The following is a 53,614-nucleotide window of genomic DNA, read 5'->3' on the forward strand; positions in this document are numbered from 1 at the left end:
ACATTCCGAACCCGGAAGCTAAGCCTTTCAGCGCCGATGGTACTGCAGGGGGGACCCTGTGGGAGAGTAGGACGCCGCCGAACAATCATTGTGGGGAAGCCCCGCACCAGGTAACTGGTGCGGGGCTTTTCTGCGTTTACGGGCCTTTTCCTATCGGGGCCGGCGGGCTCCGAATCGGGCCAGGTAGTGCCAGACGCGCTTGAGGGCCTGATCGTCGTGCCGGCCGGTGCGGGCGGCTTCGCCGAGGATGTGCGGGGTCAGGACGCCGTCCACGGCGAGGGAACAGCCCAGGTCGACGAACTCCTGGCCGCGGTAGGCGGGGTGGCGGCGGAGTTCGGTGACCGGGAGGTGGAAGCCCGGATGCCATTCGGTGGGGCAGGGGAGGGCGGCCGCGGCTGCCTCGACCTCGGTGTCCCGGTAGCTGGGGTCCAGTACGAGCGCGGCGACATCGCGGTCCAGCCGGATCGGGCCGTGGACCTGGGCTTCGATGTAGTCGTCCAGGGCGTCCTGGTTGTCGGCCTCGGCCAGGGCGATCAGGGACATGCGGGAGGCGACACCGAAGGACTCCGGCTCCAGGTAGCTGTCCGGGTAGCAGAACGTGGTCCTCGGGAGGGCCTCCGGGCGGAGTCGGAAGTGGGCCGAGCCGAAACGGGTGGCCGCGCCGGCCGGGTTGCGGCGGAAGTTGAGGGCGCCGTACACCGGGCGGGCCTCGGCGGGGGCCTCGTCGTAGGCACCGCCGAAGATGCGGCTCTCCCAGTGCCAGCGGGCGCCGCCCGGGTGCGCGGTGAGACCCCCGTTGCTCGTTCCCGTGACGAACTGCGAGCGGTACGTCCCGTCCACGGCCAGGGCTTCGAGGATCGGACGGTCTCCGGCCGTACGGTCCGGGTGGAAGTTGAGGGTGAGGGGCAGCTCCGGGTCCAGCGGGGGGCCGCTGGACAGGGCGGTGACGTGCGCGAGGGCCGAGGTGTGGGGGGCGGTGTTCGGAAGCAGCATGGGTGCAGTGTGCACCGATGGCTCTGGCTAGGATCCGGATTTATGGATCAGCATGTGGTGCGGCCCGTACGGGCCGAGGAATGGGAGCAGGTCAAGCGCCTGCGGCTCGACGCGCTGCGGGACCCGGCGGCGCCGGTGGCCTTCCTGGAGACCCTCGACGCCGCCCAGGCGCGGCCGGACGGCTTCTGGCAGGACCGGGCCGCGGGCGCGGCCGAGGGGCGGGGAGCCCGGCAGTTCGTCGCGGAGGGTCCCGACGGGGTGTGGGACGGCTCGGTGACCGTGATCGTCGAGGAGCCGGGGACCACGGACTTCTTCGGGGAGCCCGTCGAGCGGACCCAGGGGCACCTGGTCGGGGTGTTCGTACGGGAGGAACGGCGCGGGGGCGGTCTGGCCGAGGCGCTGTTCGCGGCCGCGCTGGAGTGGGCCTGGTCGCTGGAGGGGCCGGCGCCGGAACGCGTACGCCTCTTCGTGCACGGGGAGAACGCGCGGGCGGCGGCCTTCTACCGGCGGTTCGGGTTCGTGGCGAGCGGGCGCGTGGTGCCGCTGGAGGACGGCGGCGAGGAGCGGGAGTACGTGTTCGTCCGGCCGGTGGCCTAGTCGAGGGGGGCCTGGGGCCAGTGGGCGCGGGCTTGTTCGCGGCTGCGGCAGAGGGCGAGGAGGGGGAGCGTCCGGTCTTCGAGGAGCTCCGGGAGCTGGGGGAGCGGGGCGACGGCGGCCACGTCCTCCAGGACCAGGGTCAGTGGTGGGTCGAGCCGACCGGCGGATGACCGTACGGCCATGCGGCGGCCGTGCTCGACCACGCTGGAGGCGAGTGCGGTCAGGAGGGGCATCGCACCCGGGTGGGTCCGGGGGTCTTCGAGGGGTTCGCCCACCACGTAGAGGCTGCCCCCTTCCGTCAGGAACGATGCGAGGGTGAGGGCGTCGGTTCGGTTCGGGGTGCAGGCCTCGCGGATGTGGATCGAGGTCAGGCAGGAGAGTGCGCGGGCCGTCAGGTGCTGGGCCTGTTCGCGGCGTTCGGGGTGGGAGATGAGGGCGCTCTCCAGCTCTCCGGCGGCGCCCGGGGCGGCCTGGAGGTGGGTGCGCAGGATGCGTACGGGGTCCTGGGCGGAGTTGCCCTGGGCCCAGCGGTGCAGCTGTTTGAAGGGGCGGTCGTCGAGGGCGGCGGCCTGGAGCCAGCTGCGCAGGAGCGTCTCGGCGGTGTCGGCGACGGCCGCGTCGAGACGGGCCTGGGGGCGTACGGGGGCCAGCAGGGCGATCGCGCGGGCGGCGGCGGTGTCGCGGTCGGCGCAGCCCTCGGCGGGGTTCCAGTGCATGCGGGCCGGGGTGTCGCACAGGTGGGAGGGGTCGTAGAGGAGGACCGGGCCGAGTTTCGCCCGGGCGTCCTTGGTGTCCGACCAGAGTGCGGGGGACGAGGTGACGACGAGGACGGCGCCCTCGGCGGAGGCGATGCTCTGGGCGGCGAGGTGGTGGCGTTCCGCGGGGGTGCCGTAGGCCAGGCGCGGGGTGGCGGCGGTGGTGGCCGTGGTGGCGGTGGTGTGGAGGGCGGCCGCCGGCTGGGGTGGGGTCGGGGCGGCCGTGGGGGCGGGGGCCGGGGCTTGCGGGGCGTAGCCGAAGCCGTAGCGGTAGGCCTCGTCGACGGGGGCGGGGCCGGTGTGGACCGCGGGGGCGGGGACCGGTGCCAGGCCCCGTGCGGCCGGGGGGCGGGGCTGGGGGGCCGCGGCCGTGGGGGCGTGGGCGGGGTGGGGGTGCGGTGGGGCCGGGGGTGCTTCGGAGCGGGCCGGCTCCGGCTGACGGGTGTGGGGGAAGGCGCGGCGGGCCTTCGTACGGGCGACCACGCCGAGGGTGAAGATCGTGACGACCAGCAGGACCAGGAGCTGGCTGATGAACAGGCCCCAGAACAGCCCCCAGCCGGAGAGGGCGGTGGGGTCGGTGTCCGGCCAGGCGGCGGCGATGTCGTGCGGTTGCGTTATCAGGGCGCGTACCGCTCGCGGGGTGTTGGTGAAGGTGACCGAGGCGGGCCAGGCGCCCTTGGTGAAGAGGGCGGCGAGGCCGGTGGCCGACCAGACCAGGACGGCGAGGCCGAGGAGGAAGGCCAGCAGGCCGACGAGGACTCCGTCCGGGATGCCGCCGGCCCGCGCCGGGGGGTCCGTACGTCTGGCGTCGGGCATGGTCAGGCCACCGTGGTCGCTGAACCGGGGCCGCCGCCCCGCTGGCGCTCGATGTACAGGGCGCGTTCCTCCGCTTCGAGTTCGGCGGCGAGCAGTTCGTCGGGGAGCTGGGGGGCGGAGGATTCCGTCATCGCGCGGTCGGTGTAGACGAGGGGGCGTTCGGATTCGGTGATCAGGTGTTTGACGACCTGGACGTTTCCGTTGACGTCCCAGACGGCGATGCCGGGGGTGAGGGTGGGGATGATCTCGACGGCCCAGCGGGGCAGGCCGAGGACGCGGCCGGTGGCGCGGGCCTCGTCGGCCTTCTGGGCGTAGATCGTGCGGGTGGAGGCCATCTTGAGGATGGCCGCGGCTTCGCGGGCGGCCGCGCCGTCGACGACGTCGGAGAGGTGGTGGACGACGGCGACGAAGGACAGGCCGAGGCGGCGGCCGAACTTGAGGAGGCGCTGGAACAGCTGGGCCACGAAGGGGCTGTTGATGATGTGCCAGGCCTCTTCGACGAGGAAGATCCGCTTCTTGCGGTCGGGGCGGATCCAGGTGTGTTCCAGCCACACGCCGACGATCGCCATGAGGATGGGCATGGCGATGGAGTTGCGGTCGATGTGGGAGAGGTCGAAGACGATCAGCGGGGCGTCGAGGTCGATGCCGACGGTGGTGGGGCCGTCGAACATGCCGCGGAGGTCGCCGTCGACGAGGCGGTCGAGGACGAGGGCGACGTCGAGGCCCCAGGCCCGGACGTCGTCTATGTCGACGTTCATCGCGAGGGCGGATTCGGGTTCGGGGTGGCGCAGCTGTTCCACGATGTCGGTGAGGACCGGCTGGCGGGTGGTGATGGCGTCGACGACGTAGGCGTGCGCGACCTTGAGGGCGAAGCCGGAGCGTTCGTCGAGGCCGTGGCCCATGGCGACTTCGATGATGGTGCGGAGCAGCGCGAGCTGTCCGGTCGTCGTGATCGCCGGGTCGAGGGGGTTGAGGCGGATCCCGTCGTCGTTGGCGGCGATGGGATCCAGGCGGATGGGGGTTATTCCCAGCTGCTGGGCGATGAGGTTCCACTCGCCGACGCCGTCCTCGCCCTGGGCGTCGAGGACGACGACCTGGCGGTCGCGGAAGCGGAGCTGGCGCAGGACGTAGGTCTTCTCCAGGGCGGACTTGCCGTTGCCGGATTCGCCGAGGACCAGCCAGTGGGGGGCGGGGAGTTGCTGGCCGTAGAGCTGGAAGGGGTCGTAGATGTAGCCCTTGCCGCTGTAGACCTCGCGGCCGATGATGACGCCCGAGTCGCCGAGGCCGGGGGCGGCGGTGGGCAGGTAGACGGCCTGGGCCTGCCCGGTGGAGGTGCGTACGGGCAGGCGGGTGGTTTCGACCTTGCCGAAGAGGAAGCTGGTGAAGGCGTCCGTCAGCGCGGACATGGGATCTCGCATGGCGGCCATTCCCTCCAGCTAGCGTCGGATGCCGGTGGCGAACGGCAAGGTGTTGACGAAGGCGCGGTGGTGCTCGCGGTCGCACCATTCGAGCTTCAGGTAGGACTTGCCGGCGGAGGCGCGGATGGTGCGCTTGTCGCGGGCGAGGGCTTCGGGTGAACGCGAGGACACCGTGATGTACCCGACGAGGTTGACTCCGGCAGCGCCGCTGGCCAGATCTTCACCCCTCTGGTCGAGCCGGCCGTGGGCGGCGATGTCGCGGGGGTCGACGGTGCGGTTCATCTTGGCGGCGCGGGAGGCGTCGGCCTCGTCGTTCGTCTTCTCCGTGAGCATGCGCTCGATGGCGACCTCGGTGGGTTCCAGGTCCATGGTGACGGCGACGGTGCGGATGACGTCGGGGGTGTGGACGAGGAGGGGCGCGAGGAAGTTCACGCCGACCGGGGTCATGGGCCATTCCTTGACCCAGGCGGTGGCGTGGCACCAGGGGGCGCGGGTGGAGGATTCGCGGGTTTTGGCCTGGAGGTAGGTGGGTTCGACGGCGTCCAGTTCGGCGGGCCAGGCGTTGCGCTTGGTCATGGCCTGGATGTGGTCGATGGGGTGGTCGGGGTCGTACATGGAGTGCACGAGGGAGGAGAGGCGGCTTTGGCCGAGCGGCTGGCGGACGCGGATGTCGGCTTCGGCGAGGCGGGCGCAGATGTCGGTGAGTTCGCGGGCCATGACGATGGCGAGGCCGGCGTCGCGGTCGAGTTTGCGGCCCTTGTGGGGGGTGGCGGCGCGGGCGATGGTGACGGCTTCGGCGGCCAGGTCGCGGGTGAAGTGCATGCAGGCGACGAGGTAGGCGCGGTGTTGCTCGGAGGAGGTGGAGACCATCGACTGGAGCTGGTCGTAGGAGTCGCGCAGCCAGGCGGGGGCGTGGGTGTCTCCGCGCTGGGCGACGTCCTTGGCGTGGGCGTCGGGGTCGGCGGGGAGGGTGCGGGCGAGCATTTGCAGGCGGGTGACGAAGCCGTCGCCGTTGGCCACGTGCTTGAGGAGGGTGCCGAAGCGGTCGACGAGGGCTTCTTGGTCCTCGCTGTCGCGCAGCCCGACGCCGGGGCCTTCGATTTCGATGGCGGCGGTGACGGTGCGGCGGTCGGCGTGCAGGAGGACGGCGATCTCGTCGGGGCCGAAGGGGGCGGCGAGCCAGTTGATGCGGCCGATGCCGGGGGGCGGGCCGACTTCGACCTCGCGGCCGTCAAAGGCGCGGGTGCCGGCTTCGGCGGCGGTGGAGCGGTAGGTGGTGCCGCGGCGGAGGGTGCGCTTGTAGCTGCGGCTGATTTCGAACCAGCGGTAGAAGGTGCGGCCCTTGTAGGGGACGTACACGGCGGCCAGGGCGAGCATGGGGAAGCCGGCGAGGCTCACGATGCGCAGGGTGAGGTCGGGGACGAGCAGTCCGCTCATCATGCCGAAGAACGCGCCGACGATGATCAGGGCGATCTCGCCGGTTTCGCGGTTCTTGCCGACGATCGCGTTCGGCCGGGCCCGGCCGATGAGATACGTGCGGCGGGGCGCGATCGGGTGGAGCTGGTGGGACTGGGTCGTCAACGCCCGTCACCTCCTGTGTTTCCGCTGGTGCCTGTGTTCCTCGTACTCGAGCCGGTGCGGGGCGGGGGTGCGGCGGTGGGGATGGTGCCGCTGCCGGATCCGCCGCCGGGGCCTCGGCTGCTGTGGGCGGCCATGCCTCCGGAGATCTGGTTGGCGTCGCCGCCGGCGCGGTGGGCGCCGCCGCCTGCGCCGCCTGCGCCGCCTGCGCCGCCTCGGCTGCTGTGGGTCTTGATGCCCTGGGAGACGAGGGAGGCCGGGGAGCTGATGACGGCGGCTGCCTGGGCGCCGTCGGTGGCCTTGGAGCGGTTGCTGCGGGCGGAGGCGATCTCGTCGCCGAAGCCGGGGACGAAGCGGTAGATCATCGCGGAGGCGAAGATCGCCAGGAGGATGATGGCGAGGCCGGAGACGACGGCGGAGAAGGCGTTGGGGCCCTTTTCTCCGGCGAGGGCTCCGGCGAGGCCGAGGACGATGACGATGACCGGCTTCACGAGGATGACGGCGATCATGATGCCGGCCCAGCGGCGGACGTGGCCCCACATGTTGCGGTCGACGAGTCCGGAGTAGACGACGGTGCCGAGGAGGGCGCCGACGTAGAGGAGGGCGGCGCGGATGACGAGCTCCAGCCAGAGCACTCCGGCGGCGAGGACGGTGACGAGGGCGACGACGATCAGCATGATCGGGCCGCCGCCGATGTCCTCGCCCTTCTTCAGGGCTTCGGAGAAGGAGCCGAAGAAGACGTCGGTCTGGCCGCCGGTGGCGGAGGCGATGACCTCGGTGACGCCGTCGGTGGCGGAGACGACGGTGTAGAGGATCAGGGGGGTGAAGGCGGAGGCCAGGACGGTGAGCCAGAGGAAGCCGATGGCTTCGGAGATGGCGGTGGTGAGGGGGACGCCGCGGATGGCTCGCTTGGCGACGGCGAGGAGCCAGAGGACGAGGGTGAGGATGGTGGAGGCGGCGAAGACGACGGCGTACTGCTGGAGGAAGGCGGGGTTGGTGAAGTCGACGTTGGCCGTGCCTTTGATCGCTTCGCTGAGTTTGCCGACGATCCAGGCGGCGGCGTCGGCGCAGCCCTTGGCCAGGGAGGAGAGGGGGTTGAGCGCGTCGGTGGGGCTGTTCGGCGACAGGCCGGTGCCGGCTCCCGTGCCGGGGGTTCCTCCGACCTGGCGCTCGCAGTCCTCCTTGAGCGGGCCGATCACCCCTTCACAACGGCCGTCCTTGGACGGGGAGCCCGACGGCGTGGGGGTCGGGGAGGGTGCGGCGAACGCCCGTGCCGAGAGCAGCACCAGGGTCGTCTGTACGGCGGCCAGTACTCCGGCGGTGCGGAGGTGGCGGCTACCGGGCATAGGTGAACCCTCCGAACTCCTGGACGGCCTTGCTGATGTCGTCGGACGAAGAGGCGGCGACGTCACCCGGCACCGGGGCGGGACCGTCCTGCTGGGTGTCGGAGGTGACCTTCCAGTCGTCTCCGGCCCAGGACAGCTCGAAGGTCCACGTCTTCCAGGTGGTGCGGACGGGGGTGGTGGACTTGGCGCCGGACATTCCGACCAGGCCGGTGTACCAGACCGCGACCTTCGCCGTGGTGGGGCTGTAGCTCACGATGCGGGTGCCCACGGGGACGGCGCGGGTGATGAACGTACTGCCCGGTGGGGCGTTTCCGCTCGGGTCGAGCCCCAGGGCGGCGAGGAACGCCGGTGAGTACGCCGCGTCCTGGGTGCCCTTGCGCTGGGCCGCCGCATCCGGTGTGTAGACGCCGTCCACCAGGGCGTGCCGGATGTCCTTCTTGAGCATGCCGTCCGAGCCCAGGGCTACCGCGTAGTTGGCGGCTGCCGATTGGGCGCCCTGGTCGTCGTGGGCGAAGCCCTTGGGGATGCCGGCTGACTTCGTCGTGACCGGGGGGGTGCCCGTGGCGGCCGTGGAGGTGGTGTCGGGGGCCTTGTCGGCGGTGGTGGTGTCCGGGGTGTCGGTGGAGCGGTTCGCGAACGCGATGGCGGCGACGAGGAGGACCACGACGCCGACCACCGTGATCAGGCTCCGGGTGGGCCGGGGGCCGCGGCGGGGGCCGTGGGGGTCGGAGGGGGAGTCGGGGAGGCGGGTGCGGGTCTGGCCCGTGCCGCCCACTTCTCCGCCGCCGCCGTAATGGTCGTCGTTGCTCATTGCGTCTCCGCCCCCTCCGCGTCGTTCGACGGTAGCGCTCGTTTCCGCTCAGGCGCGGTGTGGTGATTCGTCATCAGGGTGCGGCCGGGCCGGGTGGTTCGGCTAGACGGCCATTCCGTAGACGATCGTGAAGAGGGTGCCGAGGGAGCCGATGATGAAGACTCCGGTGAGGCCGGCCACGATCAGGCCCTTGCCCTGTTCCGCGCTGAAGGTGTCGCGCAGGGCGGTCGCGCCGATGCGCTGCTTGGCCGCGCCCCAGATGGCGATGCCGAGGCAGAGGAGGATCGCCACGGCCATGACCACCTCGATCATGACCTTCGCTTCGTTGCCGAGACTGCCGAACGGCCCCCAGTTGGGGGCGATTCCGCCGATGATGGTGGTGATGTCGCCCTTTTCGGCTGCCAGGATCATGTAACTCACCGCCCCTGTATGGGTAGTTCCGGTAGCCCGTGCCCGACGGCAGGGGTCACGCACTATCTTCGCTGATGAAACTGCCGCCGTCGTCGACTTGGCGGCTCTCTTTACCCGATATCGCGGCGTGCGCCCCTCTCGCGCGCCCTGACCTGGTCACTCTGTGTATCACGGTGGGTGACCCCGGGCAATGATTGTCCGCCCGGTGGGCGCGGGGCCGGGTGCGGGGCGGCCGTTCGGCGCAGCGGGAGGCGTGTCGTTGGGCCGTCCCGCTGATATTTGTCCGACATTCCGTCAGTCTTTCTATGTTTGCGGTGGGTTGGGTGGAGTGTGGGCGTCGTTCGCTGGCTGTGACGACGTGTGATGTGTGAGGAGGAGCCGGATGGGTTCCGTGACGAAGGCGGGTCGGCGCGGGTGGCTGGCCCTGGGGCTGGCCGTGCCGCTGGTGCTGGGTTCCCTGGTCGGGCCGGGGGCGGCGGTGGCCGCCGAGCCCGGGGCGGGGTACGCGTACGGGTGCGGGAAGGAGCAGGTCGCCCGGGCCGGGGGCGGGTGTACGGGGCCGCGTGGTGCCCGGGGGCCGAAGGGGGAGCGGGGGCCGGCGGGTCCGGCCGGCCCGTGCGCGGACATCGACACCGTTTCCGGGGCGGGGACCTCGGAGTTCAGTGCCGTGCTGAGCCGCGGGAAGGCGTACGTGGGGGCGCGGGCCACGCCGACGGCCGCCTACTACTGGCAGGACCTGACGAAGGCCCGGACGCCGGGGTTCCCGCGGAGCGCGTGCGGGGTGTCCGTGCGGGTGGGCGGCGGGCGGGTGTACGTGAAGGTGCTGACCACCGGTGGGGACGTGTACGAGAACTCGTGCACGACGGCGCTGGTGTGCACCTCGGGGTGGACGGCCGTGGTCAAGCCCTACTGAGGGGGCTGACGGGTTCCGGGCGGACCCCCCGCTCCCCGGTCGTGTCGCTCACCGTGGCCGGGGCGGGGGCGTGGGGGGCGCACGAGGGCACGGCGGGGGTGGGGCGCCGCCCCCGCCGTGCCCGCGCGGCCGGTCAGTGCCAGTGGGCGGGGTGGGCCAGGGCCGGGGGGATGCGGGTGGTGGCGTCGCCCTGGGCGGCGCCCAGCTGGGGCTGGGTGAGGAAGAGGGCCTCGCGGAGGTCGGCGCCGCGCAGGTTGGTGTCGCGCAGGTCGGCGCCGATCAGGTCGGCGGTGCGCAGGTCGGCGCCGCTGAGGTCGGCGGCGATCAGGTAGGCGCCGCGCAGGTTGGCTCCGCGCAGGTCGGCTCCCTTGAGGCGGGCGCCCATCAGGTCGGCGCCGCGGTGGTTCTTGCGGCGGCCCGGGGCCTTGGCGCGTACGAGTTCGCTGGCCTGGAGGAGCAGGGGGTTGACGTCCTGGCGCAGGGCGTCGGTGTCGAGGGTGGTGAGGGTGTCGGCGTCGGCCCGGGTCAGGGCCTCGGTGCGGGTCAGTGCCGTGCGCAGGGCCGGGTGGAGCGGGGCGGCGGCGGGGAGGGTGAGGGCCTCGGCGAGGTAGGCGAGCAGTTCGTGCAGCCGGCGCATCACGGGGAAGGCCTCGAACATCGCGGTCCGGGTTTCGGGGTGCGCGCGCCAGTCGCGGCCGCCGAAGGTGACCTGGGAGACCTGTTGTCCCGCCCCGAAGCAGTCGAAGACGGTGCAGCCCTGGAAGCCCGTGTCGCGCAGCCGGGTGTGGATGCCGCAGCGGAAGTCCTGGCGGAGGTTCGTGCAGGGGGTGCCGGCGGCTTTGTTCACGGCGAAGTCGGTGGACTTGGCGAAGGGCAGGGCGACGCAGCAGAGCGCGAAGCAGTTGGCGCAGTCTGCCTGGAGGACGGGGAGGGCGGGGAGGCCGGGAAGGGGGGTGGACACCCCTCCATTGTTACCGGAGCCGTTACCGGAGGCGCTTGATCCGTTGGGGGCCGGCGGTGAGCATGCCCCTATGACAGAACTGATCGCCGTCGCCCTCATCACCGTGCTCGCGGTGATCAGCCCGGGTGCGGACTTCGCCATGGTCGTCAGGAACAGCTACCTCTACGGGCGGCCCACCGGGCTGTTCGCGGCCGCGGGGGTCGCGGCGGGCGTGCTGGTGCACGTCAGCTACACGATGCTCGGGGTGGGGCTGCTGATCGCCTCGTCCACCGCTCTGTTCACGGCGATCAAGCTCGCCGGGGCCGCGTACCTGGTGTGGATCGGCATCCGTACCTTCCGGGCGCGGGACGGGCTGACGGTGGACCTGGAGTCGAAGTCCGCGCTGAGTCCGCTGGGGGCGCTGCGGTCGGGGTTCTTGACGAACGTGCTGAATCCGAAGACGACGCTGTTCGTGGTGTCGACGTTCACGCAGGTCGTCGAGCCGGGGACGCCGGCGTGGCGGCAGGTGGGGTACGGGCTGTTCATGTCGGCCGCGCACCTGGTGTGGTTCGGGGCGGTGGCGCTGTTCTTCTCGGACGTGCGGCTGCGCGAGCGGATGCTGAAGGCGCAGAAGACGCTGAACCGGGCGATCGGGTCGGTGCTGGTGGGGCTGGGGGTCGGGCTGGGCCTGGCGCGCTGAGCGCCCGGCCGGGGCTGGTGCCGGGGGTTACCTGTGGGTAGCGTGCGGCGGCATGGATGCTGAGGACGGGTTCTACGCACGGCTCGACGCGGGGCGGTTCGTGGCGGGCGAGGCTACGCGCGGTCCGTGGGACGCGGCCGCGCAGCACGCCGGGCCGCCGGCCGCGCTGCTGGCGCGGGCGGTGGACGAGCGGGCCGGGGCGCGGGAGGACATGCGGATCGCGCGCGTGACGTACGAGATCCTGCGGCCGGTGCCGATCGGCGCGCTGGAGATCACCACGAGCGTGCTGCGGGCGGGCCGGAGCACGGAGCTGGTGGAGGCGGCCCTGACGCCCGAGGGCGGGTCCGGGCCGGTGATGCTGGCGCGGGCGCTGCGGATCCGGGTGGCGGGGGAGCCGGTGCCTGCGGTGGCGCCGGGGGCGGTGGTGCCGACTCCGGGGGAGGCGGTGGAGTCGCCGTTCTTCCCGGTGCCGTGGGAGCAGGGGTACCACTCCTCGGTGGAGGCCCGGTTCGCGGACGGGTCCTTCACGGAGCCGGGGCCGGGGACCTGCTGGATGCGGATGCGGGTGCCGCTGGTGGCCGGGGAGGCGGTCCGGCCGCTGGACCGGGTGCTGGTGGCCGCCGATTCGGGGAACGGGATCAGCGCGGTCATGGACTTCGGCCGGTTCGTCTTCGTCAACGGGGACCTCACGGTGCACCTGCACCGGCATCCGGTGGGGGAGTGGGTGTGCGTGGAGTCCCGTACGAGCGTGGACGCGGGCGGCATCGGGCTGGCGGACGCCCGGCTGCACGATGAGAAGGGTCCGATCGGGCGCGGGGCGCAGAGCCTGTTCGTGGCGCCGCGCTGAGCCCAACCCCGTTGGGGCGGGGTGGAGTCGGTGTGGTGCTCGCAGCCCGCGGGGATGCGGGAGCTGCCCTTCCGTCCGGGCGCGGACGGGAGGGGCCGGGGTTGCGGGAGTGGCCCTTGAGGGTGTCGGCGGGCCCGGTGTGGTCCGTACCGGAAGGCAATCAGTCGGAAGAGCTGACCGGATGGGCCGACAGTAGGGATGATTCGACACGGGTGGCGTTTGCTCCGATAAAAGGACGTGCATGGGGGAGGGTTGACGGATGCGCAGATTCTGGGTGATCGGCGGGGTCGGCTTCGGGGCGTGCCTGTGCTTCCTGCTCCTGCTCGTGGTCGGCACCTATTCGGCGGCCGCCGGGCTGCAGAGCGGGGCCGGAGGGCGCTTGGCGGGGCTCGTCAAGGGGGCCGTGCCGGGGAAGTACCAGTCCCTGGTGCAGAAGTGGGGCGTGCTGTGCCCGACCCTGACGCCGGCCGTGCTCGCCGCGCAGCTCTACTCCGAGAGCGGCTGGGACCCGAACGTCACCAGTCCGGCCGACGCGCGGGGCATCGCCCAGTTCATCCCGGGCACCTGGGCCACCCACGGCATCGACGGTGACGGTGACGGCGACCGCGACATCTGGGACCCGAACGACGCGATCCCGTCGGCGGCTTCGTACGACTGCGACCTCGCGCGGTACGTGGCCAAGGTGCCCGGCGACCCGGTCGCGAACATGCTGGCGGCCTACAACGCGGGCCCCGGCGCGGTGCTCCAGAACCAGGGCGTGCCCCCGTACCGCGAGACCCAGGGCTACGTGAAGGCCATCACGACCCTCGCCAAGAGCTTCGAGGCGCCCGTCGGGCGGGTGGCGCCCTCGCAACAGGCGGCCGGCGCCATCTACTTCGCGCAGAAGCAGCTGGGGACGCCGTACCTGTGGGGCGGCAACGGGACGGCCGATCAGAACGGGCGGTTCGACTGTTCGGGGCTGACGAAGGCGGCGTACGAGACGGTGGGGATCGAGCTGCCGCGCGTGGCGAACGATCAGTACAACGCCGGATCCCACCCTTCGCGGGCCGAGTTGCTGCCCGGTGATCTCGTCTTCTTCTCCGACGATCTGACGAACTCCCGTGAGATCAGGCACGTCGGGATGTACGTGGGCGGCGGCTACATGATCAACGCTCCGTACACCGGTGCGGTCATCCGCTTCGACAAGATCGACACGCCCGACTACTTCGGCGCGACCCGGGTGACCAGGGACGGCGCGGAGGCCCTTCCGGAGCGTGCGGCGGCCACCCCCGGTGCGTAGCGACACTGCGTGAAGCGCAGGCCTTGAGCTGCGACGACGAATCACTCTTGGATAACGTTGGAGTGATCATTCGGTGGAGAGTGGAACGTAGCCGCCAGAACGGGCGTTCCATGAGCACGGGGGCTGATCGGCGGGGGGAGTTGAAGGGGCGCACACCGCCGTGCGCCCGCAGGGGACTAGGCAGGCAAGGGGCCGCGTCGCATGGCTGGACTCACAACGGGTGGGCCGAATGTGGATGTCGGCCTGCTGTACGAGATCAACGGCCTTGCCCGGCACGCCCCGGGCTGGTTCGACCGGGGCGTCGCGCTCCTCGGCGGCTACGGGCTGCCGCTCGCCATGTTCCTGCTGATGCTGTGGTGTTGGCGCGGGGCCCGGCGCCAGGACGAGATCCCGGCCGCCGAATCCTTCGCCGCGCTGGTGTGGGCGCCGCTCGGCGCCGCCATCGCCCTGCTCGTGAACGTGCCGCTGCGCGGGTTCGTGGCGCGGCCGCGGCCGTTCCTCCAGCACGAGGGGCTGGAGGTGCTCGGCGGTCTGGGCGGCGGGCCGGGCGCCGGCTACTCCTTCGTCAGCGACCACGCCACCTTGATGATGGCGCTCGGCGTCGGGGTGTTCCTGGCGCACCGGCGGCTCGGGCTGATCGGGATCGCGCTGGCGCTGGCGGAGGGGCTGTGCCGGGTGTACCTGGGCGTGCACTACCCGACGGACGTCATCGGCGGCTTCGCCCTCGGCACCGCCGTCGTGCTGCTCCTGGCGCCGCTCGCCATGGCCGCGCTGGCCCCGCTGGTACGGGCGCTCGCGCGGACGCCGCGCGCGGGGCGGCTGGTACGGGCCGGGGAGCGGGTCGTGGCCCGCCCGGTCGGGCTGGCGCAGCGGCCGCCGGAGAGCGACCTCGCGGCCTAGGAGGCCGGGTCAGGCCGGGGTCAGGCCGGGGTCGGCCCGGGGTGCGGCCGGGGTCAGCCCGGGGGCCAGAGGGCCAGGAGCGTGGCGGCCAGGAGGCACAGCGCGGCCGCGCCGAAGCAGAGCCGGACCGCCGTCGGGCGCGGGCGTGGGCGGGGTCGGGGCCTCATCGGGGGTCGTCCCCGCCGTCCGGGCCGGAGCGGCCCCCGTCGTCGTCGCGGCGGTAGCGGGAGCGCAGCCACAGTCCGGTGGCCACGGCCGCCGCGGTGGTGACGCCGATGGCCAGCGCCACGTCGCCGGGGCCGTCCGCCGAGCCCACGGGCCTGGCCCAGGCTGCCGCGGCCGGGGTGAACGCGATCAGCAGGGCCCAGAGGAGGGCCGCGAGGCGGGGTGCGGTTCCTGGCATGACTCAAGGGCAGCCGCTCCCGTGCCGCCCGGCCACCCGGGCCGTCCGAACGGGCGACACGCCCGGCCGCGGGGCAGGGGGTCCGGGGGCTACCCCGCGGCGGGGCCGGTGGCGTGGCCGGCGGCGTCCTTGCGGGCCAGGTCGCGGGAGCGGCGGGCCGGGCCGGTCCAGCCGCAGCTGCAGACGGCCAGACAGAAGGAGCCGCGTTCCGCGGTGCTCGTGTGGTGTCCGGGCGGTGGCTGCGGCGGCTCCAGGAGGTGACGCGGCAGCGGAACGGCGGTAACCGGAGGGGCCAGGGTCGCTTCGGTGTGCGGATCCACGACTCCACCGTACCCGGTCCGGTCCGGTGGGGGACGGGTCCCGGAGAGCGGCCGGCCGTGACGGGAAACCCCGGACCTCGTTAAGCGGAGCGGGTGGGGGCCTCGGGCAAACAGCGGTCACGCGTTGGGGGTTGGCGGCGATGGTGGTGCACCAGCACAGGTGGCGGCGCGGGCGCGCGGGCGAGGCGGTGCTCGCGGTCTGCGTCGCGATGAGCGTCGCCGCCCTCGGCGGATGCGGGGCTGCGAGCGGTACCGGAACCGGGGCGGCGGCCGACGACCGGCCGCCCGGGGATCCCGTCGCGGCCGTCCGCGGGGCGGCCGACGCGCTCACCGCCACCGGGAGCGCCCGGGCCCGTACCGCGATGGAGATGGCCACCGGCGGGACCGTGGTCACCATCCGCGGGGAGGGCGGCGTCGACTTCAGGAAGCGGATGGGGCAGCTGCTGGTGATGCTGCCCGCCGATGTGACCGGCAAGCCGGAGCACCGGCCCATCACCGAACTGCTCGTCCCCGGCGCGCTCTACATGAAGAACCGGGGCGCCGGAGTGCCCGACGACAAGTGGGTCCGCCTCGACACGGCCGCCCTCTCCGACGGGAACCTCGTCACCGGCGGCGCCACCGATCCGCTGGCCGCCGCCGAGCTGCTGCGCGGGGCGCGGGAGGTGACGTACGTGGGGCGGACCGAGGTGGCGGGCACCTCGGTGCGGCACTACCGGGGCACGACGGACATCGGGCGGGCCGCGCAGAGCGCCTCGCCGGGGGTCAAGGGGGCGCTGGAGGCGGCGGCGAAAGGGTTCAGCAAGGACAGCGTGCCGTTCGACGCGTACCTGGACGACGAGGGGCGCCTGCGCAAGGTCAGGCACCGCTTCAGCTACGTCAAGAATGGCGTGATCGATGTCTCGTCCACCACGCTGCTGTACGGGTTCGGGACTCCGGTGACCGTCGTATTGCCCGCAAGCGGGGACATTTACGCCGGGAAGATCGCCGACTAGGCGGTGTGGTGGGCCCGGACGGTGCGTCCGGGCCATGGACCCGCTATCCGGAAATGGTCCATCCGTGTCATGCGCGGCACGGCGTGCGATCCCTAGGCTGGGGAGCCGAGCGCCGACGGGCGAAGGCGGCAGAGAGAGGTGACACGCGTGACTCCCGCAGGCGGTACGACGGTGCAGGACCACGTGGCGCTCGCCGAGATCGAGCTCTGTGGTGAGCTGATCATCGCGGCCTCGGCGGCGGTGGAGGAGCGGCTGAGCCAGGACCGGATCGACGAAGTGCTGATGGCCATCTGTCTCTAGGACGCGGCCCGCCCCCGGGGTGCGGCGCCGTTGCCGGGGGCCGTCGCCCCCGGACCCCCGCGTCCGTCAGGTGCGCAGCAGGCGGGCGATGGCCTTCGTGGCTTCCTCCACCTTCGCGTCGATCTCCGTACCGCCCTTGACGGCCGCGTCGGCGACGCAGTGGCGCAGGTGCTCCTCCAGGAGCTGGAGGGCGAAGGACTGGAGGGCCTTCGTGCTCGCCGAGACCTGGGTGAGTATGTCGATGCAGTAGACGTCCTCGTCGACGAGCCGCTGGAGGCCGCGGATCTGGCCCTCGATCCGGCGCAGCCGCTTGAGGTGCTCGTCCTTCTGGTGGTGGTAGCCGTGGACGGCTCCGGAGCCCTCCGTCTCGATGGTCGTCATGCGTCCTCCCGTGGTCCGGAATGAGGGGTGCATACCCCTCATGGGTATAGGGTACTGGGCCCCGGCTCGCTGGACGGGGGTCCGTGACGCCCACTGTGCCCGATGGAGGACACTGGGGAACCGCCGGTTAGCCGTGGCCGGGGGATGCGCCTAGCATCAGCCTGACCGAATCCAATGCACCCCGAGGACCTCACGTGCGATTTCGTCTGACCCCCAGGGAGACGAGCTTCTACGACATGTTCGCCGCATCCGCGGACAACATCGTCACGGGCTCCAAGCTCCTGATGGAACTGCTCGGAGCGGATCCCTCCGCCCGGGCCGAGATCGCGGAGCGGATGCGGGCGGCGGAACACGCGGGGGACGACGCCACCCATGCGATCTTCCACCAGCTGAACTCCTCCTTCATCACGCCGTTCGACCGCGAGGACATCTACAACCTCGCGTCGAGCCTCGACGACATCATGGACTTCATGGAGGAGGCCGTCGACCTGGTCGTCCTCTACAACGTCGAAGAACTCCCCAAGGGCGTCGAGCAGCAGATCGAGGTACTGGCGCGGGCGGCGGAACTGACCGCCGAGGCCATGCCCCACCTGCGCACCATGGACAACCTGACCGAGTACTGGATCGAGGTCAACCGGCTGGAGAACCAGGCGGACCAGATCCACCGCAAGCTGCTCGCCCAGCTCTTCAACGGCAAGTACGACGCCATGGAGGTGCTGAAGCTCAAGCAGATCGTCGATGTGCTCGAAGAAGCCGCCGACGCGTTCGAGCACGTCGCGAACACGGTGGAGACCATCGCGGTCAAGGAGTCCTGAACCTCGTGGACACCTTTGCTCTGATCGTGACCATCGGTGTCGCGCTCGGCTTTACCTATACGAACGGCTTCCACGACTCGGCGAACGCCATCGCCACCTCCGTCTCGACCCGGGCCCTGACCCCGCGGGCGGCGCTGGCGATGGCCGCGGTGATGAACCTCGCCGGTGCCTTCCTCGGCAGCGGGGTGGCCAAGACGGTCAGCGAGGGCCTGATCGCGACGCCCCACGGCAACCGGGGGATGTGGATCCTCTTCTCCGCGCTGGTCGGCGCGATCGTCTGGAACCTGATCACCTGGTACTTCGGTCTGCCCTCGTCCTCCTCGCACGCCCTCTTCGGCGGCATGGTGGGCGCGGCCCTGGCCGGCGGGACCGAGGTCATCTGGTCCGGGGTGATCGACAAGGTCGTCATCCCGATGTTCGTCTCCCCGGTGGTCGGCCTCGTCGTCGGTTACCTGGTCATGGTCGCCATCCTGTGGATGTTCCGCCGGTCCAATCCGCACAAGGCCAAGCGCGGCTTCCGGATCGCGCAGACCGTGTCGGCGGCGGGCATGGCGCTGGGCCACGGCCTCCAGGACGCCCAGAAGACGATGGGCATCGTGGTGATGGCGCTGGTCATCGCCGACGTGCAGGGCGCGGGGGACGCGATCCCGATCTGGGTCAAGATCGTCTGCGCCGTGATGCTGTCGCTGGGCACCTACGCGGGCGGCTGGCGCATCATGCGCACGCTCGGCCGCAAGATCATCGAGCTGGACCCGCCGCAGGGCTTCGCGGCGGAGACCACCGGTGCTTCGATCATGTTCGGCTCGGCCTTCCTCTTCCACGCGCCGATCTCCACCACCCACGTGATCACCTCGGCGATCATGGGCGTGGGCGCGACCAAGCGCGTGAACGCGGTCCGCTGGGGCGTCGCGAAGAACATCATCCTCGGCTGGTTCATCACCATGCCGGCCGCGGCCCTGGTGGCGGCGGTCAGCTTCTGGATCGTGGACCTCGCCTTCGTGTCGTAGCGGCGGCCGTACGAAAGCGGGCCGGCTCCCCCCACCCAGGGGGAGCCGGCCCTTTTCTTTCGCCTTGCGGTGGCACCGCCATGCAGCACCGCAGGACGTTCCTCACATCCCGGTCTAGCCGAAGCGGCCGGAGATGTAGTCCTCGGTGGCCTGGACGGACGGGTTGGAGAAGATCCGGTCCGTGTCGTCGATCTCGACCAGCTTGCCCGGCTGACCGACGGCGGCCAGGTTGAAGAAGGCGGTGCGGTCGGAGACGCGGGCGGCCTGCTGCATGTTGTGCGTCACGATGACGATCGTGAAGCGCTCCTTCAGCTCGCCGATCAGGTCCTCGATGGCGAGGGTGGAGATCGGGTCCAGGGCCGAGCAGGGCTCGTCCATCAGCAGGACCTGCGGCTCGACCGCGATGGCGCGGGCGATGCACAGGCGCTGCTGCTGGCCGCCGGAGAGGCCGGAGCCCGGCTTGTTCAGGCGGTCCTTGACCTCGTTCCAGAGGTTGGCGCCCCGGAGCGACTTCTCCACGATCTCGGTGAGCTCGGACTTCTTGTAGCTGCCGTTCAGGCGCAGGCCCGCCGCCACGTTGTCGAAGATCGACATGGTGGGGAAGGGGTTCGGGCGCTGGAAGACCATGCCGACGGTGCGGCGGACCGCGACCGGGTCCACGCCGGCCCCGTACAGGTTCTCGTCGTCCAGCAGCACCTTGCCCTCGACGCGGCCGCCGGGGGTGACCTCGTGCATGCGGTTCAGGGTGCGCAGGAAGGTGGACTTGCCGCAGCCGGAGGGGCCGATGAAGGCGGTCACGGAGCGGGGTTCCACGGTCATCGAGATGTCATCGATGGCCTTGTGGGTGCCGTAGAAGGCAGAGAGGCCGCTGACGTCGATTCGCTTGGCCATGAGGGGTCACTTCGCTTTCATGTGGTCACCGCGGCGGAGCCGCAAAGGGGCTCGCTCTTAGCGACCGGTCTTCGGGGCCTTCCAGCGGGCGATGCCGCGGGCCACCAGATTGAGGATCATGACGAAGGCGATCAGTACGAGCGCTGCGGCCCACGCACGGTCGTAGGAGGCGTCACTGCCGACCTTGTACTGCTCCCAGATGTACAGCGGGAGGGAGGACTGAGCACCTTCGAAGGGGTTGCCGTTGATCAGCTGGGAACCGAAGACCAGCAGCATGATCGGCGCGGTCTCACCGGCGATGCGTGCCACAGCCAGCATGACACCGGTCGAGATGCCGCCGATGGCCGTGGGCAGGACGACCTTGAGGATCACCCGCCACTTCGGCACGCCGAGGGCCAGAGCGGCCTCGCGCAGCTCGTTCGGGACGAGCTTGAGCATCTCCTCGGTGGAGCGGACCACGACCGGCATCATCAGGATCGACAGGGCCATCGAGCCGGCGAACCCGGAGGGGCCGAAGCCGAGCATCAGGTTCCACGTCGTGAGGATGAACAGGCCCGCGACGATGGAGGGGATGCCGGTCATCACGTCGACGAAGAAGGTGACGGACCGGGCGAGCGAGCCCTTGCCGTACTCGACCAGGTAGACGGCGGTCAGCAGGCCGATGGGGGCCGCGATCAGGGTGGCCAGGGCGACCTGCTCGATCGTGCCGAGCAGCGCGTGGTAGACGCCGCCGCCCTCGTCGAAGCTGGTCACGCCGTTCATCGAGTGGGTGAGGAAGGCCCCGTCGAGGGCCTTCAGGCCGCGGCTGACCGTGGTCCACAGCAGCGAGAGCAGCGGGATGACGGCGAGGACGAAGCAGACCCACACGACGGAGGTGGCGACGCGGTCCTTGGCCTGGCGGCGGTTCTCGACGACCGCGCTGGCGGTGTACGTGATGACGACGAAGAGCAGCGCGGCGAGCAGGCCCCACTGGATCTTGCTGTCGAGGCCGGCGACCGCGCCGATGCCGGCGCCGAGGGCGATCGACAGGACGCCGATGCCCGCGGGGGCCCAGCGGGGCAGGCCGCCCCGGGTGAGGCCGGCGGGCGCGGTGGACTTGCGGGCCCCGACGGGGCGCTGGTCCTGGAGTGCGTGGCTCATCAGGCGTTCGCCCCCGAGAAGTCCTTGCGACGGGCGATGATCAGGCGCGCGGCGCCGTTGACCAGCAGGGTGAGCAGGAAGAGGACCAGGCCGGAGGCGATCAGCGCGTCGCGGCCGAACTCGTTGGCCTCGTCGAACTTCGCGGCGATGTTCTGCGCGAAGGTGCCGCCGCCCGGGTTCAGGACGTGCAGCGAGATGAGGAAGCTCGGGGAGAGGACGGTGGCCACGGCCATGGTCTCGCCGAGGGCGCGGCCGAGGCCGAGCATGGAGGCGGAGATGACGCCGGAGCGGCCGAAGGGCAGCACCGACATGCGGATGACCTCCCAGCGGGTCGCGCCGAGGGCCAGGGCGGCTTCCTCGTTCATGCGCGGGACCTGGAGGAAGACCTCGCGGCTGACGCTGGTCACGATCGGCAGGATCATGATCGCGAGCAGGATGCCGACGGTGAAGAGCGAGCGGGCGACACCGACCTGGGTCTTCTCGAAGAGGTAGGTCCAGCCGAAGAACTGGTCGAGCCAGAGGTTCAGCCCGTTCAGCTGCGGCACGAGGAAGAGGGCGCCCCAGATGCCGTAGACGATCGACGGCACGGCGGCCAGCAGGTCGACCACGTAGGCGAGGGGCGCGGCCAGCTTGCGCGGCGCGTAGTGCGAGATGAACAGGGCGATGCCGACGGCGATCGGAACCGCGATGACCATCGCGATGATCGAGCTGACGACGGTGCCGAAGAGCAGGACGGCGATGCCGAAGACGGGGGGCTTCGAGGAGGCGTTCCAGTCGAAGGTGGTGAGGAAGTTCCCCTCGTTCTGCGACAGGGCGATGGTGGCGCGGTAGGTGAGGAAGGCGGCGATCGACGCCATGATCACCAGGAGCAGGATGCCGGAGCCCTTGGAGAGCCCGGCGAAGATCTTGTCACCGGCGCGGCCGGTGGACCTCGTGCTCTTGGAGACAGGCGGAGCCTGGTCTATCTGGGTGGGTGTGGTGGAAGCCATGGTCTTTCCGGTCTGTGTGGGGGGCAGGCCCCCTGGCGGCGGTGCACCGGATCCCCCCGGGTGGAGGGGGAGGTTCCCGGGCCCGGTCCGCCCCGGACGGGGGGCGGACCGGACCTCGGGCGACTGCTAGCGACTGCTGGTGACTACTAGGACAGCGACTTGACGACTTCGCGGACCTTGGTGTTGATCTCGGCCGGGATCGGGGCGTAGCCGTTGTCGGAGAGGACCTTCTGGCCCGAGTCCGAGGCGGTGTAGTCCAGGAAGGACTTCACGGTGCCCAGGGTCTCGGCCTTGTTGCCCTTGTCGCAGACGACCTCGTACGTGACCAGGACGATCGGGTACGCGCCCTCGGCCTTGGTGGTGTAGTCGAGCTTCAGCGCCAGGTCCGAGCCGGTGCCGGCGATCTTCGCGGCGGCGATGGCCTTGGAGGCGTTCTCGGCGCTGGCCTTGACCGGGGTGCCGGCGCCGGTGTTGACGTCGACCGTCTTGATGCTCTGCGAGCTGGCGTAGGAGAGCTCGAAGTAGCCGATCGCGCCGTCGACGGCCTTGACCTGGGAGGCGACACCGGCGGAGCCGGAGGCGGCCTGGCCACCGGGGGCCGGCCACTTCTTCGCGGCGTCGTAGGTCCAGGCTTCGGGGGCGGCGGCCTTGAGGTACTTGCCCAGGTTCTCGGTGGTGCCCGAGTCCTCGGAGCGGTGGAAGGCCTGGATGGCGGTGGAGGGAAGCGTGACGCCGGGGTTCAGCTTCTTGATCGCCTCGTCGTCCCACTTCTTGATCTTGTCGTTGAAGATGTTGGCGATCGTGGCGGCGTCGAGGTTCAGCTTGTCGACGCCGGCGACGTTGAAGCCGAGGGCGATCGGGCCGCCGACCATCGGCAGGTTGATGCCCTGGCCGCCGGTGCAGACCTTCTTCGAGTCCTCGACCTGGTCGGGCTTGAGCGCGGAGTCCGAACCGGCGAAGCCGACGGTGCCCTGGTTGAAGGCGACGATGCCCTCACCGGAGGAGGAGGACTTGTAGTTCACCTCGACGCCGGAACAGGCGGCCATGTAGTTCTTCACCCACAGGTCGACCGCGTTCTTCTGCGCGGAGGAGCCGGAAGCGAGGAGCTTGCCCTTGGCGCCGTCGCACTTGATGTCGCCCGGGGCGGGGGCGGAGGCCTTGGGGCTGCTGCCACCGGCGTCGGTCTTGGTGTTGTTGTCCGAGCCGCACGCCGTGAGGACCAGGGCGCCGGACACGACGAGGGCCCCGAGGGCGGAGGCACGAAGCCGGTTCTTGCGCTGAAGCTTCACTTTCGGGTGTTCCTTCCGAGGAGCCGCCGGCCGCTTTCTGATTCGGGGCGGCGTGCGAAGAGGACTACGGGGTCGCGGGGGCGGACACCTTCGTTTCCGAAGCGGCTCGCACCTTGCAGTACTGAAATTAGGCAGAAGAGGTGAAGCCGTCGGCCGCGCTTGGTGAACGGGGGGTGAACCGTGGCGGACGGCCCGGTGCGGATGGGGTGGTTTGTACCTGGGCGTAATCGGGCGTTATCCGCCCGTTATCCGCCCGTGACCTTCTCCTGGCCGTCGGTGGGGGTGGCCGGTTTTCGCCGCTCCGGGCCCGGCCCCTGGTGTCCGCCCGGGCCTCTTCGCCTCAATCGCCGGCGGGGCTGGATTGGGTCGGCGTGAGTCGTCTCCTTGGGCCTCGGGGGGCAACTTCAGCCTCGCCGGCGTTTGAGGCGCGGGCGCGGAGCGCCGTGGGGTGACGGGTCCGGGCGGAGCCCGGGGAACGGTGGAAGGGCGGGTAGGGGACCTCTCCGCGAAGCGGCGCACCCACCCGCAGGCTCGGGACGGCCCCGGACGGAGTCCGGCGCAGCTGTCCGAATCCCGGGAGGCGCGCCCGCGCCCCCGGCTGGGGGCAACGGCCCCGTCCGAGGGCCCACGGGCGGAATTCCGCGCAGGGTGCCGAGGCCGGCGAGGGCCGGCGAGGGCGGGGTCAGAGGGGGGTTGGGACCGGGTGCCAGAGGTGGTGGAAGGAGAGGCGGGCGGCCAGGGCGGCGTGGCGTTGGTCGGCGTGCAGGACGCCGAGGGCGTAGGCGGTGGCCGGGGCGATGCGGGGGGTGCGGGCCGCCGTCGCCGAGGCGGTGGCGGCCTCGGAGGCGTCCCGGTGCCGGTCGAGCGCCTCGCCGGCCGCCGCGAGCCGGGCCACGTCCTCGCCCAGCGCCTCCCGCGCGTACCGGTGCACCCGCAGGAGCCGGCGCACCTCGTGCCAGGCGCTGTCCTCGTGCGCCGAGTACGGGGTGCTCTCGCGGGCGTCGGGCAGCGTGTGCAGGGCCTCGTCCAGGCGGGCCCCGGCGGCCGCCGCCAGCGGGACCAGGACCTCCTCGGTCTTCCCCCGCGCCGCGACGGGGTCCAGCGGGACCTCCGAGGCCAGCACCGCGACGGCGTCCGCCACCGCGTGGAAGCGGGACGAGCCGAGGGCCTGGAGGGTCGCGGAGTGCGCCCTGGTCCGCGCCAGCGTGAGCTGCCGCTCCAGCAGCGCCCCCGCCCGCGCGGAGCCCACCGTGAGCGCCCCGGCCGTCCCCCGCGGCGCCGGGACCTCGGGGGCGGCCGACAGCCGCTGGAGGGCCTCCATGAGGCGGGACAGCCGGGCGGCGTACGCGTGCTCGTCGGCCAGCGTCGAGGACAGCCAGACGAGCTCGGTGCGCAGGGAGTCCGCCCACGCGGACTCCGTCACCACCCGGAAGGTGCCGAGGGAGCCGGCGATGCGCCGCGCGGCCCCCCGCAGGCGGCGCGCCGCTTCGCTGCTCACCGCCGCGTCGGACCCGCTCTCCTCGTGCACGCGCAGCCCCCGCAGGAACGCGGTGGCCTGGGAACGCAGGTAGACGCCGAGCACGTCACCTGCGGTCGGGTCATGGTTTGGCTGAGCCACGCCGGCGCCTCCGGGCGTCTATGAGCATCTCCTGTACGTGCCGCAGCGGCTGGCCCTCGGCGTCGGTGCTGTGCCGGGTCCATTCGCCGTCCGGTCCCAGGTGCCAGGACGAGGTGTCGTCGGACATGCCGGTCTCCAGCAGCCGGTCCAGGGCCGCGCGGTGGGCGGGGTCGGCGACCCTGACCAGTGCCTCGATGCGGCGGTCGAGGTTGCGGTGCATCATGTCGGCGCTGCCGATCCACACCTCGGGTTCGCCGCCGTTGCCGAAGGCGAAGACCCGGGAGTGCTCCAGGAAGCGGCCGAGGATCGAGCGGACCCTGATGTTCTCCGACAGCCCCGGCACCCCGGGCCGTACGGCGCAGATGCCGCGGACCCAGATGTCGACCGGTACGCCCGCCCGGGCGGCCCGGTAGAGGGAGTCGATGAGGGCCTCGTCGACGATCGAGTTCATCTTGAGCCGGACGTAGGCCGGGCGGCCCAGCCGGTGGTGGTCGGCTTCCTTGTCGATGCGCGAGATCAGCCCGTCGCGCAGGGATTTCGGTGCGGTCAGCAGGCGGCGGTAGGTCTCGCGCCGGGAGTAGCCGGACAGCCGGTTGAAGAGGTCGGAGAGGTCCGCGCCGACCTGTGGGTCGGCGGTGAGCAGGCCGAGGTCCTCGTACAGGCGGGCGGTCTTGGGGTGGTAGTTGCCGGTGCCCACGTGCGAGTAGCGGCGCAGCGTGTCGCCCTCCTGGCGGACGACGAGCGAGAGCTTGCAGTGGGTCTTGAGGCCGACCAGGCCGTAGACGACGTGGCAGCCGGACTCCTCCAGCTTGCGCGCCCACTTGATGTTGGCCTGTTCGTCGAAACGGGCCTTGATCTCGACGAGGACGAGGACCTGCTTGCCGGATTCCGCGGCGTCTATCAGGGCGTCGACGATCGGGGAGTCGCCCGAGGTGCGGTAGAGCGTCTGCTTGATCGCGAGGACGTCCGGGTCGGCGGCGGCCTGCTCCAGGAAGGCCTGTACGGAGGTGGAGAAGGAGTCGTACGGGTGGTGGAGCAGGACGTCGCGTTCGCGCAGCGCGGCGAAGATGTCGGGCGCGGAGGCGGACTCGACCTCGGCGAGGTCGCGGTGGGTGCCGGCGACGAACTTGGGGTACTTCAGCTCGGGCCGGTCCAGGGAGGCGATCCCGAAGAGGGCCGTCAGGTCGAGCGGGCCGGGCAGCGGGTAGACCTCGGCGGCGGAGACCTTCAGCTCCTGCACCAGGAGGTCCAGGACGCCGGGGTCGATGGACTCCTCGACCTCCAGGCGCACGGGCGGGCCGAAGCGGCGCCGCATGAGCTCCTTCTCCAGGGCCTGGAGGAGGTTCTCGGCGTCGTCCTCCTCGACCTCCAGGTCCTCGTTGCGGGTCACGCGGAACATGTGGTGCGCGAGCACCTCCATGCCGGGGAAGAGCTCCTCCAGGTGCGCGGCGATGACGTCCTCCAGCGGGACGTAACGCTGCGGGGAGGCCTCCAGGAAGCGGGAGAGCAGCGGCGGCACCTTGACGCGGGCGAAGTGCCGGTGGCCGCTGACGGGGTTGCGCACGACGACGGCCAGGTTCAGCGACAGCCCCGAGATGTACGGGAAGGGGTGCGCGGGGTCCACGGCCAGCGGGGTGAGCACCGGGAAGATCTGGTTGCGGAACAGGGTGAAGAGGCGGGCCTGCTCCTTCTCGGTGAGGTCGGGCCACCGGATGAGGTGGATGCCCTCCTCGGCGAGCTGCGGGGCGATGTCGTGCTGGTAGCAGGCGGCGTGCCGGGCCATGAGCTCGCGCGAGCGGGTCCAGATCAGGTCCAGCACCTCGCGGGGCTGGAGGCCTGAGGCCGAACGGGTGGCGACGCCGGTCGCGATGCGGCGCTTGAGGCCGGCGACGCGGACCATGAAGAACTCGTCGAGGTTGCTCGCGAAGATCGCGAGGAAGTTGGCGCGCTCCAGCAGCGGGGTGTTCGGGTCCTCGGCGAGCTCCAGCACGCGCTCGTTGAAGGCCAGCCAGCTGCGTTCCCGGTCGAGGAAGCGGTCCGCGGGCAGCTCGCCGGACTCGTCCTTGTCCTCGTAGGCGTCCAGATCGGCGTCCAGGTCGGGATCGAGGTCGACGTGGGGCCGGTGGGCGGCTATGGAACCGATGCGGGCCCTGGTCCGGGCCGTCTGGGCCTGGGCCTCCGCTTTGACCTGGTCCGGAGTCTGGCCCGTGGGGCGGGTCAGGGCGGAGGCGGGGGCTGCGGGGGACGGGTGCTGGGCGGGTACCTCGGTGGGGCCCGCGGGGCTCGCGCTCGGCTGGTGGCTCATGACTCCATTCTTCCGCGCACGGGGCAAGACAGGCGCGTCGGAAGTGTCGGCCGTCAGTCGGAGTCGGGGCTGCATGTCCGGAGACTGGCAAGCGCGTCTGAATGCCCGGTTAATGGCGTATGGCTTCCAGGGTCAGGCTGGCGCACGGTTCCCCCGGCCGGGCGACGGCGGCTCCCGGGGCGCGCTCCGGCGTGCCCCGGCCCCGTCCGGGGGTGCAGAAGAGGGGTGGGGAGGGGCGGGGAGGGGCGGGGAGGGGGCGGTCAGGCGCCGGGGCGGACCGGGCCGACGAGGGTGCCGGGGGCGACCTCCATCAGGCCCTCGGCGAAGGACGTGCCGGGGATCGCTCCGCCCGGGGCACGGAGCGTGAAGGAAGCCGCGTCCGCGGCGGCCTGGCGGGCGTCGTTCGGGACCTGGACGTCGAAGTGCACCGGGTGGCCGGGCCCGAAGGTGACCGCGGTGTCCTGGTCGCCGTAGTGGCCGGCGGTGACGGGGGCCGGCGCGCCGTGGCGGGAGAACCGCACGTCGGTCGGTGAGCCGGCCAGCCGGCAGGAGTCGTACCCGCGCGGCGCGGTCAGGGTGACGCGGTAGTGGTGGTGCCCCGCACTGGCGGGCGCCGCCGTGATCTCGGCCCTGTGGTTGGCCGGACGGCAGGCGGAGGGGGCGGCGGGGCCGCTCCCCGTCACCGGGGCGGCCGCTGCGACCGCGGGGGCCGCGGCGGCCAGCAGGACGGCGGCGAGGGCGACGGCGGTGGTGCGGGGGGCGCGCATGGGGGCTCCTTGCCTTGCTCGACGGCCCCGGGGGCGAGCCCTGCCGGAACCACGGTCGCTACGACCTGTTCCCCCTCAGGGCCGCCGGGAATGTCCCGGGACCGTCACGGTGGTACCGGATCGTCCCGGTACCACCGGCGTCCGCCCCCGCGCGCTCAGCTCTCCGTGCGGTACATGAGGTCCACCTCGTGGGTGGTGAAGCCGAGGCCCTCGTAGACCGCGAGGGCCGCCGGGTTGTCGGCGTCCACGTAGAGCATCGCCGTCGGCAGGCCCGAGGCGGCCAGGTGGTGCAGGCCGATGGCGGTGAGCGCCTTGCCGAGGCCGCCGCCCTGGGCGCCCGGGCGGACGCCGACCACGTAGACCTCGCCGAGCCGTTCCTCCGCGTGGACCTTCGTCCAGTGGAAGCCGACCAGCTCGCCGTCCCGCTCCGCGAGGAAGAACCCCTTCGCGTCGAACCACGGCTGGGCGATCCGGTCGTCCAGGTCCCGCTGCGTCAGCGCGCCCTGCTCGGGGTGGTGGGCGAAGGCGGCGGCGTTCGCCGCGAGCCAGGCGGCGTCGTCCTGGCCGGGGACGAAGGGGCGCACCGTCACGCCGGGCGGCAGGGCCGGCTCCGGGAGCGGGGCGGCGGCCTCGTCCAGGGGGCGGCGCAGCTGGCGCAGTTCGCGGAAGAGGGTCAGGCCGAGGACCTGGGCGAGGTGCCGCGCGGCGGACTTGCCGCCGTGCGCCCACACCCGGATCCGCTTGCCGGAGGCGTTCAGCAGGGCGGAGCCGAGCGCCCGGCCGTGGCCGCGCCCGCGCAGCGCGGGGTGCACGACGAGCTCGGCGGCGGGGGCCTCCACCGGGTCGGTGTCCTCCAGTTGCCCGTATCCGGTGAGCCGGCCGTCGGCGGTGAGGAGGAAGTGGCGGATCCCCTCGCGCGGGCCGCCGCGCAGCTGGAGGCGGCCCTGTTCGGAGACGGCGGTGGTGCCGTCGGTGCGGGCCGCTTCGTGGATGAGGGCCAGTACGGATACGGCCTGTTCCTCCGTCAGCTCGTCGAGGATCTCAATCTGCCGTCCCGGCTCCAGGGCCGCTGCTGCGTCAGTCATGCCCCGAGCCTACGACCGCGGCCGGGGGGCGCGGCGTCCCGCGGGCCGGGTGCGCGGAGGTTCTCGGCGGGTTCCCGGTCCGGCCCCGGCCGGTCCGCGAGCCTTCCGCGAGGCGAGCGAGACGCGTCCGCGACGCGTCCGCGACCCGTCCGCGACGCGTTGGCGGGCGGTGGTGGGCCCGTCGCGGGCAGGCCGTCGGCGGACTCCCCGCGAACTTCCCGCGGATCCCAACCGGCAGAGCCTCCGCCGATCCCCCGCCGGCCCGGCGCGCGCTCCTCGGCGCGGGCCCGGCCGCGACCCGTCCGCGGAACTGCCCCGTGGACCGCGCGCGTAACCAGCTCGCAACCCGATACCCCCTGTCGTGCTACGCGCGTTGACCATAGGCTGCGGCGGACCTCCCAAGTTGTCTCGCTGTCCACAAAGGGGAACAAATGTCAGCGAAGCCACAACGGCACCGCACGGCCCGCCGGTTGACCCTCTCCGCCCTCGCCCTCACCGCCGGGGCCGGAGCGCTGGTCGCCGCCGCTCTGCCGGCCGGTGCCGCGAGTGGCGGCGGAGCGGCCCCGAGCCGCACCGTCGACGTACAGATGCTGTCGTTCAACGATTTCCACGGCACGCTGGAGGCCCCGCAGGGCTCCTCCGGCACGGTGATCGAACGTCAGGCTGACGGCACCACCAAGTCGATACCCGCGGGCGGGGTCGAATACCTCGCGACCGCGCTGCGCGACGCCCGCAAGGGCCACGAGTACTCCGTCACGGCCGCGGCCGGCGACATGATCGGCGGCAGCCCGATGCTGTCCGGTCTCTTCCACGACGAGCCGACCGTCGAGGCGCTCAACAAGCTGAAGCTCGACGTCTCCAGCGTCGGCAACCACGAGTTCGACGAGGGCAAGACCGAGCTGCGCCGCATGGCGTACGGCGGCTGCCACCCGGTCGACGGCTGCTCCGAGTACGGCAAGGAGTACACGGGCGCCGAGTTCCAGTACCTGGCCGCGAACGTCACGGACGAGAAGACCAAGCGTCCGCTGCTGTCCCCCACCTTCATCTGGAAGAAGGGGGACGTGAAGATCGGCTTCATCGGCGTCACCCTGGAGGGCACGCCGGACGTCGTGACCGCCGACGGGGTCAAGGGCCTGAAGTTCGGCGACGAGGTCGAGACGATCAACAAGTACGCCGAAGAGCTGAACAAGCAGGGCGTGAAGTCGATCGTCGCGCTGATCCACGAGGGCGGTCTGCCCGCGAACGGCGCGTACAACTACGACTGCGACGCGGCGGGCGCCGGCGCCGGGATCTCGGGTGCGATCGTCGACATCGCCAAGAACGTCGACCCGAAGGTCGACGCGCTGGTGACGGGCCACACGCACCAGGCGTACTCCTGCAACATCCCCGACCCGGCGGGCAATCCGCGTACGGTCACCTCGGCCGCCTCGTACGGCCGGCTGTTCACGGACACCACGCTGACCTACGACCGGCAGACCAAGGACATCGTCCGTACGCCGGTCAGCTCGCCGAAGCCGGTCAACAAGCTCGTCTCCCGCGCCCTGCCCAAGGCCCCGGACATGACGGAGCTGATCACCCGCTGGAACGCCCTCGCCGCTCCGGTCGCGAGCCGTCCCATGGGCTTCATCTCCGCCGACATCGCGGGCCGCGGCTCCGAGGCGCCGGAGAAGCCGCTCGGCGACCTGATCGCCGACGCGCAGCTGGACGCGACGGCTCCGGCCGACCGGGGCGGCGCGCAGCTGGCGATCATGAACCCGGGCGGCATCCGCGCCGACCTGGCGTACAAGGCCGCGGGCGCCGAGGGCGACGGCGTCGTGACGTACGGCGAGTCCTACACGGTCCAGCCGTTCAACAACCTGATGAACGTCGTGGATCTGACCGGGGCGCAGCTGATCACCGCGCTCCAGCAGCAGGTCAGCGGTACGGTCAACGGCCCGAACCCGAAGATCCTCCAGGTCTCGAAGGGCTTCACCTACACCCTGGACCTGACCAGGTCGGGCGCGGACCGGATCGTCGTGGACTCGGTGCGGCTGAACGGCGCGGCCATCGACCCCGCCAAGACCTACCGGGTCGCGATGAACGAGTTCCTCGCGGGCGGCGGTGACGGCTTCACCGTCCTGAAGGACCACAAGAACAAGCTGGTCGGCGTCCCCGACCTGGAGGCCTTCAACGCCCTCCTGGCGAAGTCCACGGCGGACAGCCCGATCGCCCCGCCGGCGGCGGACCGGATCACGGTCGTCAAGTAACACCGGAAGCACCCGCGACACCCGCGACACCCGCGTACCGCGCGCCCGGAGGGGCGGTGGGCCATCGGCCCGCCGCCCCTCCGGCGTTCCCGCCTACAGCGAGGCGAGGAACTTCCCCACCGCCCCGTGGACCCCGTCCGGGTCGGTGAAGGGCAGGAAGTGGTCCCCGTCCAGGGGCGCGTACGTGGTCCCCGGCCGGCGGGTGGTCATCGCGTCGGCCTGCGCCTGCGGGAGCGAGGTGCTGCGCGTGCCGTGGACCAGCAGCGCCGGGCAGCTGCTCCCGAGCCAGGCGGCCCAGTGGTCGCCGCGGCAGGCCTCGACGGAGTCGAGCATGTCCTGGGGGTGGAAGGGCAGCCGCCAGCCCCCGTCGGGCAGCGGGCGCAGCGCCTGCTCCACGAACGCGGAGCCCACCGGCCCCGCCGCGGCGAGGAGTTCCTCCCGGGTGGGCGCGCTGTAGCGCATGCCCCGGAGGAACTCCGTCCAGGCGCCGTCCGCGGGGTTGACGTCCACGGCGGCGTCGATGTTCACGAGCGCCGAGATCCGGCCGGGGTGGGCGGCGGCCAGGTGGACGGCGTTGAGTCCGCCGAGGGAGTAGCCGAGGAGGGCGACCGGGGCGTCGAGCCCGAGGTGGTCGAGCAGCGCGACGGCGTCCTCGACGTATCCGGCGCGGTGGTAGTCGCCGGCCCGGCCGGAGTCGCCGTGGCCGCGCTGGTCGGGGGCGATGACCCGCCACGCGTCGCCCAGCGCGCCGGCGAGGCCGGTGAAGGCGAGGCCTTCGGACATGCCGCCGTGCAGCGCCAGCAGCGGGCGGCCCGGGCCGCCGGAGTCCAGGTACGACAGCGTGCGGTCGTCGATCGTCAGCGTGTGGCGCATGGTTCCGCTCTCCCCGTGTGTGTCCTTGCGTGTCCTGCGGTGATGCCCTGAGCCTGCCAGGATTTGGGCGCACGCGCAATACGTACGTCTTGCGCGTGCGCCCAAAAGGGCGGACGCGGATACGATCCCGGCATGGGAAATCGCGAGGACCTGCTCGCCGGAGCGCGCCGCTGCCTGCAGGAGAAGGGGTACGCGCGCACCACCGTGCGCGACATCGCCTCGGCGGCGCAGGTGAGCATGGCGGCGATCGGCTACCACTTCGGATCGCGCGAGGTGCTGCTCAACCAGGCGCTGTTCGAGGCCATGGACGAATGGGCCGCCGGCTCCGGCCGGCTCGCCGGGCAGGGCGAGACCCGCGAGGACCGCTACGCCGACACCTGGGACCGCAAGAGCCGCGACTTCCTCGACATGCGCTGGCTCTGGATCGCGAACATCGAGGCCTTCGTGCACGCCCAGACCTCGCCCGAGCTGCTCGCCGCGCTGGCGGAGGGTCAGCGCCGCTCCCGGCGGATGGTCGCCGCGCAGCTGGCCGGCGTGTCCGAGGACGAGGTCGCGCAGGAGGACGTACGCGCCCTGGGGTCCGTGCACCTCGCGCTGCTCAGCGGGGTGATGGTGCAGGCCCTGACCGATCCCGGTCAGGCCCCGAGCGGACGGGAACTCGTCCGGGGGCTGCGCAGGATGGTGGAGCTGCTGGAGGAACCCGCTGCTACCGACGGGTAGTCACGGCCGCCCCCGCACGCCATAATCCGGTCCCGACAGCGCATCGGCGAAGGGGCGGATTGGCATGGGCATGACATTAGATCGGCGGGCCTTCCTGGCCGGGGCGACGGCGGCCGGCGCGGCCGCGCTCATGGGCCTCGCGACGGCGCCGCCCGCCTCCGCGAGAGCCCTCGGCACCCAGGACTGGATGGCGGGCCTCGCCGACTCCACCCCGCTCCAGCGGATGACGATCCCCGGCACCCACGACTCGGGCGCCACCAAGGGCGGGCTCTACGTCGCCTGCCAGAACACCTCGATCGCGGCGCAGCTCGACTCCGGGATCCGGTTCCTCGACATCCGCTGCCGGGTCACGGGCGGCTCCTTCGCCATCCACCACGCGGCCTTCTTCCAGGACCTGATGTTCGGGGACGTCCTCGTCGCCTGCTGGAACTTCCTCGCCGCGCACCCCTCCGAGACCGTGCTGATGCGCGTCAAGCAGGAGTACTCCGAGGACAGCGACGCCACCTTCCGCGCCGTCTTCGACGACTACCTCGACAACCGGGGCTGGCGCCCGCTGTTCCGCATCGCCGACGCCCTGCCCGCCTCCCTGGGGCAGGCCCGCGGCAAGGTGGTCCTCCTCGCCGACAACGGCGGCCTGCCCGGCCTGCGCTACGCCGACGGCAACGTCTTCGACGTCCAGGACGACTACAACACCGAGCCCTTCGCCAAGCGCGGCCGGATCGAGAACCAGTTCCGCAAGGCCCTCCAGCAGCCCGGGAAGCTGTTCGTGAACTACGTCAGCACCGCGGCCTACATGCCCCCGCGCTGGAACTCCGACCGGCTCAACCCGCAGGTCCACGCCTTCGTCGACGGCCCGGAGCCGGCCGGCCGCACCGGGCTCGGCATCGTCCCCATGGACTTCCCGAACACCCGCTCCGGCCTGGTCGCCTCACTGATCCGGCACAACTGACGCGGCCGCGGGCGCGGGCGCGGGCGGCGGCGTCGGGGCACCCGGGAAGCGCAGCACCGCCTCCGTGCCCGGCCCGCCGTCGGCCGCGGCCCGCAGCGCGGCCGTGCCGCCCGCGCGCTGCACCGTACGGGCCACGATCGACAGCCCCAGCCCGCTGCCGGGCAGGGCGCGGGCCGACGGGGAGCGCCAGAACCGCTCGAAGACGTTCGGGAGGTCATCGGCCGGGATGCCCGGACCGTGGTCCCGTACGGTCAGCTCGCCGGCCCGCAGCGAGACCTCGACGGCGCCGCCGGGCGGGCTGAACTTCACGGCGTTGTCCAGCACGTTGACCACGGCCCGCTCCAGGGCCGCCGCCTCGCCCCGTACGTACCAGGGCTCCAGCGCGGCGGTGAACACCAGCTCCGGACCGCGCAGCCGGGCCCGGGACAGGGCGGAGCCGGCGATCTCGTGCAGGGCGACCACGCCGAGCGGGCCGTGCGGGACCGCGTCGGGACGGGACAGCTCCTGGAGGTCCCCGATCAGCGCGGCCAGCTCCGTCATCTGCGCCTTGACGGAGGCGAGCAGTTCGCGGCGGTCGTCGGGCGGGATGGCCCGGCCCGTGTCCTCGCTGCGGGCGAGCAGTTCGATGTTGGTGCGCAGCGAGGTCAGCGGGGTCCGCAGCTCGTGGCCGGCGTCCGCGATCAGCTGGGCCTGGCGTTCCTGGGAGGAGGCCAGCGCGGCCGTCATGGAGTTGAAGGAGCGCGACAGCCGGGCGATCTCGTCGTCGCCCTCGTCGGGGATCCGTACGGTCAGGTCCTCGGTGCGGGCGATGTGCTCGACGGCCCCGGTCAGCTCGTCGACCGGCCGCAGCCCGGTCCGGGCCACCCACAGCCCGGCCGCGCCGGCGCCGACGATGCCGATGGCGCCGACCAGGACCAGCACCCAGGCCAGGGTGGACAGCGGCTTCTCGACGTCGACCAGGGGCTTGGCGATGGAGACCCCGAAGGCGGGGCCGCCCGGATTGGCCTGGAGGGTGTAGACCCGCATGTCGACGCCGTCGGAGGTGGTCACGTCGTGGAGGACGGGGGTGGCCTGCTCCCGCGAGGCGACGTCGCGGTCGGCGGCCGTCACGGGCAGGTCGCTCTGCCCGCTCACCCAGCAGCGGGTGCCGTCGGACAGCACGATCTGCACGGTCGCGCTCAGGTTCCCGGCGATCTGCTGCGTGGGCTTGGGCGGCTGCACGACGCAGCCCTCCCGCAGGGTCCGCGCCACCTGCGCGCTGACGTTCGTCGACATCAGGGACTGGTCGAGCTGGTCGCGCAGCTGGGTGCGGACCATCACCCAGGACACGGCGGCGACGGCCGCCACCGCCACCGCCACGGCCACCGCCACCAGCAGCGCCAGCCGGGACCGCAGCGGCAGCGCGCGGAATCTGGCGGACGGGCTCACTCGGGCCCGCCCTCGCCGGCGCGCAGGACGTAGCCGACCCCGCGCACGGTGTGGACCAGGCGGGGTTCGCCGCCCGCCTCGGTCTTGCGGCGCAGGTACATCACGTACACGTCCAGGGAGTTGGAGCTGGGCTCGAAGTCGAAGCCCCAGACCGTCTTGAGGATCTGCTCGCGGGTCAGGACCTGGCGCGGGTGCGCGAGGAACATCTCCAGCAGGGTGAACTCGGTCCGGGTCAGCTCCACCGGGCGCCCGGCCCGGGTGACCTCGCGGGTGGTGAGGTCCATGCGCAGGTCGCCGAAGGTCAGCACGTCCCCGGCCGGGTCCGCCCCGGCGGCGGGGGCGGCGTAGGAGCTGCGGCGCAGCAGAGCGCGGACGCGGGCGAAGAGCTCGTCCAGCTCGAAGGGCTTGACGAGGTAGTCGTCGGCGCCCGCGTCGAGGCCGGTGACGCGGTCGCCGACGGTGTCGCGGGCGGTCAGCATCAGGACCGGGGTGGTGGAGCCCGCGGCACGCAGCCGGCGGGCCGCGGTCAGCCCGTCCATGCGGGGCATCTGGATGTCCAGGACGATCAGGTCGGGGGCGTACGAGGCCGCCTGGTCGAGGGCGTCGAGGCCGTCGACGGCGGTCCGGGTGCCGTACCCCTCGAAGGCGAGGCTGCGGCGCAGGGCCTCGCGGACGGCCGGTTCGTCGTCGACGACGAGGATGCGCTGCTGGTCGCCTTCGGCGGGATTCATGGCTGGGTCTCCCCATGGTGTGCGTGGCCGGTGGACGTGCGGGACCGCTCCCGCGGAGGTCTGCCACCAGCGTCGCACGCGGGCGGTGCGGACCGGCGCGGGGCGGACCGGCGCGGTGCGGACCGGCGCGGTGCGGACCGGCGCGGCCCGGGCCCGGGCTCCGGCCGCGACCGGAACCCGGGCCGGGGGCCGGGTGGCGTACGCCTCGGGATCAGTACGAGGTGCCGAAGCCGTTGACGCCGGAGGACCCGTCGGCGGCGCCGCTGCCGGAGCCGCCCGCGTCGCCGGTACCGCCCTTGCGCAGGGAGTCCAGGTCGGCCTTGATCGTGTTGACCGGGATGGCGAAGCCGAGGCCGACGCTCCCGGCGGTGGAGCCGTCGCTGGAGGGGGAGTAGATCGCGGAGGGCATTCCGACGATCTCGCCGTTCAGGTTGACGAGGGCGCCGCCGGAGTTGCCCGGGTTGAGGGAGGCGTCCGTCTGGATGGCCTTGTACGAGGTGGTGTCCGAGCCGGTGTTCCCGTTGAACTGCTGGCCGTCGAAGGAGAACGGCCAGCCGTCGCCGCCGCTCCGGCCGCGCTGCGGGGACTGCTGGCGCTGCTCGGACTTCGGTACGTTCACCTCGCGGTCCAGGGCCGAGACGATGCCGCTGGTGACGGTGCCGGTGAGGCGGTCGGGGGAGCCGATGGCGACGACCTGGTCGCCGACCCGGACCTGCCCGGAGTCGCCGAGCTTGGCGGGCTTCAGGCCGCTCGCGCCCTGGACCTTGATCAGGGCGAGGTCCTTGGCCGGGTCGGTGCCCACCGTCTTGGCGGAGTACTTCTTCCCGTCGCTCATCGTCACCTGGATCTCGGAGGCGCCGTTCACCACGTGGTTGTTGGTGACGATCTCGCCGTCCGCGGTGATGACGATGCCGGAGCCGGTGCCCTGGCCGGAGCCGGTGCGGGTGTCGATGCGCACGACGGAGGGGCTGACCTGCTCGGCGACGCCGGAGACGGTGCCGTTGCTGGACTGCGAGACGTTGGTGCCGTTCACCCCGCCGCCGCCGGCGGTGTGCCGGCCCAGGAACTGCTGGACGGCCGCGGCCGTTCCGCCGCCGACCACGGCCGCCGCGAGGGCGACGGCGGCGAGCAGCGCGACGGGCCGCCGGGCGCGGGGCGCGGGGGCGGGCGCCGCGGCGGGCGCGGCCCCGGCGGCCGAACCCCAGGTGCTCCAGCCACCGCCGTTCCCGTCACCCCCGTTGCCGTGGGCGCCCGGTACGGTCTCGCCCTGGACGACCGGCGGCTGGTGCGCCTCGTGCCAGCCGGGGGCCGGTGCCGGGGCGGGTGCCGGTGCCGGCGCCGGCGCCGCCGGCGGGTAGGCGGGCGGCGGGGGGTACGCGGACGCCCCGGTGTCGTCGGCCAGCCGGTCGCGACCGCGCTGCCAGTCCGCGCCGAAGGGCGGGTTCTGGGCCGGCCGGATCTCCTGCGGGTACTCGCCTTCGCGGCGGAAGCTCTCGGTCATGTCTACGACTGTGTCCGCGGATCATGAAAGCTTTCTGAGTCCGAGCTGAGAAGCCCGACAGAACCGTGTATGCCCGATATAAGGCGCGGGGCGGTAAGGGACCGGCGTCCGGGTCAGCGGCAGCCGCAGGAGCGGCGGATGACCAGGGCCGAGGGGAACTGCTTGAGGCGCTCGCGGCGGGAGCCCGCCACGCGCAGGGCGTCGTCCAGGACGAGGTCCACGGCCGCCCGGGCCATCGCCGGGCGGTCCGAGGCGATCGTGGTCAGCGGCGGGTCCGTCAGGGCCGCTTCCTTGACGTCGTCGAAGCCGGCCACCGCCAGTTCCCCGGGGACGTCGATGCGCAGCTCGCGCGCGGCCCGCAGCACGCCGATGGCCTGGTCGTCGGTGGCGCAGAAGATCGCGGTCGGCCGGTCGGGCCGGGCCAGGACCTCCAGGGCGACGGTGTAGGCGTCGTAGCGGTTGTACGGGGCCTCGATGAGCCGGCCCTCGACCGAACGGCCCGCCTCCAGCATGGCCCGCCGCCAGCCCTCGACGTGGTCGGCGACCGGGTCGCCGACCGACGGGGTGTTCTCGACGCCGCCGATGCAGGCGACGTACGCGTGGCCGTGCTCCAGCAGGTGCCGGGTGGCGAGCTGCGCGCCGCCGATGTCGTCCGTGACCACGGCGACGTCGTCGATGGCCTCGGGCCGCTCGTGCAGCAGCACGATCCGGGCGTCCCACGCCTCGATCTCGGAGGCGGCGCGCTCGCTCATGCCCTGGCTGACCAGGATCAGCCCGGACACCCGCATGCCGAGGAAGGCCCGCAGGTAGTGCACCTCGCGCTCGTCCCGGTAGTCGGAGTTCCCGACCAGGACCATCTTTCCGCGCTCGGCGGCGGCCTGCTCGACCGCGTGCGCCATCTCCGCGAAGAACGGCTGGCGCGCGTCCGGGACGATCATGCCTATGAGGTCGGTGCGCCGGGACGCCATGGCCTGCGCGACCCGGTCCGGGCGGTAGCCCAGGTCCTTGATCGCGGCGAGGACACGCTCGCGCGTGGCCGGGGCAACCGGCCGGGGTCCGTTGTTGATGACGTAGCTCACGACGGCGGTAGACGTACCCGCAAGTCGTGCCACGTCATCCCGCGTCACCTTGGCCACGCGCGGCAGTCTACGCGGGGTGACCTACCTCTGGGCAGGGCGTCCGGCCGAGTGGATGGTCACAGCGGATTCCTCCGTCCGGGGGAGCCCCGCCCCCTGGCCCTCGCCCTGGTCCGGGGTGCCGGCGGCGGTCGCCACCGCCAGCTTCGCGGCGGCCCGTTCGGCGGCGCGCTCGGCGGCCTCCGCCGCCGCCCGCTCCACCTTCTCCGGCGTGACGAAGCGGTACCCGACGTTGCGCACCGTGCCGATCAGCGACTCGTGCTCGGGGCCGAGCTTGGCGCGCAGCCGCCGTACGTGGACGTCGACCGTGCGGGTGCCGCCGAAGTAGTCGTAGCCCCACACCTCCTGGAGGAGCTGGGCCCGGGTGAAGACCCGGCCCGGGTGCTGGGCGAGGTACTTGAGCAGCTCGAACTCCTTGAAGGTCAGGTCCAGGACCCGGCCCTTGAGCTTCGCGCTGTAGGTGGCCTCGTCGACCGACAGGTCACCGTTGCGGATCTCCATCGGGGAGTCGTCCGAGCCCAGCTGCTGGCGGCCGGTGGCCAGCCGCAGCCGCGCCTCGACCTCGGCCGGTCCGGCGGTGTCCAGGAGGACGTCGTCGATGCCCCAGTCGGCGGTGACGGCCGCCAGGCCGCCCTCGGTGACGACCAGGAGGAGCGGGCAGCCGGGTCCGGTGGACCGCAGCAGCTGGCAGAGCGACCGCACCTGGGGCAGATCGCGGCGCCCGTCGACGAGGATCACGTCCGCGCCGGGGGTGTCCACCAGGGCCGGCCCCTCGGCGGGGGCGACCCGTACGTTGTGCAGCAGCAGGCCGAGGGCGGGCAGCACCTCGCTGGACGGCTGCAGGGCGTTGGTCAGCAGCAGGAGAGAACTCATGCCCGATCACCTGCCCGGGTCGGGTGGTCGTGCACGTGCGGGTGCACGGTTCGCTGGTCCATCACGTCGGTTCCTCCTCGGTCCCGTCGAGGACGTGCGTGGTACTGCTTCGTACGACTGGCCCGGTCTCCGGCCCGTCCCCCGCGCCCTGGGGTCCGGACGGAGACCGCTGGTACCGCTGTTCTCGGTCCGTTCAACGTGCTGAAAGCACAAAAGGACCCGGGGGCTACGTTGCCCGGATCCTCTACGCCGCCAGAATAGCCCACCGGCCCTTTCGGGGCCGAGGGTCGCTGCGTACCGCATTCTGTGGTTCTTCCCACGCCTTCCCCCTGCGTATGCCCCGGTTTCGCCTGATCGGTGGACCCCCGGCGGAGTCTCCGGGCGCACACGGGGCGCGCTGACGCACGCCCGGGCGGTGACCCGGAGGGGTCATCATGGAGGCCGGCGGTAGAGAGCCGACGGAGCCGACGATAGGAGCTGCAGTGGCAACGGGAACCATCCGCTACTGGGCGGCGGCGAAAGCCGCAGCCGAGACGGCGGAGGAGCCGTACTCGGCGCGCACCCTGGCCGAGGCGCTCGACGCCGCGCGGGAACGCCACCCGGGGGAACTGACCCGGGTCCTCCTGCGATGCTCCTTCCTCGTGAACGAAGAGCCCGTGGGCAAGCGCCCGCACGATGCCGTCCTGCTGACCGAGGGGGGCACCGTCGAGGTGCTCCCGCCGTTCGCGGGCGGGTGAGCGGCGACCGATGAGCACTCCCGAGGAACAGCGGCCGAGGCGACACCGCCGGGAACCGCAGGCGCAGGAGCAGCAGGAGCAGGACCCGTACGGGACCCAGACCTGGCAGTCCGACACCTGGGACACCAGCTACCAGCCGGTGCAGCCCCAGGCCCCCCAGGCCCCCCGGCCACCGCAGGCCGCCCAGCCGCCCCACGCCCCGGTGCAGCCGGCCGCGCCCGAGGGCTGGTTCCGCGACGAGGCGCCGGGGCAGGCGCCGTGGCCGTCCGGCCCGGGCGCCGCCGAGTCCGCCGGGCAGCAGCAGCCGGTGGCCCCCGACAGCTGGTACCGCGATCCGGCTCCGGCCCCCGCACCCGTACAGCAGCCCGTACCCGTACAGCAGGACTGGTCCCAGGCGGCGCCCTGGCAGCAGGGTCCGGCGGCGCCCGACGCGGCGGCCGAGCGGACGGCGTACCTGCCGCCCGTGCAGGACTTCGCCGCCGAGCGGACCGCCTACCTGCCGCCGGTCCGCGATTCCGCCGCGCCCGCGCAGCAGGACTGGTCCCAGGGGCCGTCCTGGCAGCAGGGTCCGGCGGCGCCCGAGGGGGCGGCCGAGCGGACGGCGTACCTGCCGCCCGTGCAGGACTTCGCCGCCGAGCGGACCGCCTACCTGCCGCCGGTCCCAGGCCGGCAGGCCGCGCCGGACGGGTGGTTCCGCGAGGAGGCCCCCGCACCCGCACCCGCCCCCGCCCCCGCCCCGGCCGCCGGGCAGGGCTGGGACGCCGAGCAGACCGCGTACCTGCCGCCCCAGGCCGCCGCCCCCGAGCCGGCCGCCGAGCGGACGGCGTACCTGCCGCCGGTGCCGGCCGCGCCGCGGGCCGAGGCGCCGCGGGCCGACGCGCCGCCGCAGGCGTCCGGGCCCGGCGCCGACTACTCCCCGCCCACCCTCGGCGGGAACACGCTGCGCGCGGTCGATCCCGCCCAGGCCCGTGCCGAGGGCCGCTCGCCGATCATCGACCCGGGTCCGCAGCCGGCCATACTGACCGCCGCCCTCGGACTGCTGATGGCCGCGGCCGCCGCGTTCGGCCAGTACGCGCTGCTCCTGCCGCTGATCGCCCTCCAGGGCCTCACCGCGGCCGGCTGGTTCCGCCTCAACGGCATGTGGCCGGCCCGCCAGGGCATCGCCCTCGCCTTCCTCGGGGCCCTCGCCGCCGACGCCGCCGTGCTCGCGGTGGGCCGGCCGAACGGCCCCGGCGCGATCATCGGCACCCTCGGCGCCTGGGTGCTGCTCACACTGGTGCTCCAGCTGCGCAGCCACGCGGACCCCGACGAGCGGATGTACGGGCTGATGGCCTCGGTGACCTCCGCCGCCCTGGCCATCGTGTGCGCCGGCCACCTGGCCGCCGACGGCAAGGCGGTGAGCGTCGGCGCGGCCGCCGTGGCCGTCGCCGTGTTCGCCCGGGCCCTGCCGCTGCCGACCGCGCCCTCCGTCGGCGTCTCGCTGGCCGCCGCGGCCGGTGCGGGCGTCGCGGTGGGCGGACTGACCGGCATGGGGGCGGCCGGGGCGCTGCTCGGCCTGGCCGCCGGGGTGTGCGCGCTGATCGGGCTGCGGGTGGCCGCGTACGACTACCCGTCGAAGTTCGTCCACATGACGGCCGGTGTCGCGCTGCCGCTGGCGGCGGCCGCGCCCGCCGTCTACCTGATCGGCCGGGTGGTGGGCTGACGGGGTCCTCACGGCGGCCCGTGGTCCACTAGAACGCACGTACCGATGAGTAGGGGGAGGGTCCGTTGCGTTTCCTGCGTTTCTTGGTGATCGTCGCAGTGGTGCTGGGAGCTTTGTTCGTGGGCGTGGACCGCTGGGCGGTCGGCTACGCCGAGAACCGGCTGGCCGAGGAGATCCGTTCCCGCCAGGGGCTGGCGGGCAGTGCGGAGGTGGACATACACGGCTTCCCGTTCCTGACCCAGGCGCTCAGCCACGACCTGGAGCAGGTGGACCTGAAGCTGAAGGGCATCGAGGCGAACGCGGACGGCCGCAAGACGCGGCTGACGCAGATCGACGCCGCCTTCCACGAGGTGAAGCTGAACGACGGCTACACCGGCGGCACCGCCAAGCGCGCCGAGGGCACCGCGCTGATGTCCTACGCGGACCTCACCGCGGCCTCCCAGAACGGGGTGACCCTCACCTACGGCGGTGCGCCCGGCAAGGTGAAGGTGACCGCGTCCCTGGAGTTCCTCGGCCGGACCCTGACCCGCGACGTGGTGGCGACCGTCACCCTGGTGGACGCGAAGGACTCCAAGGGCGGCAAGGTCGTCCGGGTCCGGGCCGATTCCGTGCCCGGCGAGGGCCTGCCGGGCATCGAGAGCGCGATCCGCAAGCGGACCGACTTCGACCGCCGGATCGACGAGGGCCTGCCGTCCGGGCTCCGGCTGACCGCGCTGACCTCGGACGAGGCCGGCGTACACCTCACGCTGAACGGTACGGACGTGGTGCTGGCCGGATCGTGAGACGCCACGGTCCGATCCGCAGATGGACGGGCCGCACGAACAGCCCCGGAGGCCGCGAGGCGGCCCTCCGGGGCTTTCGTATCCCACCATCCGGACGATCCTGTCTCGTTATATGACACGCCGGTGACAGGGCGGCCGATTCGTCCCTACGATCCATGGCTATGAAGCATCAGCAGGCGGACCTCACGAAGCGGCGGGCAGTAGACCTGTGTCGCGTCGCCGCCATGCTCTGTCGCTCCATGTAGCGGTGTGAGCCTTCCCGCTCCACCCGCCGGACGACGCACTTCAGTCGCGGCGTGACCGCCCGCTTCCCGCCCCCCGCCCCCTGGCGCCTCCCCGCGCAGGACCGGGCGCGCCACCCGGAACGGCACGTACGCACCCGTACCGCACAGCCCCGCAGCAGCACCAGCACAGCCCCGCCGCACACTGCCCCGGAGGAGAACACCATGAGCCGCAGCGACGTACTCGTAGACGCGGACTGGGTCGAGGCCCACCTGAACGACGCCAACGTCGTGGTCGTCGAGGTGGACGAGGACACGTCCGCGTACGACAAGAACCACATCACCAACGCCGTGCGGATCGACTGGAAGACCGACCTCCAGGACCCGGTCCGCCGCGACTTCGTGGACCAGGAGGGCTTCGAGAAGCTCCTCTCCGCCAAGGGCATCTCCAACGACGACACCGTCGTCCTCTACGGCGGCAACAACAACTGGTTCGCCTCCTACGCCTACTGGTACTTCAAGCTGTACGGCCACCAGGACGTCAAGCTCCTCGACGGCGGCCGCAAGAAGTGGGAGCTCGACTCCCGCGACCTGGTCGACGGCAAGGACGTCCCGAACCGCCCGGCCACCCAGTACAAGGCCAAGGCCCAGGACACCTCCATCCGCGCCTTCCGCGACGACGTCGTGGCCGCCATCGGCTCCCTGAACCTCGTCGACGTCCGTTCGCCCGACGAGTTCTCCGGCAAGCTGCTCGCCCCCGCGCACCTCCCGCAGGAGCAGTCGCAGCGCCCCGGCCACGTGCCGAGCGCCCGCAACATCCCGTGGTCGAAGAACGCCAACGACGACGGCACCTTCAAGTCCGACGAAGAGCTCACCGCCCTCTACGAGGCCGAGCAGGTCGACCTGGCGAAGGACACCATCGCCTACTGCCGCATCGGTGAGCGCTCCGCGCTCACGTGGTTCGTGCTGCACGAGCTCCTGGGGCAGGAGAACGTCAAGAACTACGACGGCTCGTGGACCGAGTACGGCTCGCTCGTCGGCGTGCCGATCGAGCTCGGCGCCAACAAGTAATTCAAGCGATTACGGCCGCAGTACCTCTCTAGGACAGGACAGAGAACATGTGTGGAGCACAGATCGGCGGGCCCGACCTCGCGACGCTCAAGCCCGGTGAGACCGCGATCCAGGGCCAGGTGACCAAGGACGGCGAGCCCGTGAGCGGATACGTCCGCCTGCTGGACTCGACCGGCGAGTTCACCGCGGAGGTCCCGACCTCCGCCACCGGCCAGTTCCGCTTCTACGCGGCCGAGGGCTCCTGGACGCTGCGCGCCCTCGTGCCGGGCGCCCAGGCCGACCGCGCCGTCGTGGTCGCCGAGGCCGGCGGCGTGACGGACGTCGCCATCGCGGTCTGAGCCCGCGGACCGCACACCGCTGAACCGGCCGAAGGGCCGCACCCCCGGGGGTTGGACGCCACTGGACCGGGGTGCGGCCCTTCGTGCCGTCCGCGCCCTTGCCGACGGGGGTGACGGCCCTACGCTGGAGGTATGTACGCCCGGCGCCGACGCGCCTACTTCCTGCTCATGGGCGGATGCCTGTTCCTCTTCGTCTCCGCCTGGTCCTTCGTGCGCCTGTTCTCGGTCGAGGCGGCGGTGGCCCTGTGTGTGGTCGCGATGGTCATCCCGCCGATCGCCGCGATGGTCGCGAACCGCAGGGGTCCCGACGACCGCTGGTGGGACGACCCCTCCGGCGATCCGAAATCGGACGAGTGGTGGGACGAACTCGACGGAAAGCGCCGCCGCGAGGACTGAACCCCGGCCGGCCCGGCCCCGCCGACCGCCGGGAGGGCCGCCGGGAGGGCCCGGGCCGCCGCCGGTACGGCCTACCTCGTAGGGTGCGCCGGTTCCCGGGCCAGTAGGCTTGGGGACCGGCCCGTACACCGCCCCGAATCCTCCGAGGAGCACCCCGTGCTTGAGGCAGTCTTCACCTCCCTGCTGGTCCTGGTCTGCGTCGGCGTCATGGCCTTCACCGGCCTGGCCGTCAAGAAGCTGTACCAGGGTCAGCGCTGAGCAGCCGACCGGCCGACCGCCCCGGAACCCCTCACACAGATCGCCTGAGCATCCCATCATGATCCAGATCCCGTCCGACCTGAACCCGGGCCTCGTCCCCCTCGCCTTCCTCCTCGGAAACTGGGAGGGCGCCGGCGTCTTCGACTTCCCGGGCGAGGAGAAGTGCAACTTCGGCCAGGAGGTCGTCTTCAGCCACGACGGCCGGGACTTCCTGGAGTACACCTCCCACACCTGGGTCCTCGACGCCGAGGGCAACAAGGTGCGCCCGCTGGAGTCCGAGTCGGGCTACTGGCGCATCGACGCGGACCGCAAGGTCGAGATCGTCATGGTCCGCGACCAGGGCGTCGTCGAGGTCTGGTACGGCGATCTCGCCCACCAGAAGCCCCAGATCGACGTGGTCACGGACGCGGTGGCCCGCACGGCCGCCTCCGGCCCCTACAGCGGCGGAAAGCGCCTCTACGGGTACGTGAAGAGCGACCTGATGTGGGTCGGCGAGAAGGCCACCCCCGACGTCGAGCTGCGCCCGTACATGTCGGCCCAGCTCAAGAAGGTCGTCACCCCGGAGGAGATCGCCGACATGGCGCGCAACCTCCCCGAGCTCCCCGAGGACGGCATCGCCTTCTTCCGCTGAGCCCACCGGGAAAAGGAAGGGGACCACGGGCTCGCCCGCGGTCCCCTTCCCGCGCTTACACTGGCCGGGTGGTGACCACCGACTGGAAGAGCGACCTGCGGCAGCGCGGCTACCGGCTGACACCGCAGCGCCAGCTTGTGCTGGAAGCCGTCGACGCCCTGGAGCACGCCACCCCCGACGAGATCCTCGTCGAGGTGCGCAAGACCGCCTCCGGGGTCAACATCTCCACCGTGTACCGGACGCTGGAGCTCCTGGAGGAGCTGAAGCTGGTCTCGCACGCCCACCTCGGGCACGGCGCGCCCACCTACCACCTCGCCGACCGGCACCACCACATCCACCTCGTCTGCCGCGAGTGCACCGGCGTGATCGAGGCCGACCTGGACGTCGCCGCCGAGTTCACCGAGAAGCTGCGCTCCACCTTCGGCTTCGAGACCGACATGAAGCACTTCGCGATCTTCGGGCTGTGCGCGGAGTGCGCCGCCAAGCGCCCTTAGAGCCGCCGCCGCCGGGGTCGTACGCTTGGTGCCATGACCAGCAGCCCCTTGCTCCATCTTCCCGGTGCCGTCCCCGCCGAAGGCCGTGACGAGGGCGTCGCCGCCCATTACGGAGAGCTCTACGGCGAACAGCGCGCCCTCGCCGGCGGCCGGGGCTTCGTCGACCTCTCCCACCGCGGGGTCGTCACCGTCACCGGAGCGGACCGGCTGAGCTGGCTGCACCTGCTGATCACCCAGCACGTCAGCGAGCTCCCGGCCGGACAGGCCACCGAGGCGCTGATCCTCTCCGCCAACGGGCACATCGAGCACGCGCTCTACCTCGTCGACGACGGCGAGACCGTCTGGGCGCACGTCGAGCCCGGCACCCAGGAGGCGCTGATCGCCTACCTGGAGGCGATGAAGTTCTTCTACCGCGTCGAAGTCGCCGACCGCACCGCCGAGTTCGCCGTCGTCCACCTCCCGGCCGGCTCGATCGCCGAGCTGCCCGGCGCGTACGCCGTGCGCGAGACCGCGTACGGCCGCGACGTGTTCCTGCCCCGCAAGGGCCTGGAGGCCTTCGCCGCCGAGCACGGCCCCGCCGCCGGGCTCCTCGCCTACGAGGCCCTGCGCGTCGAGGGCCACCGGCCCCGGCTCGGCCAGGAGACCGATCACCGCACCATCCCGCACGAGCTCGGCTGGATCGGCACCGCCGTGCACCTCCAGAAGGGCTGCTACCGCGGCCAGGAGACGGTGGCCCGCGTCCACAACCTGGGGAAGCCCCCGCGCCGCCTGGTCTTCCTGCACCTGGACGGCTCCGAGGTGCTGCTCCCGCCGCACGGCGCGCCCGTCCGGCTCGCCGCGGACGGCGAGGAGGGCCGCCAGCTCGGCTTCGTCACCACCGCCGTGCGCCACCACGAGCTCGGGCCCATCGCCCTGGCCCTGGTCAAGCGGAACGTGCCCGTCGACGCCCCGCTGCTGGCCGGGAACACGGCCGCCGCGCAGGAGGTCGTGGTGGCGCCGTAGCCCGCCGGGCTACATGTCGATGACGACGGTGAACGGGCCCTGGTTCGTCAGCGAGACCCGCATCTGCGCGCCGAACCGGCCCGTCTCCACCGTCGCGCCCAGCGAGCGCAGCTGCGCCACCACCTCGTCGACCAGCGGCTCGGCCACCGGGCCGGGCGCGGCCGCGTTCCAGGTGGGGCGGCGGCCCTTGCGGGCGTCCCCGTACAGCGTGAACTGGGAGATCACCAGCAGCGGCGCCCCGATGTCGCTACAGGACTTCTCCGCCTCCAGGATCCGCAGCGACCACAGCTTGCGCGCCAGCAGCGCCGCCTTCTCCGGGGTGTCGTCGTGGGTCACCCCCACCAGCACGCACAACCCCTCGCCGACGATCTCGCCCACGGTCTCGCCGGCCACCACGACGCTCGCGCCGTCCACCCTCTGCACCACTGCTCGCATACCACCTGTGTACCAGGCGTGCACCCGTCCGGGGCCGATCGGGTGGAGTGGGACTGCGTCCACACCACGGAGAGTGGCACCATGCACGCAGGCGGTGCCCCCAGCACCGGTCGAGGGGACGGACACGAACGCATGAACACTCCTGGTACCTCCGCACCTGCACCCGCACCTGCACCCGCATCCGCACCTGCGCCGGCCGGATCCGCGTCGGCCGCGCCGGCCGCGTCCGCCGCGGCGCCGGCCGCACCGCGGCCGCCCGCGCAGCGCACCGGCGACCCCGTGGGCCCGGTCACCCCCGCCACCGCGCTCGGCCTGCCCGAGCTGCGCGCGCTGCGCCGCGACGCGCAGCGCGACGAGGCCGACCTCAGCTACGTACGCCGGCTCCTCCAGGGCCGCATCGACATCCTGCGCGCCGAACTCGCCCGCCGGACGGACCCCGAGGCGCCGGTGGTGGACCGGCTCTCGGAGATCCTCGCCGACGCCCCGTCCAGCCGCAGCGCCTCCGCCCGCCACGTCACGCTCGGCACCCCGCACAGCGAGGAGTTCCGGCTGCTGGCCGCCGAGATGCTCTCGGACGTGGAACTGTCGGACCTGGGCGCGCGCACGGACGCCGAACTGCACGACGCGATGGGCCGGCTGGTCGGTTACGAGCAGCAGGTCTCGCGGCGCAGACAACAGCTCCAGCGCACGGCGGACGACTCCAGCGCCGAGATCACCCGCCGCTACCGCGAGGGCGAGGCGCAGGTGGACGACCTCCTGGCGTAGCGGGGCGGCCCCGGCGGAAATTGGGGCGACCCGTCGCGGTACGGCCATTAGCGTGACCGGTTATGAGTGCAGACGTCCGGCCGATCGCCGCCACCGAGCTCCCCCTCTGGATGAACACCCTCAGCACCGGATTCCTCGCCCCGCACGTCCCGACCGCATCCGATGTGGCGCTGCGCGCCGGACACGGCGACCCGGCCCGGATCCTGGGCGGGTTCGACCCCGTCACCGGGGGCTGCGTGGCGACCTTCCGCTCCTTCGCCCAGGAGCTGACCGTGCCCGGCGGGGCCACCGTTGCGTGCAGCGCGGTCTCCAACGTCGCGGTGCTGCCCACCCACCGCCGCCAGGGCCTGCTGACCCGGATGATGACGAGCGAACTCGCCGCCGCCCACGCCCGCGGGGACGTGCTGTCGACGCTGATAGCCGCCGAGTACCCGATCTACGGGCGCTACGGCTTCGGACCCGCCACCTCCCTCGTCGAATGGGAGGTCGACGTCGCGCGCACCGGCCTCGACCGGCAGCGGCCGCTGCCCGCCGACGGCGGGCGCATCGACCTGGTCGACGGCGCCGAGGTGCGGCGCGTCGGACCCGCCCTGCACGAGCGGCTGCGCGCGTCCCGGCACGGTGTGATCAGCCGCGACGCCCGCTGGTGGGAGCTGCTGACCGGTGCGGTGCAGTACTCCCACCGCCCGTACCGGCCGAAGATGTTCGCCGTGTACCGGACGGAAGACGAGGAGGTGGCCGGGCTCGCCGCCTACCGCTCCGACGACCACTGGAGCGACGCCAAGCTCCCGCAGCAGACCCTGTACGTCACCGACCTGATCGCGCCCACCCCGCAGGCCGAGCGGGCGCTGTGGCACTTCCTGTGCTCCATCGACTGGGTGCTGAAGATCCGCACCGGCTACCGGGCCCCCGACGACCTCCTCCCGGAGCTGCTGCCCGATCCGCGCGCGGCCGGAACGGTGACGGCCGCCGACTTCCTGTGGGTGCGGGTGCTGGACGTCGTACGGGCGCTCGGCGCGCGGACGTACGCCGTGCCCGGGGTGCTCGTCCTGGAGGTGGCGGACGAGCGCGGACCGGCGGGCGGCCGCTACCGGCTGGACGCGGGCAGCGGCACGTGTTCCCGTACGCGGGAGCCGGCCGACCTGCGGCTCGACGTGTCGGCGCTGGGCTCGCTGTACCTGGGCGAGGCCTCCGCGCTGCGGCTGGCCGCGCTCGGGCGGCTGACGGGGGAGCGGCCCGGGGCCGTCGAACTGGCCGACGCGGTGTTCCGCACCGCGCGCAGGCCGTGGTGCCCGGACATCTTCTGAGCGGCCGTCGGCACACTTTCGTGAGCGAGCAGGGGACCGAGGGGACCGAGGGGAACGAGTGACGTGTTGACGATCGTGGAACGGCTGCGCGCGGCGGGCTGCGTCTTCGCCGAGGAAGAGGCGGACCTGCTGGTCGGGGCCGCCACCGACGACGGCCACCTGTCGGGCATGGTGGCCCGCCGGGTGGCGGGGGAGCCGCTGGAGCACGTGATCGGCTGGGCGGAGTTCTGCGGGCTGCGGATGGAGGTCGGGGCGGGGGCCTTCGTCCCGCGCCGCCGCACCGAGTTCCTGGTCCAGGAGGCGGTGGCGCTGACCCGCCCCGGGGCGGTGGTCCTCGACCTGTGCTGCGGGGTCGGCGCCCTCGGCGCGGCCGTCGCCGACCGGGTGCCGGGCGGGGTCGAGCTGCACGCCGCCGACATCGACCCGGGCGCGCTGGCGTACGCCCGGCGCAACGTGGCCCCGTACGGGGGCGCGGTGTGGGAGGGCGACCTGTACGGGGCGCTGCCCGAGCGGCTGCGGGGGCGCGTGGACACGCTGGTGGTCAACGCCCCGTACGTGCCGACCGAGGAGATCGGGCTGATGCCGTCCGAGGCCCGCGACCACGAGCCGCTGGTCTCCCTCGACGGCGGCGCGGACGGCCTGGACGTCCACCGCCGGGTCGCGGCGGGGGCGCTGACCTGGCTGGCCCCGGGCGGACACCTGCTGATCGAGACCAGCGCCCGGCAGTCGCCGGTGACGGCGTCCGCCCTGACGGGGGCCGGGCTCGCGGTCCGGGCGGCCTCCTCGGAGGAGCTGTACGCGACCGTGGTCATCGCGACGGCCGGGCTGTGACGGCCCCTGTTTTCCGGGGTGGAAGGGCGGCGGCTACGCGGTGCGGGGCTGGTTGAACCGGAGCAGGTTCCCGGCCGGGTCGCGGAAGGCGCAGTCGCGCACGCCGTACGGCTGGTCCATCGGCTCCTGCACCACCTCGCCGCCCGCGGCCCGGATCCGCTCGAAGGCGGCGTCGCAGTCGTCGGTCCGGAAGATGACGCCGCGCAGCAGGCCCTTGGCCATCAGCTCGGCCATCGTCCGCCGGTCCTCGTCGGTGGCGCCCGGGTCCGCGCTGCGCGAGCTTGATTTCCATGCGCTTCACGCTACGGACCGGCCCCCGCCTTCGCCCCCGAGGTGCGGACCGGCCGGGTGTGGAGCTTGGCGACGCAGGCCGGGATCGCGGCGCCGGGTGCGTGGTCCCGGGCCCGGTAGGCGCTCGGGGTCTCGCCGACCAGCTGGGTGAACCGCGAGCTGAAGGAGCCCAGGGAGGTGCAGCCGACGGCCATGCAGACCTCGGTCACGCTCAGGTCGCCGCGCCGCAGCAGGGCCTTGGCCCGCTCGACCGCCGGGTCATGAGATGGCTGTACGGCGTCTCGCCGAAGGCCGCCCGGAAGCTCCGGGAGAAGTGGCCCGGGGACATCAGCGCCGTCCGCGCCAGCGCGGCGACGTCCAGCGGCTGCGCGTAGTCGCGGTCCATCCGGTCGCGGGCCCGGCGCAGCCGGACGAGGTCGGAAAGGGGTACACGGGGCACACGACCACGGTACAGACCCCGGCCGCCGGGGGTCACGGGCGGCGATCACCAGTGGCACGTGACCGCCGCGGGCACCTCACCAGGGCACCACGCCGGCGTCCTCGAAGAACCCGCCGGTCGGGCCGTCGTCGGGCAGGGTCGCGAGCCGGACGGCGATCGCCGCGCCCTGTTCGGGGGTGCGCACGCCGCTGAAGCCGTTGAGGTCGGTCGCGACGTAACCGGGGCAGCCGGCGTTGATCAGGATGTTCGTGCCGCTCAGCTCCCGGGCGTACTGGAGGGTGACGGCGTTCAGGAACGTCTTCGACGGCGCGTACGCCGCGGACAGCGGACCCGTCGTCTGCTCGGCAGCGGTTCCCGACTGCCGGGTCAGGGAGCCCACGCTGCTGGACATGTTCACGATCCGGGGTGAGGGGGAGCGGCGCAGCAGCGGCAGCATCGCGTTGGTGACGCGGATGACGCCGATCACGTTGGTCTCCACGACCGTCCGGATGGTGGCGGGGTCGACCCGGGTGGGCTCCTGCGGCATGCCGCCGGTGATGGCGGCGTTGTTGACGAGCACGTCGAGGCCCCCGGCCCGTTCCTCGATCAGCCGAGCGGCGGCGGTGGCGCTCGCGTCGTCGGTCACGTCCAGGGGCACGCCGAAGGCGTCGGCCCCGGCCGCGCGCAGTTTCTCCACCGCGGCCGTGCGGCGCTGATCGTCGCGGGCGCCGACGCCGATGCTCCAGCCGAGGGCTCCCAGGCCCGCGGCGATCTCGTAACCGATTCCCTTGTTCGCGCCGGTGACCAGCGCAATCTTCCGTTCGCTCATGGGGACGATGCTCCTCCCGGAGCCGGGTCGCGGTCCAACACCGATCGGGTGGGCGGCGATACTTTCACGGTATGGATCCGGAGTACCGTGGCCGCATGGAGACCCGGGAACTGCGGTATTTCGTCGCCGTCGCCGAAGAGCTGCACTTCGGGCGCGCCGCGCAACGGCTCGGGATCGCGCAGCCGCCCCTGTCACGGGCGATCCAACAGCTCGAACGCCGGCTCGGGGCGGTGCTGCTGGACCGGACCAGCCGCACCGTCACGTTGACGGCGGCAGGCTCGGTGCTGCTGGCCGAGGGCCGGGCGGCGCTCGACGCGGTCGCCGCTGCCGAGCGCCGGACCCGCCGCGCCGCCCTCTCTGCGACCGGCCGTCCCGGCCTGGCCCTGGTCACGAAGGCCAGCGCGTCCCGCGAACTGCTGGCGAAACTGCTCGACGCGTACGCCGCAGAACCTGGGGCGGTCCCCGTCGAGGTCATCCTGTGCGGCCCGGCCGAGCAGGAACGGTTCCTGCGCGAGGGCCGTGCCGATGTGGCGCTGCTGCACCGGCCGTTCGACTCGACGGCCGGGTTCCACACCGAGGAGCTGAGCACGGAGGGCCAGGTCGCGGTCCTGCCGGCCGGGCATCCGCTCACCGCCCGGGACCATGTGCACATGGCCGACATCGCCGGGCTGCCGGGCCTGCCCCTGCCGCGCTGGCCCGACTCCGACGGCACCTACCCGCCCGGCCCCGGCCCGCGGGTGCGCGACCACGCGCAGCTGTTGCAGCTCGTCGCGCTCGGCCGCGCCTGCGCGGTCTCCCCGGAATCGTGCCGGGCCCAGCTGCCCGACGACCTCGCCGCCGTGCCCGTACTCGACGCCCCGACCGTCACCACCGTGATCGCCTGGCCCCCGCACAGCCGCTCCAGGCCCGTAGCCGACCTCGTCCGCACGGCGACCCGTCTCTAGGTCTCGTTGTGCTCGAATCGCAGGTGTTCTTGGCGCTGCGATGTGGAAAGCCCCGAACCCGCCCTCGCCGCTTCGGATCTGCACGTGGTGATGTGCTGTGCGATGTGCACCTTTACCTGTACGCCGTGCTGAGCTGCGCTGTTGATGGGGAGTCGAACCCCGCGTTGCTCTTCACGCACCAGGAGTGGGCTGGAAAACCGCCGGCCCTCGGTGTGTGCACGCCTCCGAAGCTGCTACCTGCTCCACATCGTCCCCGCCTGCTGGACTGCTCAGTCCAGCAGATCCGCCTCCCAGTTCGTACGCTGGATCCGCATGTCGACCTCGCGGATCTCCCGCGCGAGAACATCCGCCTGACCGCGCAGTTCCGCCACCGGAAGCGCGGAAAGCATCATCAGCTCGGACCGAAGCTGTCGGCCGTACCCCCGCTCGCCGCTACCCGCTGCCGCGTCCGCCGCCGCGGTGACCACGGAGTGACGCAACCGCAGGACATCGCGGCGTGCGAGGGCATCGGTGAGCGTGCCGTCCGCACCCATCTCCACGGTGGCATTGGTCCGGTTGATCCGCCGGATCAACGTTTCCAGAGCGCTCAGCACCTCACCGGCCTCAGCCAGCAACTGGGCGGCATCCTCGGCGGGCGCCTCCCCCTCCTGGTACCGCGCACTGCTGACGACGCGCGCTCGCAACTGTTCTACACGGCGAGTCGCTTCCGCACGTTCTGCCAGTGCCTCGGCAAGCTTCACTGTCTCCACCTCCCCCTCCATGAGCTCGAACGAGTATACGAGTGCGAACCAGCTCATACGCTGGGCACAGCGACCGCTCATGGCGGGGAAAGCTTTTTGCAAGCGGTCGCTTGCAAAAGTTAGCAGGGTGCGGCAGGATCGTGTCATGGCATCGCTCAACGTCGGAAACCTCGGCGAATACCTCCGTGAACAGCGGCGGCAGGCCCAGCTTTCGCTGCGGCAGCTCGCCGACGCCGCGGGGGTGTCGAATCCGTACCTGAGCCAGATCGAGCGCGGGCTGCGCAAGCCGAGCGCGGACATCCTCCAGCAGCTGGCCAAGGCGCTGCGGATCTCCGCCGAGACGCTGTACGTGCAGGCCG

At 72.4% G+C, this 53,614-nt stretch carries 56 protein-coding genes, 1 rRNA gene and 2 pseudogenes (1 of these 59 cut by a window edge); 29 read left to right on the forward strand and 30 right to left on the reverse strand.

Going from position 1 to position 53,614, the window contains the following annotated elements:
- Window positions 1–83 (forward strand): 5S ribosomal RNA (rrf, locus tag ACFYYT_RS26255); the annotation flags it as partial.
- A gap of 67 nt (window positions 84–150) precedes the next feature.
- On the opposite strand, the gene ACFYYT_RS26260 is transcribed toward rrf, so the two are convergent.
- Complete coding sequence (locus tag ACFYYT_RS26260; protein ID WP_351826684.1) at window positions 151–993, reverse strand: DUF3626 domain-containing protein; 843 nt, start codon at window positions 991–993, stop codon at window positions 151–153.
- 42 nt (window positions 994–1,035) lie between these two features.
- On the opposite strand from ACFYYT_RS26260, the gene ACFYYT_RS26265 reads away from it, so the two are divergent.
- Window positions 1,036–1,590 (forward strand): GNAT family N-acetyltransferase, encoded by a 555-nt coding sequence (locus ACFYYT_RS26265; RefSeq protein WP_351826683.1) that lies wholly within the window; start codon window positions 1,036–1,038, stop codon window positions 1,588–1,590.
- On the opposite strand, the gene ACFYYT_RS26270 is transcribed toward ACFYYT_RS26265, so the two are convergent.
- The 6 genes from ACFYYT_RS26270 to ACFYYT_RS26295 form a co-directional block, all read right to left on the reverse strand.
- Complete coding sequence (locus tag ACFYYT_RS26270; protein ID WP_351826682.1) at window positions 1,587–3,161, reverse strand: type VI secretion protein; 1,575 nt, start codon at window positions 3,159–3,161, stop codon at window positions 1,587–1,589. The genes ACFYYT_RS26265 and ACFYYT_RS26270 overlap by 4 nt on opposite strands.
- Before the next feature lie 2 nt (window positions 3,162–3,163).
- Window positions 3,164–4,579 (reverse strand): ATP-binding protein, encoded by a 1,416-nt coding sequence (locus ACFYYT_RS26275; RefSeq protein ID WP_351826681.1) that lies wholly within the window; start codon window positions 4,577–4,579, stop codon window positions 3,164–3,166.
- An 18-nt stretch (window positions 4,580–4,597) separates the two neighbouring features.
- Window positions 4,598–6,160, reverse strand: a complete 1,563-nt coding sequence (locus ACFYYT_RS26280; RefSeq protein ID WP_351826680.1) for an SCO6880 family protein — start codon at window positions 6,158–6,160, stop codon at window positions 4,598–4,600.
- Entirely contained in the window at window positions 6,157–7,503 is a 1,347-nt protein-coding gene (locus ACFYYT_RS26285) for a hypothetical protein (RefSeq protein WP_351826679.1), read from the reverse strand. Before ACFYYT_RS26285 ends, ACFYYT_RS26280 begins: the two co-directional genes overlap by 4 nt.
- Window positions 7,493–8,314, reverse strand: a complete 822-nt coding sequence (locus ACFYYT_RS26290) for a hypothetical protein (RefSeq protein WP_351826678.1) — start codon at window positions 8,312–8,314, stop codon at window positions 7,493–7,495. Before ACFYYT_RS26290 ends, ACFYYT_RS26285 begins: the two co-directional genes overlap by 11 nt.
- Window positions 8,315–8,416: 102 nt before the next feature.
- Window positions 8,417–8,725 (reverse strand): hypothetical protein, encoded by a 309-nt coding sequence (locus tag ACFYYT_RS26295; protein ID WP_008742356.1) that lies wholly within the window; start codon window positions 8,723–8,725, stop codon window positions 8,417–8,419.
- Window positions 8,726–9,107: 382 nt separating this feature from the next.
- On the opposite strand from ACFYYT_RS26295, the gene ACFYYT_RS26300 reads away from it, so the two are divergent.
- Window positions 9,108–9,638, forward strand: a complete 531-nt coding sequence (locus tag ACFYYT_RS26300) for a hypothetical protein (protein WP_351826677.1) — start codon at window positions 9,108–9,110, stop codon at window positions 9,636–9,638.
- Between the two features lie 133 nt (window positions 9,639–9,771).
- Here ACFYYT_RS26300 and ACFYYT_RS26305 read toward each other — a convergent pair whose 3' ends face one another.
- Entirely contained in the window at window positions 9,772–10,599 is an 828-nt protein-coding gene (locus tag ACFYYT_RS26305; RefSeq protein WP_351826676.1) for a pentapeptide repeat-containing protein, read from the reverse strand.
- A 70-nt stretch (window positions 10,600–10,669) separates the two neighbouring features.
- Between ACFYYT_RS26305 and ACFYYT_RS26310 the strand changes: the two genes are divergently transcribed.
- The 4 genes from ACFYYT_RS26310 to ACFYYT_RS26325 all read left to right on the forward strand — a co-directional run bounded on the left by ACFYYT_RS26310 (window position 10,670) and on the right by ACFYYT_RS26325 (window position 14,304).
- Entirely contained in the window at window positions 10,670–11,278 is a 609-nt protein-coding gene (locus ACFYYT_RS26310) for a LysE family transporter (RefSeq protein WP_351826675.1), read from the forward strand.
- A 52-nt stretch (window positions 11,279–11,330) separates the two neighbouring features.
- The gene (locus ACFYYT_RS26315) at window positions 11,331–12,125 is read left to right on the forward strand and encodes a thioesterase family protein (protein ID WP_351826674.1); all 795 of its coding nucleotides are present in this window, start codon (window positions 11,331–11,333) and stop codon (window positions 12,123–12,125) included.
- Window positions 12,126–12,384: 259 nt separating this feature from the next.
- Window positions 12,385–13,404: a bifunctional lytic transglycosylase/C40 family peptidase gene (locus tag ACFYYT_RS26320; RefSeq protein ID WP_351826673.1), complete on the forward strand. Its 1,020-nt coding sequence runs from the start codon at window positions 12,385–12,387 to the stop codon at window positions 13,402–13,404.
- Window positions 13,405–13,605: 201 nt separating this feature from the next.
- Complete coding sequence (locus ACFYYT_RS26325; RefSeq protein ID WP_351826672.1) at window positions 13,606–14,304, forward strand: phosphatase PAP2 family protein; 699 nt, start codon at window positions 13,606–13,608, stop codon at window positions 14,302–14,304.
- Between the two features lie 163 nt (window positions 14,305–14,467).
- Here the strand turns inward: ACFYYT_RS26325 and ACFYYT_RS26330 are convergent, their stop codons facing one another.
- Window positions 14,468–14,707 carry a hypothetical protein gene (locus ACFYYT_RS26330; protein WP_351826671.1) on the reverse strand — a complete coding sequence of 80 codons (240 nt, stop codon included), beginning with the start codon at window positions 14,705–14,707 and terminating at the stop codon, window positions 14,468–14,470.
- Between the two features lie 89 nt (window positions 14,708–14,796).
- Window positions 14,797–15,027 (reverse strand): hypothetical protein, encoded by a 231-nt coding sequence (locus ACFYYT_RS26335; RefSeq protein ID WP_388609444.1) that lies wholly within the window; start codon window positions 15,025–15,027, stop codon window positions 14,797–14,799.
- Window positions 15,028–15,167: 140 nt separating this feature from the next.
- Between ACFYYT_RS26335 and ACFYYT_RS26340 the strand changes: the two genes are divergently transcribed.
- Together ACFYYT_RS26340 and ACFYYT_RS26345 are read left to right on the forward strand one after the other, a co-directional pair.
- Window positions 15,168–16,019, forward strand: coding sequence for a hypothetical protein (locus tag ACFYYT_RS26340; RefSeq protein WP_351826670.1), 852 nt, complete (start codon window positions 15,168–15,170; stop codon window positions 16,017–16,019).
- Between the two features lie 147 nt (window positions 16,020–16,166).
- Window positions 16,167–16,319, forward strand: a complete 153-nt coding sequence (locus ACFYYT_RS26345) for a hypothetical protein (protein WP_266576516.1) — start codon at window positions 16,167–16,169, stop codon at window positions 16,317–16,319.
- Window positions 16,320–16,385: 66 nt separating this feature from the next.
- Here the strand turns inward: ACFYYT_RS26345 and ACFYYT_RS26350 are convergent, their stop codons facing one another.
- Window positions 16,386–16,700 carry a metal-sensitive transcriptional regulator gene (locus ACFYYT_RS26350; RefSeq protein ID WP_351826669.1) on the reverse strand — a complete coding sequence of 105 codons (315 nt, stop codon included), beginning with the start codon at window positions 16,698–16,700 and terminating at the stop codon, window positions 16,386–16,388.
- A gap of 194 nt (window positions 16,701–16,894) precedes the next feature.
- Between ACFYYT_RS26350 and ACFYYT_RS26355 the strand changes: the two genes are divergently transcribed.
- Both ACFYYT_RS26355 and ACFYYT_RS26360 read left to right on the forward strand, forming a co-directional pair.
- On the forward strand, window positions 16,895–17,515 hold the full coding sequence (locus ACFYYT_RS26355; RefSeq protein ID WP_351826668.1) for a DUF47 family protein: 621 nt from the start codon (window positions 16,895–16,897) through the stop codon (window positions 17,513–17,515).
- Between the two features lie 5 nt (window positions 17,516–17,520).
- A complete protein-coding gene (locus tag ACFYYT_RS26360) occupies window positions 17,521–18,522 on the forward strand; it encodes an inorganic phosphate transporter (protein WP_351826667.1) in 1,002 nt (333 codons plus the stop codon).
- Window positions 18,523–18,636: 114 nt separating this feature from the next.
- On the opposite strand, the gene pstB is transcribed toward ACFYYT_RS26360, so the two are convergent.
- The 8 genes from pstB to mshD all read right to left on the reverse strand — a co-directional run bounded on the left by pstB (window position 18,637) and on the right by mshD (window position 28,606).
- Window positions 18,637–19,413, reverse strand: a complete 777-nt coding sequence (gene pstB, locus ACFYYT_RS26365) for a phosphate ABC transporter ATP-binding protein PstB (RefSeq protein WP_351826666.1) — start codon at window positions 19,411–19,413, stop codon at window positions 18,637–18,639.
- A gap of 57 nt (window positions 19,414–19,470) precedes the next feature.
- A complete protein-coding gene (gene pstA, locus ACFYYT_RS26370) occupies window positions 19,471–20,553 on the reverse strand; it encodes a phosphate ABC transporter permease PstA (protein WP_351826665.1) in 1,083 nt (360 codons plus the stop codon).
- Window positions 20,553–21,542, reverse strand: a complete 990-nt coding sequence (pstC, locus tag ACFYYT_RS26375; RefSeq protein ID WP_351826664.1) for a phosphate ABC transporter permease subunit PstC — start codon at window positions 21,540–21,542, stop codon at window positions 20,553–20,555. Before pstC ends, pstA begins: the two co-directional genes overlap by 1 nt.
- Before the next feature lie 146 nt (window positions 21,543–21,688).
- Window positions 21,689–22,831: a phosphate ABC transporter substrate-binding protein PstS gene (gene pstS, locus ACFYYT_RS26380; protein ID WP_351826663.1), complete on the reverse strand. Its 1,143-nt coding sequence runs from the start codon at window positions 22,829–22,831 to the stop codon at window positions 21,689–21,691.
- Between the two features lie 682 nt (window positions 22,832–23,513).
- On the reverse strand, window positions 23,514–24,449 hold the full coding sequence (locus ACFYYT_RS26385) for a CHAD domain-containing protein (protein WP_351826662.1): 936 nt from the start codon (window positions 24,447–24,449) through the stop codon (window positions 23,514–23,516).
- Window positions 24,430–26,754: an RNA degradosome polyphosphate kinase gene (locus tag ACFYYT_RS26390; protein ID WP_351826661.1), complete on the reverse strand. Its 2,325-nt coding sequence runs from the start codon at window positions 26,752–26,754 to the stop codon at window positions 24,430–24,432. The genes ACFYYT_RS26385 and ACFYYT_RS26390 overlap by 20 nt, the downstream gene beginning before the upstream one ends.
- 260 nt (window positions 26,755–27,014) lie before the next feature.
- Window positions 27,015–27,521, reverse strand: coding sequence for a DUF4232 domain-containing protein (locus tag ACFYYT_RS26395; protein ID WP_351826660.1), 507 nt, complete (start codon window positions 27,519–27,521; stop codon window positions 27,015–27,017).
- Window positions 27,522–27,676: 155 nt separating this feature from the next.
- Window positions 27,677–28,606 carry a mycothiol synthase gene (mshD, locus tag ACFYYT_RS26400; protein WP_351826659.1) on the reverse strand — a complete coding sequence of 310 codons (930 nt, stop codon included), beginning with the start codon at window positions 28,604–28,606 and terminating at the stop codon, window positions 27,677–27,679.
- Between the two features lie 431 nt (window positions 28,607–29,037).
- Here mshD and ACFYYT_RS26405 point away from each other — a divergent pair, with 431 nt between their 5' ends.
- On the forward strand, window positions 29,038–30,852 hold the full coding sequence (locus tag ACFYYT_RS26405; protein ID WP_351826658.1) for a bifunctional metallophosphatase/5'-nucleotidase: 1,815 nt from the start codon (window positions 29,038–29,040) through the stop codon (window positions 30,850–30,852).
- Window positions 30,853–30,945: 93 nt separating this feature from the next.
- Here the strand turns inward: ACFYYT_RS26405 and ACFYYT_RS26410 are convergent, their stop codons facing one another.
- Window positions 30,946–31,725 (reverse strand): alpha/beta hydrolase, encoded by a 780-nt coding sequence (locus tag ACFYYT_RS26410; protein WP_351826657.1) that lies wholly within the window; start codon window positions 31,723–31,725, stop codon window positions 30,946–30,948.
- A 132-nt stretch (window positions 31,726–31,857) separates the two neighbouring features.
- On the opposite strand from ACFYYT_RS26410, the gene ACFYYT_RS26415 reads away from it, so the two are divergent.
- Entirely contained in the window at window positions 31,858–32,445 is a 588-nt protein-coding gene (locus tag ACFYYT_RS26415) for a helix-turn-helix domain-containing protein (RefSeq protein ID WP_351826656.1), read from the forward strand.
- 70 nt (window positions 32,446–32,515) lie between these two features.
- Window positions 32,516–33,394: a phosphatidylinositol-specific phospholipase C gene (locus ACFYYT_RS26420; RefSeq protein ID WP_351826655.1), complete on the forward strand. Its 879-nt coding sequence runs from the start codon at window positions 32,516–32,518 to the stop codon at window positions 33,392–33,394.
- Here the strand turns inward: ACFYYT_RS26420 and ACFYYT_RS26425 are convergent.
- The 5 genes from ACFYYT_RS26425 to ACFYYT_RS26445 form a co-directional block, all read right to left on the reverse strand.
- Window positions 33,374–34,822: a HAMP domain-containing sensor histidine kinase gene (locus tag ACFYYT_RS26425; RefSeq protein WP_351826654.1), complete on the reverse strand. Its 1,449-nt coding sequence runs from the start codon at window positions 34,820–34,822 to the stop codon at window positions 33,374–33,376. The genes ACFYYT_RS26420 and ACFYYT_RS26425 overlap by 21 nt on opposite strands.
- Window positions 34,819–35,553, reverse strand: coding sequence for a response regulator transcription factor (locus ACFYYT_RS26430; RefSeq protein ID WP_351826653.1), 735 nt, complete (start codon window positions 35,551–35,553; stop codon window positions 34,819–34,821). Before ACFYYT_RS26430 ends, ACFYYT_RS26425 begins: the two co-directional genes overlap by 4 nt.
- 211 nt (window positions 35,554–35,764) lie before the next feature.
- On the reverse strand, window positions 35,765–37,054 hold the full coding sequence (locus tag ACFYYT_RS26435) for a trypsin-like peptidase domain-containing protein (protein ID WP_351826652.1): 1,290 nt from the start codon (window positions 37,052–37,054) through the stop codon (window positions 35,765–35,767).
- Between the two features lie 113 nt (window positions 37,055–37,167).
- A complete protein-coding gene (locus ACFYYT_RS26440) occupies window positions 37,168–38,190 on the reverse strand; it encodes a LacI family DNA-binding transcriptional regulator (RefSeq protein ID WP_351826651.1) in 1,023 nt (340 codons plus the stop codon).
- Window positions 38,191–38,214: 24 nt separating this feature from the next.
- Complete coding sequence (locus ACFYYT_RS26445) at window positions 38,215–39,063, reverse strand: response regulator transcription factor (protein ID WP_351826650.1); 849 nt, start codon at window positions 39,061–39,063, stop codon at window positions 38,215–38,217.
- A 482-nt stretch (window positions 39,064–39,545) separates the two neighbouring features.
- Between ACFYYT_RS26445 and ACFYYT_RS26450 the strand changes: the two genes are divergently transcribed.
- From ACFYYT_RS26450 to ACFYYT_RS26495, 10 genes are all read left to right on the forward strand, one after another.
- A complete protein-coding gene (locus tag ACFYYT_RS26450) occupies window positions 39,546–39,800 on the forward strand; it encodes a MoaD/ThiS family protein (protein WP_351826649.1) in 255 nt (84 codons plus the stop codon).
- A 496-nt stretch (window positions 39,801–40,296) separates the two neighbouring features.
- A complete protein-coding gene (locus ACFYYT_RS26455) occupies window positions 40,297–41,502 on the forward strand; it encodes a hypothetical protein (RefSeq protein WP_388609528.1) in 1,206 nt (401 codons plus the stop codon).
- Window positions 41,503–41,567: 65 nt separating this feature from the next.
- Entirely contained in the window at window positions 41,568–42,284 is a 717-nt protein-coding gene (locus ACFYYT_RS26460) for a DUF2993 domain-containing protein (RefSeq protein ID WP_351831388.1), read from the forward strand.
- 161 nt (window positions 42,285–42,445) lie between these two features.
- Complete coding sequence (locus ACFYYT_RS26465; protein WP_350206375.1) at window positions 42,446–42,529, forward strand: putative leader peptide; 84 nt, start codon at window positions 42,446–42,448, stop codon at window positions 42,527–42,529.
- A gap of 201 nt (window positions 42,530–42,730) precedes the next feature.
- Complete coding sequence (locus ACFYYT_RS26470) at window positions 42,731–43,576, forward strand: sulfurtransferase (protein WP_351831390.1); 846 nt, start codon at window positions 42,731–42,733, stop codon at window positions 43,574–43,576.
- A 47-nt stretch (window positions 43,577–43,623) separates the two neighbouring features.
- Window positions 43,624–43,914 carry a DUF1416 domain-containing protein gene (locus tag ACFYYT_RS26475; protein WP_351831391.1) on the forward strand — a complete coding sequence of 97 codons (291 nt, stop codon included), beginning with the start codon at window positions 43,624–43,626 and terminating at the stop codon, window positions 43,912–43,914.
- A gap of 132 nt (window positions 43,915–44,046) precedes the next feature.
- Window positions 44,047–44,310, forward strand: a complete 264-nt coding sequence (locus ACFYYT_RS26480) for a DUF3099 domain-containing protein (protein WP_266840633.1) — start codon at window positions 44,047–44,049, stop codon at window positions 44,308–44,310.
- 316 nt (window positions 44,311–44,626) lie between these two features.
- Window positions 44,627–45,199 carry an FABP family protein gene (locus ACFYYT_RS26485; RefSeq protein ID WP_281203667.1) on the forward strand — a complete coding sequence of 191 codons (573 nt, stop codon included), beginning with the start codon at window positions 44,627–44,629 and terminating at the stop codon, window positions 45,197–45,199.
- Between the two features lie 68 nt (window positions 45,200–45,267).
- Window positions 45,268–45,693 (forward strand): Fur family transcriptional regulator, encoded by a 426-nt coding sequence (locus ACFYYT_RS26490; protein WP_351831394.1) that lies wholly within the window; start codon window positions 45,268–45,270, stop codon window positions 45,691–45,693.
- Window positions 45,694–45,726: 33 nt separating this feature from the next.
- The gene (locus tag ACFYYT_RS26495) at window positions 45,727–46,695 is read left to right on the forward strand and encodes a folate-binding protein (RefSeq protein WP_351831396.1); all 969 of its coding nucleotides are present in this window, start codon (window positions 45,727–45,729) and stop codon (window positions 46,693–46,695) included.
- A 9-nt stretch (window positions 46,696–46,704) separates the two neighbouring features.
- Here the strand turns inward: ACFYYT_RS26495 and dtd are convergent, their stop codons facing one another.
- A complete protein-coding gene (gene dtd, locus ACFYYT_RS26500; RefSeq protein WP_351831399.1) occupies window positions 46,705–47,130 on the reverse strand; it encodes a D-aminoacyl-tRNA deacylase in 426 nt (141 codons plus the stop codon).
- 132 nt (window positions 47,131–47,262) lie between these two features.
- On the opposite strand from dtd, the gene ACFYYT_RS26505 reads away from it, so the two are divergent.
- The 3 genes from ACFYYT_RS26505 to ACFYYT_RS26515 all read left to right on the forward strand — a co-directional run bounded on the left by ACFYYT_RS26505 (window position 47,263) and on the right by ACFYYT_RS26515 (window position 50,033).
- Window positions 47,263–47,895 (forward strand): AmfC protein, encoded by a 633-nt coding sequence (locus tag ACFYYT_RS26505; RefSeq protein ID WP_388609465.1) that lies wholly within the window; start codon window positions 47,263–47,265, stop codon window positions 47,893–47,895.
- A gap of 62 nt (window positions 47,896–47,957) precedes the next feature.
- Window positions 47,958–49,202, forward strand: coding sequence for a GNAT family N-acetyltransferase (locus tag ACFYYT_RS26510; protein WP_351825612.1), 1,245 nt, complete (start codon window positions 47,958–47,960; stop codon window positions 49,200–49,202).
- 63 nt (window positions 49,203–49,265) lie between these two features.
- Complete coding sequence (locus tag ACFYYT_RS26515; RefSeq protein WP_351825614.1) at window positions 49,266–50,033, forward strand: putative protein N(5)-glutamine methyltransferase; 768 nt, start codon at window positions 49,266–49,268, stop codon at window positions 50,031–50,033.
- Between the two features lie 33 nt (window positions 50,034–50,066).
- On the opposite strand, the pseudogene ACFYYT_RS26520 reads toward ACFYYT_RS26515, so the two are convergent.
- From ACFYYT_RS26520 to ACFYYT_RS26530, 3 genes and pseudogenes are all read right to left on the reverse strand, one after another.
- Window positions 50,067–50,303 (reverse strand): annotated as a pseudogene (locus ACFYYT_RS26520) (VOC family protein); the annotation flags it as partial.
- Between the two features lie 32 nt (window positions 50,304–50,335).
- Window positions 50,336–50,709 (reverse strand): annotated as a pseudogene (locus ACFYYT_RS26525) (helix-turn-helix transcriptional regulator).
- 130 nt (window positions 50,710–50,839) lie between these two features.
- Entirely contained in the window at window positions 50,840–51,571 is a 732-nt protein-coding gene (locus ACFYYT_RS26530; RefSeq protein ID WP_351825616.1) for an SDR family oxidoreductase, read from the reverse strand.
- Window positions 51,572–51,666: 95 nt separating this feature from the next.
- Here ACFYYT_RS26530 and ACFYYT_RS26535 point away from each other — a divergent pair, with 95 nt between their 5' ends.
- Complete coding sequence (locus ACFYYT_RS26535; RefSeq protein ID WP_351825618.1) at window positions 51,667–52,515, forward strand: LysR family transcriptional regulator; 849 nt, start codon at window positions 51,667–51,669, stop codon at window positions 52,513–52,515.
- A gap of 269 nt (window positions 52,516–52,784) precedes the next feature.
- Here the strand turns inward: ACFYYT_RS26535 and ACFYYT_RS26540 are convergent, their stop codons facing one another.
- Window positions 52,785–53,255, reverse strand: a complete 471-nt coding sequence (locus ACFYYT_RS26540; protein ID WP_351825700.1) for a DIP1984 family protein — start codon at window positions 53,253–53,255, stop codon at window positions 52,785–52,787.
- A 145-nt stretch (window positions 53,256–53,400) separates the two neighbouring features.
- Between ACFYYT_RS26540 and ACFYYT_RS26545 the strand changes: the two genes are divergently transcribed.
- Window positions 53,401–53,614: the 5' end (the start) of a helix-turn-helix transcriptional regulator gene (locus tag ACFYYT_RS26545; RefSeq protein ID WP_351825620.1), read on the forward strand. It continues 242 nt past the right edge of the window; 214 of the gene's 456 nt are visible here — the first part of the coding sequence; it begins with the start codon at window positions 53,401–53,403; its stop codon lies off the right edge, out of view.

Source organism: Streptomyces sp. NPDC002032 (genome assembly GCF_042890765.1).
Classification (GTDB): Bacteria; Actinomycetota; Actinomycetes; order Streptomycetales; family Streptomycetaceae; genus Streptomyces.

What these genes read in the sequence shown, in the direction of transcription:
- pstB (WP_351826666.1), bottom strand. Translation starts at nt 19,413, where the DNA reads ATGGCCAAGCGAATCGACGTCAGCGGCCTCTCTGCCTTCTACGGCACC.
- ACFYYT_RS26300 (WP_351826677.1), top strand. Translation starts at nt 9,108, where the DNA reads ATGGGTTCCGTGACGAAGGCGGGTCGGCGCGGGTGGCTGGCCCTGGGG.
- ACFYYT_RS26405 (WP_351826658.1), top strand. Translation starts at nt 29,038, where the DNA reads ATGTCAGCGAAGCCACAACGGCACCGCACGGCCCGCCGGTTGACCCTC.
- dtd (WP_351831399.1), bottom strand. Translation starts at nt 47,130, where the DNA reads ATGCGAGCAGTGGTGCAGAGGGTGGACGGCGCGAGCGTCGTGGTGGCC.
- ACFYYT_RS26350 (WP_351826669.1), bottom strand. Translation starts at nt 16,700, where the DNA reads ATGACGACCATCGAGACGGAGGGCTCCGGAGCCGTCCACGGCTACCAC.
- ACFYYT_RS26395 (WP_351826660.1), bottom strand. Translation starts at nt 27,521, where the DNA reads ATGCGCGCCCCCCGCACCACCGCCGTCGCCCTCGCCGCCGTCCTGCTG.
- ACFYYT_RS26465 (WP_350206375.1), top strand. Translation starts at nt 42,446, where the DNA reads ATGAAGCATCAGCAGGCGGACCTCACGAAGCGGCGGGCAGTAGACCTG.
- ACFYYT_RS26495 (WP_351831396.1), top strand. Translation starts at nt 45,727, where the DNA reads ATGACCAGCAGCCCCTTGCTCCATCTTCCCGGTGCCGTCCCCGCCGAA.
- ACFYYT_RS26290 (WP_351826678.1), bottom strand. Translation starts at nt 8,314, where the DNA reads ATGAGCAACGACGACCATTACGGCGGCGGCGGAGAAGTGGGCGGCACG.
- ACFYYT_RS26315 (WP_351826674.1), top strand. Translation starts at nt 11,331, where the DNA reads ATGGATGCTGAGGACGGGTTCTACGCACGGCTCGACGCGGGGCGGTTC.
- ACFYYT_RS26325 (WP_351826672.1), top strand. Translation starts at nt 13,606, where the DNA reads ATGGCTGGACTCACAACGGGTGGGCCGAATGTGGATGTCGGCCTGCTG.
- ACFYYT_RS26435 (WP_351826652.1), bottom strand. Translation starts at nt 37,054, where the DNA reads ATGACCGAGAGCTTCCGCCGCGAAGGCGAGTACCCGCAGGAGATCCGG.
- ACFYYT_RS26285 (WP_351826679.1), bottom strand. Translation starts at nt 7,503, where the DNA reads ATGCCCGGTAGCCGCCACCTCCGCACCGCCGGAGTACTGGCCGCCGTA.
- ACFYYT_RS26480 (WP_266840633.1), top strand. Translation starts at nt 44,047, where the DNA reads ATGTACGCCCGGCGCCGACGCGCCTACTTCCTGCTCATGGGCGGATGC.
- ACFYYT_RS26420 (WP_351826655.1), top strand. Translation starts at nt 32,516, where the DNA reads ATGACATTAGATCGGCGGGCCTTCCTGGCCGGGGCGACGGCGGCCGGC.
- ACFYYT_RS26415 (WP_351826656.1), top strand. Translation starts at nt 31,858, where the DNA reads ATGGGAAATCGCGAGGACCTGCTCGCCGGAGCGCGCCGCTGCCTGCAG.
- ACFYYT_RS26485 (WP_281203667.1), top strand. Translation starts at nt 44,627, where the DNA reads ATGATCCAGATCCCGTCCGACCTGAACCCGGGCCTCGTCCCCCTCGCC.
- ACFYYT_RS26330 (WP_351826671.1), bottom strand. Translation starts at nt 14,707, where the DNA reads ATGCCAGGAACCGCACCCCGCCTCGCGGCCCTCCTCTGGGCCCTGCTG.
- ACFYYT_RS26475 (WP_351831391.1), top strand. Translation starts at nt 43,624, where the DNA reads ATGTGTGGAGCACAGATCGGCGGGCCCGACCTCGCGACGCTCAAGCCC.
- ACFYYT_RS26505 (WP_388609465.1), top strand. Translation starts at nt 47,263, where the DNA reads ATGAACACTCCTGGTACCTCCGCACCTGCACCCGCACCTGCACCCGCA.
- ACFYYT_RS26510 (WP_351825612.1), top strand. Translation starts at nt 47,958, where the DNA reads ATGAGTGCAGACGTCCGGCCGATCGCCGCCACCGAGCTCCCCCTCTGG.
- ACFYYT_RS26260 (WP_351826684.1), bottom strand. Translation starts at nt 993, where the DNA reads ATGCTGCTTCCGAACACCGCCCCCCACACCTCGGCCCTCGCGCACGTC.
- ACFYYT_RS26310 (WP_351826675.1), top strand. Translation starts at nt 10,670, where the DNA reads ATGACAGAACTGATCGCCGTCGCCCTCATCACCGTGCTCGCGGTGATC.
- ACFYYT_RS26445 (WP_351826650.1), bottom strand. Translation starts at nt 39,063, where the DNA reads ATGAGTTCTCTCCTGCTGCTGACCAACGCCCTGCAGCCGTCCAGCGAG.
- ACFYYT_RS26535 (WP_351825618.1), top strand. Translation starts at nt 51,667, where the DNA reads ATGGAGACCCGGGAACTGCGGTATTTCGTCGCCGTCGCCGAAGAGCTG.
- pstA (WP_351826665.1), bottom strand. Translation starts at nt 20,553, where the DNA reads ATGAGCCACGCACTCCAGGACCAGCGCCCCGTCGGGGCCCGCAAGTCC.
- ACFYYT_RS26390 (WP_351826661.1), bottom strand. Translation starts at nt 26,754, where the DNA reads ATGAGCCACCAGCCGAGCGCGAGCCCCGCGGGCCCCACCGAGGTACCC.
- ACFYYT_RS26530 (WP_351825616.1), bottom strand. Translation starts at nt 51,571, where the DNA reads ATGAGCGAACGGAAGATTGCGCTGGTCACCGGCGCGAACAAGGGAATC.
- ACFYYT_RS26275 (WP_351826681.1), bottom strand. Translation starts at nt 4,579, where the DNA reads ATGCGAGATCCCATGTCCGCGCTGACGGACGCCTTCACCAGCTTCCTC.
- mshD (WP_351826659.1), bottom strand. Translation starts at nt 28,606, where the DNA reads ATGACTGACGCAGCAGCGGCCCTGGAGCCGGGACGGCAGATTGAGATC.
- pstC (WP_351826664.1), bottom strand. Translation starts at nt 21,542, where the DNA reads ATGGCTTCCACCACACCCACCCAGATAGACCAGGCTCCGCCTGTCTCC.
- ACFYYT_RS26320 (WP_351826673.1), top strand. Translation starts at nt 12,385, where the DNA reads ATGCGCAGATTCTGGGTGATCGGCGGGGTCGGCTTCGGGGCGTGCCTG.
- ACFYYT_RS26340 (WP_351826670.1), top strand. Translation starts at nt 15,168, where the DNA reads ATGGTGGTGCACCAGCACAGGTGGCGGCGCGGGCGCGCGGGCGAGGCG.
- ACFYYT_RS26430 (WP_351826653.1), bottom strand. Translation starts at nt 35,553, where the DNA reads ATGAATCCCGCCGAAGGCGACCAGCAGCGCATCCTCGTCGTCGACGAC.
- ACFYYT_RS26470 (WP_351831390.1), top strand. Translation starts at nt 42,731, where the DNA reads ATGAGCCGCAGCGACGTACTCGTAGACGCGGACTGGGTCGAGGCCCAC.
- ACFYYT_RS26410 (WP_351826657.1), bottom strand. Translation starts at nt 31,725, where the DNA reads ATGCGCCACACGCTGACGATCGACGACCGCACGCTGTCGTACCTGGAC.
- ACFYYT_RS26295 (WP_008742356.1), bottom strand. Translation starts at nt 8,725, where the DNA reads ATGATCCTGGCAGCCGAAAAGGGCGACATCACCACCATCATCGGCGGA.
- ACFYYT_RS26265 (WP_351826683.1), top strand. Translation starts at nt 1,036, where the DNA reads ATGGATCAGCATGTGGTGCGGCCCGTACGGGCCGAGGAATGGGAGCAG.
- ACFYYT_RS26270 (WP_351826682.1), bottom strand. Translation starts at nt 3,161, where the DNA reads ATGCCCGACGCCAGACGTACGGACCCCCCGGCGCGGGCCGGCGGCATC.